This window comes from Oceanisphaera marina, from assembly GCF_014643915.1.
Lineage (GTDB): Bacteria > Pseudomonadota > Gammaproteobacteria > Enterobacterales > Aeromonadaceae > Oceanimonas > Oceanimonas marina.
On record NZ_BMKE01000024.1, the window covers coordinates 1 to 50,015 of the forward strand.

At 53.7% G+C, this 50,015-nt stretch carries 45 protein-coding genes and 1 pseudogene; 17 read left to right on the forward strand and 29 right to left on the reverse strand.

Annotated features, from left to right (window positions below; genetic code table 11):
• The first annotated feature begins 432 nt into the window (after nt 1-432).
• From IEW52_RS12980 to IEW52_RS13000, 5 genes and pseudogenes are all read left to right on the forward strand, one after another.
• Nucleotides 433-1,184: pseudogene (locus tag IEW52_RS12980) on the forward strand (IS5 family transposase).
• A gap of 914 nt (nt 1,185-2,098) precedes the next feature.
• Nucleotides 2,099-2,296, forward strand: coding sequence for a DUF4250 domain-containing protein (locus tag IEW52_RS12985; protein ID WP_188630506.1), 198 nt, complete (start codon nt 2,099-2,101; stop codon nt 2,294-2,296).
• Between the two features lie 53 nt (nt 2,297-2,349).
• Nucleotides 2,350-3,009: a thiopurine S-methyltransferase gene (locus tag IEW52_RS12990; protein WP_188630507.1), complete on the forward strand. Its 660-nt coding sequence runs from the start codon at nt 2,350-2,352 to the stop codon at nt 3,007-3,009.
• 406 nt (nt 3,010-3,415) lie between these two features.
• Complete coding sequence (locus IEW52_RS12995; protein WP_188630508.1) at nt 3,416-4,783, forward strand: YjiH family protein; 1,368 nt, start codon at nt 3,416-3,418, stop codon at nt 4,781-4,783.
• 123 nt (nt 4,784-4,906) lie between these two features.
• Nucleotides 4,907-5,479: a DUF924 family protein gene (locus IEW52_RS13000; RefSeq protein WP_188630509.1), complete on the forward strand. Its 573-nt coding sequence runs from the start codon at nt 4,907-4,909 to the stop codon at nt 5,477-5,479.
• 97 nt (nt 5,480-5,576) lie between these two features.
• Here the strand turns inward: IEW52_RS13000 and IEW52_RS13005 are convergent, their stop codons facing one another.
• Together IEW52_RS13005 and dinG are read right to left on the reverse strand one after the other, a co-directional pair.
• A complete protein-coding gene (locus tag IEW52_RS13005; protein ID WP_188630510.1) occupies nt 5,577-6,209 on the reverse strand; it encodes a YccT family protein in 633 nt (210 codons plus the stop codon).
• A gap of 181 nt (nt 6,210-6,390) precedes the next feature.
• Nucleotides 6,391-8,496 carry an ATP-dependent DNA helicase DinG gene (dinG, locus tag IEW52_RS13010; protein WP_188630511.1) on the reverse strand — a complete coding sequence of 702 codons (2,106 nt, stop codon included), beginning with the start codon at nt 8,494-8,496 and terminating at the stop codon, nt 6,391-6,393.
• A 301-nt stretch (nt 8,497-8,797) separates the two neighbouring features.
• Here dinG and IEW52_RS13015 point away from each other — a divergent pair, with 301 nt between their 5' ends.
• Nucleotides 8,798-9,877 (forward strand): porin, encoded by a 1,080-nt coding sequence (locus tag IEW52_RS13015; protein WP_188630512.1) that lies wholly within the window; start codon nt 8,798-8,800, stop codon nt 9,875-9,877.
• A 130-nt stretch (nt 9,878-10,007) separates the two neighbouring features.
• Here the strand turns inward: IEW52_RS13015 and IEW52_RS13020 are convergent, their stop codons facing one another.
• The 8 genes from IEW52_RS13020 to IEW52_RS13055 all read right to left on the reverse strand — a co-directional run bounded on the left by IEW52_RS13020 (nt 10,008) and on the right by IEW52_RS13055 (nt 15,679).
• Entirely contained in the window at nt 10,008-10,376 is a 369-nt protein-coding gene (locus tag IEW52_RS13020) for a transcriptional regulator, TraR/DksA family protein (protein WP_188630513.1), read from the reverse strand.
• A gap of 69 nt (nt 10,377-10,445) precedes the next feature.
• Nucleotides 10,446-11,375 carry a tRNA-dihydrouridine synthase gene (locus IEW52_RS13025; protein ID WP_188630514.1) on the reverse strand — a complete coding sequence of 310 codons (930 nt, stop codon included), beginning with the start codon at nt 11,373-11,375 and terminating at the stop codon, nt 10,446-10,448.
• Nucleotides 11,376-11,736: 361 nt separating this feature from the next.
• Nucleotides 11,737-12,528, reverse strand: coding sequence for a sterol desaturase family protein (locus IEW52_RS13030; protein WP_188630515.1), 792 nt, complete (start codon nt 12,526-12,528; stop codon nt 11,737-11,739).
• Nucleotides 12,521-13,174, reverse strand: a complete 654-nt coding sequence (locus IEW52_RS13035) for a TIGR04282 family arsenosugar biosynthesis glycosyltransferase (RefSeq protein WP_188630516.1) — start codon at nt 13,172-13,174, stop codon at nt 12,521-12,523. The genes IEW52_RS13030 and IEW52_RS13035 overlap by 8 nt, the downstream gene beginning before the upstream one ends.
• A complete protein-coding gene (locus IEW52_RS13040) occupies nt 13,171-13,836 on the reverse strand; it encodes a TIGR04283 family arsenosugar biosynthesis glycosyltransferase (protein ID WP_188630517.1) in 666 nt (221 codons plus the stop codon). The genes IEW52_RS13035 and IEW52_RS13040 overlap by 4 nt, the downstream gene beginning before the upstream one ends.
• A complete protein-coding gene (arsS, locus tag IEW52_RS13045) occupies nt 13,833-14,819 on the reverse strand; it encodes an arsenosugar biosynthesis radical SAM (seleno)protein ArsS (protein WP_188630518.1) in 987 nt (328 codons plus the stop codon). The genes IEW52_RS13040 and arsS overlap by 4 nt, the downstream gene beginning before the upstream one ends.
• A gap of 48 nt (nt 14,820-14,867) precedes the next feature.
• Nucleotides 14,868-15,092 carry an anti-sigma factor family protein gene (locus IEW52_RS13050; protein WP_188630519.1) on the reverse strand — a complete coding sequence of 75 codons (225 nt, stop codon included), beginning with the start codon at nt 15,090-15,092 and terminating at the stop codon, nt 14,868-14,870.
• Nucleotides 15,086-15,679, reverse strand: coding sequence for a sigma-70 family RNA polymerase sigma factor (locus IEW52_RS13055; RefSeq protein ID WP_188630520.1), 594 nt, complete (start codon nt 15,677-15,679; stop codon nt 15,086-15,088). Before IEW52_RS13055 ends, IEW52_RS13050 begins: the two co-directional genes overlap by 7 nt.
• Nucleotides 15,680-15,901: 222 nt before the next feature.
• Between IEW52_RS13055 and mtnK the strand changes: the two genes are divergently transcribed.
• The gene (gene mtnK / locus IEW52_RS13060; protein WP_188630521.1) at nt 15,902-17,092 is read left to right on the forward strand and encodes an S-methyl-5-thioribose kinase; all 1,191 of its coding nucleotides are present in this window, start codon (nt 15,902-15,904) and stop codon (nt 17,090-17,092) included.
• Nucleotides 17,093-17,377: 285 nt separating this feature from the next.
• Here the strand turns inward: mtnK and IEW52_RS13065 are convergent, their stop codons facing one another.
• From IEW52_RS13065 to IEW52_RS13085, 5 genes are all read right to left on the reverse strand, one after another.
• Nucleotides 17,378-17,863: a DUF3299 domain-containing protein gene (locus tag IEW52_RS13065; RefSeq protein ID WP_188630522.1), complete on the reverse strand. Its 486-nt coding sequence runs from the start codon at nt 17,861-17,863 to the stop codon at nt 17,378-17,380.
• Nucleotides 17,863-19,110 carry an ABC transporter permease gene (locus tag IEW52_RS13070; RefSeq protein ID WP_188630523.1) on the reverse strand — a complete coding sequence of 416 codons (1,248 nt, stop codon included), beginning with the start codon at nt 19,108-19,110 and terminating at the stop codon, nt 17,863-17,865. The genes IEW52_RS13065 and IEW52_RS13070 overlap by 1 nt, the downstream gene beginning before the upstream one ends.
• Complete coding sequence (locus IEW52_RS13075) at nt 19,104-19,790, reverse strand: ABC transporter ATP-binding protein (protein WP_188630524.1); 687 nt, start codon at nt 19,788-19,790, stop codon at nt 19,104-19,106. The genes IEW52_RS13070 and IEW52_RS13075 overlap by 7 nt, the downstream gene beginning before the upstream one ends.
• Nucleotides 19,791-19,797: 7 nt before the next feature.
• Nucleotides 19,798-20,421 (reverse strand): DUF2796 domain-containing protein, encoded by a 624-nt coding sequence (locus IEW52_RS13080; RefSeq protein ID WP_188630525.1) that lies wholly within the window; start codon nt 20,419-20,421, stop codon nt 19,798-19,800.
• A 222-nt stretch (nt 20,422-20,643) separates the two neighbouring features.
• Nucleotides 20,644-21,570, reverse strand: coding sequence for a LysR family transcriptional regulator (locus tag IEW52_RS13085; RefSeq protein ID WP_188630526.1), 927 nt, complete (start codon nt 21,568-21,570; stop codon nt 20,644-20,646).
• Nucleotides 21,571-21,658: 88 nt separating this feature from the next.
• Here IEW52_RS13085 and IEW52_RS13090 point away from each other — a divergent pair, with 88 nt between their 5' ends.
• A complete protein-coding gene (locus IEW52_RS13090; RefSeq protein ID WP_188630527.1) occupies nt 21,659-22,867 on the forward strand; it encodes an MFS transporter in 1,209 nt (402 codons plus the stop codon).
• 31 nt (nt 22,868-22,898) lie between these two features.
• Here IEW52_RS13090 and IEW52_RS13095 read toward each other — a convergent pair whose 3' ends face one another.
• Nucleotides 22,899-23,432, reverse strand: a complete 534-nt coding sequence (locus IEW52_RS13095) for a VOC family protein (protein WP_188630528.1) — start codon at nt 23,430-23,432, stop codon at nt 22,899-22,901.
• A gap of 5 nt (nt 23,433-23,437) precedes the next feature.
• Nucleotides 23,438-24,202 carry a DNA repair ATPase gene (locus tag IEW52_RS13100; RefSeq protein ID WP_188630529.1) on the reverse strand — a complete coding sequence of 255 codons (765 nt, stop codon included), beginning with the start codon at nt 24,200-24,202 and terminating at the stop codon, nt 23,438-23,440.
• 214 nt (nt 24,203-24,416) lie between these two features.
• Between IEW52_RS13100 and cysB the strand changes: the two genes are divergently transcribed.
• The gene (gene cysB, locus IEW52_RS13105) at nt 24,417-25,391 is read left to right on the forward strand and encodes an HTH-type transcriptional regulator CysB (RefSeq protein WP_188630530.1); all 975 of its coding nucleotides are present in this window, start codon (nt 24,417-24,419) and stop codon (nt 25,389-25,391) included.
• 35 nt (nt 25,392-25,426) lie between these two features.
• Here the strand turns inward: cysB and gloA are convergent, their stop codons facing one another.
• Nucleotides 25,427-25,834 (reverse strand): lactoylglutathione lyase, encoded by a 408-nt coding sequence (gloA, locus tag IEW52_RS13110; protein ID WP_188630531.1) that lies wholly within the window; start codon nt 25,832-25,834, stop codon nt 25,427-25,429.
• A 303-nt stretch (nt 25,835-26,137) separates the two neighbouring features.
• On the opposite strand from gloA, the gene IEW52_RS13115 reads away from it, so the two are divergent.
• Nucleotides 26,138-26,344, forward strand: a complete 207-nt coding sequence (locus tag IEW52_RS13115) for a CsbD family protein (protein ID WP_188630532.1) — start codon at nt 26,138-26,140, stop codon at nt 26,342-26,344.
• 180 nt (nt 26,345-26,524) lie between these two features.
• On the opposite strand, the gene nth is transcribed toward IEW52_RS13115, so the two are convergent.
• From nth to IEW52_RS13170, 11 genes are all read right to left on the reverse strand, one after another.
• On the reverse strand, nt 26,525-27,160 hold the full coding sequence (gene nth, locus IEW52_RS13120; protein ID WP_188630533.1) for an endonuclease III: 636 nt from the start codon (nt 27,158-27,160) through the stop codon (nt 26,525-26,527).
• A complete protein-coding gene (locus IEW52_RS13125) occupies nt 27,157-27,852 on the reverse strand; it encodes an electron transport complex subunit E (RefSeq protein ID WP_188630534.1) in 696 nt (231 codons plus the stop codon). Before IEW52_RS13125 ends, nth begins: the two co-directional genes overlap by 4 nt.
• Complete coding sequence (gene rsxG / locus IEW52_RS13130; RefSeq protein ID WP_188630535.1) at nt 27,849-28,481, reverse strand: electron transport complex subunit RsxG; 633 nt, start codon at nt 28,479-28,481, stop codon at nt 27,849-27,851. Before rsxG ends, IEW52_RS13125 begins: the two co-directional genes overlap by 4 nt.
• The gene (gene rsxD / locus IEW52_RS13135; protein ID WP_188630536.1) at nt 28,481-29,530 is read right to left on the reverse strand and encodes an electron transport complex subunit RsxD; all 1,050 of its coding nucleotides are present in this window, start codon (nt 29,528-29,530) and stop codon (nt 28,481-28,483) included. Before rsxD ends, rsxG begins: the two co-directional genes overlap by 1 nt.
• The gene (rsxC, locus tag IEW52_RS13140; RefSeq protein WP_188630537.1) at nt 29,530-31,734 is read right to left on the reverse strand and encodes an electron transport complex subunit RsxC; all 2,205 of its coding nucleotides are present in this window, start codon (nt 31,732-31,734) and stop codon (nt 29,530-29,532) included. The genes rsxD and rsxC overlap by 1 nt, the downstream gene beginning before the upstream one ends.
• Nucleotide 31,735: 1 nt before the next feature.
• Complete coding sequence (gene rsxB / locus IEW52_RS13145; RefSeq protein ID WP_188630538.1) at nt 31,736-32,290, reverse strand: electron transport complex subunit RsxB; 555 nt, start codon at nt 32,288-32,290, stop codon at nt 31,736-31,738.
• Complete coding sequence (gene rsxA, locus IEW52_RS13150) at nt 32,290-32,871, reverse strand: electron transport complex subunit RsxA (RefSeq protein WP_188630539.1); 582 nt, start codon at nt 32,869-32,871, stop codon at nt 32,290-32,292. Before rsxA ends, rsxB begins: the two co-directional genes overlap by 1 nt.
• Nucleotides 32,872-32,962: 91 nt before the next feature.
• Nucleotides 32,963-33,694 carry a sulfite exporter TauE/SafE family protein gene (locus IEW52_RS13155; RefSeq protein WP_188630540.1) on the reverse strand — a complete coding sequence of 244 codons (732 nt, stop codon included), beginning with the start codon at nt 33,692-33,694 and terminating at the stop codon, nt 32,963-32,965.
• Between the two features lie 224 nt (nt 33,695-33,918).
• Nucleotides 33,919-34,881 (reverse strand): 6-phosphofructokinase, encoded by a 963-nt coding sequence (gene pfkA, locus IEW52_RS13160; RefSeq protein WP_188630541.1) that lies wholly within the window; start codon nt 34,879-34,881, stop codon nt 33,919-33,921.
• Between the two features lie 180 nt (nt 34,882-35,061).
• Nucleotides 35,062-35,823 carry a triose-phosphate isomerase gene (gene tpiA / locus IEW52_RS13165; protein ID WP_229667950.1) on the reverse strand — a complete coding sequence of 254 codons (762 nt, stop codon included), beginning with the start codon at nt 35,821-35,823 and terminating at the stop codon, nt 35,062-35,064.
• Nucleotides 35,824-36,057: 234 nt separating this feature from the next.
• On the reverse strand, nt 36,058-36,825 hold the full coding sequence (locus IEW52_RS13170) for an ElyC/SanA/YdcF family protein (protein ID WP_229667951.1): 768 nt from the start codon (nt 36,823-36,825) through the stop codon (nt 36,058-36,060).
• A gap of 85 nt (nt 36,826-36,910) precedes the next feature.
• Here IEW52_RS13170 and IEW52_RS13175 point away from each other — a divergent pair, with 85 nt between their 5' ends.
• From IEW52_RS13175 to IEW52_RS13205, 7 genes are all read left to right on the forward strand, one after another.
• A complete protein-coding gene (locus IEW52_RS13175) occupies nt 36,911-37,705 on the forward strand; it encodes a methyltransferase domain-containing protein (protein ID WP_188630543.1) in 795 nt (264 codons plus the stop codon).
• A gap of 122 nt (nt 37,706-37,827) precedes the next feature.
• The gene (mukF, locus tag IEW52_RS13180) at nt 37,828-39,153 is read left to right on the forward strand and encodes a chromosome partition protein MukF (protein WP_188630544.1); all 1,326 of its coding nucleotides are present in this window, start codon (nt 37,828-37,830) and stop codon (nt 39,151-39,153) included.
• Entirely contained in the window at nt 39,134-39,841 is a 708-nt protein-coding gene (gene mukE / locus IEW52_RS13185; protein WP_188630545.1) for a chromosome partition protein MukE, read from the forward strand. Before mukF ends, mukE begins: the two co-directional genes overlap by 20 nt.
• Nucleotides 39,842-39,942: 101 nt before the next feature.
• Nucleotides 39,943-44,325 carry a chromosome partition protein MukB gene (gene mukB, locus IEW52_RS13190; protein WP_373286233.1) on the forward strand — a complete coding sequence of 1,461 codons (4,383 nt, stop codon included), beginning with the start codon at nt 39,943-39,945 and terminating at the stop codon, nt 44,323-44,325.
• Between the two features lie 439 nt (nt 44,326-44,764).
• Entirely contained in the window at nt 44,765-47,761 is a 2,997-nt protein-coding gene (tssI, locus tag IEW52_RS13195) for a type VI secretion system tip protein TssI/VgrG (RefSeq protein ID WP_188630546.1), read from the forward strand.
• Nucleotides 47,745-48,278 (forward strand): hypothetical protein, encoded by a 534-nt coding sequence (locus IEW52_RS13200; protein WP_188630547.1) that lies wholly within the window; start codon nt 47,745-47,747, stop codon nt 48,276-48,278. Before tssI ends, IEW52_RS13200 begins: the two co-directional genes overlap by 17 nt.
• Nucleotides 48,279-48,418: 140 nt before the next feature.
• Nucleotides 48,419-49,717 (forward strand): hypothetical protein, encoded by a 1,299-nt coding sequence (locus IEW52_RS13205; RefSeq protein ID WP_188630548.1) that lies wholly within the window; start codon nt 48,419-48,421, stop codon nt 49,715-49,717.
• Nucleotides 49,718-50,015: the final 298 nt, after the last annotated feature.

Genomic DNA, 50,015 nt, shown 5'->3' on the forward strand with positions numbered 1-50,015 from the left:
CACCTTTTGTGATGATATTTGAGTGGGTAACCCAAATATGGCGCGTAATGACGCCGGTTGCACAAGAGGTGTCCATCTCATCATCCATGTGGCGCTCAGCACATGACTTCCCTGTCATGTGATGGTCGGCTGAGGCTATTCCAGCAGCCTTTTCTTAGCCTCTGAGCTGTCGGCCGGTAATATTGAAAGACCACTGTGCTGCCAATGGGAAGGCAGAGAGTGTCTGCTCAGCCGACCATCCGCGCCAGGGATGGCGCGGCTGAGCCTACAGGGACCGTATTTACGGCGAGTCGGAGGAGGAGTGCCCTCTGCCTGACAAGCCACACTAACTTCAACAAATTTCAAAAAATAGTTGTGACTAGGGGGCGTTCTCAATCATTGTAAAATCCTGCCGATAGTAAGTGCATCATGGATCTGAAGAGAGTGAAACGTATGCCCCGGCCAGTGCTGAGCGATGATCAATGGGAACGAATCAAGAACCTACTTCCAGGGAAGGCCGGTGACTGTGGGGTCACAGCAAAGGATAACCGCCTTTTTGTTGAAGCCGTGTTGTGGATTGCTCGAACAGGAGCGCCCTGGCGGGATTTGCCAGAGTCCTTCGGCCACTGGCATCGAGTGTATGTTCGCTATAACCGCTGGTCACACAAGGGCGTATGGACGCAGATTTGGGCAGCTGTCTCGGATGATCCCGACTTGGAATATTTGATGGTGGATGGAAGTATCGTTCGAGTCCATCAGCATGGGGCCTCAAAAAAACAGAGCGCGATGAGCAAGCGCAAGGCAAGTCACGAGGCGGACTGAGTACCAAAATCCACCTAGCTGTCGATGCGTTGGGTAACCCGGTCCGCTTTCTATTAACGCCCGGACAAGCATCGGAATATGGTCAAGCCAACCACTTGATTGAAGGCATGAAAGCGGACTTCGTGATGGCAGACAAGGGTTATGATTCAGATCGCTTCGTCGATGCAATCCGTAACAGTGGAGCCAGCCCGGTGATCCCACCGAGAAAGAACCGGACCAGCCCACGGGACTACGATAAAGTGTTGTATAAAGAACGTAATTTGGTTGAACGCGCTTTCCAGAAGCTCAAGCATTACCGTCGTATCGCGACTCGATATGAGCGTGTCGAGAAACACTACACCGCCATGCTCAGCCTTGTATCAACGGTGATATGGCTGGCATGATTGAGAACGCCCCCTAAGAGACAGGCGGTCAGCTGTAAACTATCAGTTAACATCAAGATCCTGATGCTCATCAGGATGACGGCAAAAGCTCCATCTTATGCCGCCATGCCGGACTTGCTCCTGTATCTTTTTTTGAATGCACTAAAATCCCAAATCCCAAATCCCAAGTCCCAAATCCCAAATCCCAAATCCCAAATCCCAAATCCTGACTTTCGTCAGGATGACGACAAAACACCAACATACCTCTCTTTGCCGGACTTGCGTGTATCTAAACGCCGATCACCGAGTGGTGCTCTTGTGCTTACTCCACACCTTCTTGCGGCCACAATATGCCGCTGCCGATGGTTTATATCCAGTAAACCAGGCTTTAGGTCAGCGTATTTCCAGCACACGACAACGGCGATACTTGGGCAAGTGATGGCCTGTTGTACTAGCTGACGGCTTGCCTTTTTCGCGTCAATCACACGAGCCGGATTGATACCTGCATCTATCAGGACCTGGCGCGACAAGGGGGCCGGAGCATTCGCTATTAATATCCACCCTTTATTATCTCTGCTGATAGCGGCCAGGCTAGCCAGCAAACGCGGTTGTGGCACACCTCCCCAGTGACTGATGTGGCCTTTTATTGCCTCTGCCTCTGCCTCTGTGCTGTTTGGCGTATACATAAAGGGGGCATCCAGTAATAAAGGCTGCCAATGCATGGATGAACAAAGCGGCTGACGAGATAACAAGAGAGTGGCCATAAGCAATCCGAGTTCCCTGAGGTGTGGTTACTGTTTATATATACAGTAGTGATCCAGTGGCCAGAGATCAAGGAAATACTGGTTAAATTAACAGTGTTTTGTGCGGGCAGTATTTTTTACTCCGGCTATAGTAATCGGGTAACCACATCCTTGATGGAGCAGGAGTGCAATATGGATAGATTTTTACTGCAAAAACTGGATAGCCACATGGTGCTCAGTATTTTGAATGAAAAGCTGCGACTGGAATGTGACAGCCTGACCGCGCTGGTGTCTCGTTACGAGCTGGATAGCAGCTGGCTCATGGGGAGCATGGCACAAATCGGCTATCGTTATGATCCCGTCAGCAATCAGTTTAAACCCCGAGCCTGACCCACTCTTGCTTCGTCTATGCTAGTCTCGCTTTATTTAAGGTGAGCACGATTATGGACGCAGAATTTTGGCATCAGCGCTGGCAAGAAGCACGCATCGGCTTTCATCGCCAACAGATTAACCCTCAGCTCAGACAATATTGGCCACAGCTTGCAGTACCAGCACACACAGAGGTGCTGGTCCCTTTGTGTGGTAAAAGTAACGACATGCACTGGCTGGCCGAACAAGGACATACAGTGGCCGGTTTCGAGTTATCGGCACTGGCGGTGCATGACTTTTTTGCCGACACGCAGCTTGCGGCCAGGCAAGAGGCCATAGGCCCTTATCAATGCTGGCATACCGAACAGATCAGCTTGTACCAGGGTGACTTCTTTCAAGCCGAGCAACTTGGCCGCCGCTTTGATGCGGCATACGATCGGGCGGCACTCATCGCCTTACCGCATTCGATGCAAGCGCAATATGTGGCGTTGCTGGCAAACCTGCTTAATCCTGGTGCGGTATTGTTATTGATTACGGTCAATTATGCGCCGGAGCAGCAGCAAGCGCCTCCGTTTTCGGTATCCGTTCAGGCAGTTAGCAGCTTGTTTGAACCTTATTTCACGATTGAGCATTGCGGAAAAATAGCAGAAGGGCAAGAGAATCCCAGGGTAGCCAGCGGCGAGCTGACGTTTTTTGATGAACTGTGTTTTGTATTGAAACGTAAGCAATACTAACGCCAAAAGCCTGCTTCTCGGACGCCTTCTACATCTTCTATGAGGGTATATACCGCGCCACCTCTGACGCGGTATATACCTATTACTCTTCTCGTTCTCGCCGCTAGTCAGCTGCCCCATAAAGATGGACTTTGGGACTCGTTTATCTCTGATCGCTGCCGATCAGTGTCACGCAGGTGGCAGCAACTCCGGGTTAAGGTCCGATTGCGGGATTAAATTTCGATTTTTTCTTTTGCTTAAATATATTTCACTGTAAAATAACTATTCAATCAGCCTATTGTTTGCTGGGCTTATATTCAGTTTAAGAGTGGTTTTATGCAATGACTTCGGTGTGGGTTGCATAAAATGACGATTTTTATCTTATTTTAGCTAAGTGGTGTGTCGTGGTTCGGCACCAGGAGTAACCATGGAAAAGACATTGGCGGGGCAGGCTAAAGCCGGCAAACGTAATTTACTGATGTTTGTGCTGCCTTCATTGCTGGGCGTGCTGCTGTTTATGACACCAGTCAGTTATAACGGCGATTTGACCATCATGATAGCGGTGCTTGCCAAAAGCCTGCAGGCCGTATTATCGGGTATGCTGCCGACTATCGTCACTGTGCTGATTTGCGTTTCGGCGATACTCAGCGTGCTGGCCACCCTGTTCAAGCCGTCTCTGGTCACCAAAAGCTCGTTTTTAAACACGCTGTTCAATGTCAGCCCGGTCTGGCTGCTAAGCCGAGTGTTGGGTGCTGTTTTTGTGTTGCTGGTGTACAACCAGGCAGGGCCAGAACTTCTGTACAGCGGTGATACGGGGGGGCTGGTGCTGAACGACTTGCTACCGGTGTTGTTTGCGGTCTTTATTTTTGCCGGCTTGCTACTGCCCCTGTTGCTGGACTTTGGCTTGCTGGAGTTTGTGGGTACCCTGCTTACCGATATTATGCGCCCCATATTTCGCTTGCCGGGCCGCTCGGCAGTCGATTGCATGGCCTCTTGGTTGGGCGATGGTAGCGTGGGTATTCTACTGACCAGCAAACAGTACGAAGGCCGTCATTATACCCAGCGTGAAGCGGCGGTTATCGGCACCACCTTCTCGGCGGTATCCATTACCTTCAGCCTGGTGGTGTTGGCGCAGGTAAAGCTGGAGCATATGTTTTTGCCGTTTTATGGTGCCGTATGCCTGGCCGGTATAGTTGCGGCCATTGTGGTACCGCGCTTGCCGCCGTTGTGCTGGAAGAAAGATACCTTCATCAATGGCGAAGCTCGCCCAGCTGATGACGAAGTGACTCCAGCTGGATATTCACGCCTTGGGCATGGATATGCTCTGGCTCTGGCCCGTGCCGGCAAGGTACACAGCCTCGGGCAGGTTGTCCGCACCGGTATTCATAATGCGCTGGATATGCTGCTGGGGGTATTACCCGTAGTGATGGCCTTTGGTACGCTGGCGCTGGTAATTGCCGAAACCACGCCGCTGTTCAGCTGGTTGGGGATGCCTTTTGTCCCCTTGCTGGAGCTACTGCAGATCCCGGAAGCCGCCGCCGCCTCACAAACCATGGTGGTCGGTTTTGCCGATATGTTTATCCCAGCGATTCTGGCGACCTCTATCGAGAGCGACATGACGCGTTTTGTGATCGCGGCACTGTCGGTCACCCAGCTGATTTACATGTCGGAAGTTGGGGCCTTGTTATTGGGCAGCAAAATACCGGTGAATGTACTAGAGTTGTTCGTGATCTTCTTGCTGCGCACCCTGGTGACTTTGCCGGTCATTGCTCTGGTGGCACACTGGGTATTTTAAAATCCGCTGTACGCTTTAAGCCGTACGCCGTACGCCTTACGCTGTTAGTTAACCAAGACGGTGTTTGTCTTTAACTTATGGCGTACAGCGTAAGGCTTATTGCACCTCGCAGGGGGACAGTTTATGTATCAATCGGTACTTGCATTCTGGTTTGAAGAACTTAAACCTGCGCAGTGGTGGCAAAAAAACAAGCAACTGGACCAGGATATTGCCGAGCGCTTTGGTGACTTGCATCGCCAAGCCTGTCTGGGTGAGCTGTTTGACTGGCGAACCCGGGCTGAGGGCCGATTGGCCGAAATTATCGTGCTTGATCAATTCTCACGTAATATCTATCGAGACACCCCTCGGGCATTTGCCGCAGACGGCGTGGCGCTGGCACTGGCTCAAGAAGCCGTGAGTGCAGGGGCTGCACAATCATTACGCCCGCAACAGCGGGTGTTTTTGTATATGCCAATGATGCACAGCGAATCGCTCAAGGTGCATGAGGTGGCACTCGCTTTGTTTGAAAAAAATGCCGAGCTTGATCCCGACCATGAGCAGGAACAGAGTGGGGCAGTCAGCAGTTTGAAATTCGAACGCGCGCACAAAGACATTATCGCCCGTTTTGGCCGTTACCCTCACCGCAATCGTATTCTGGGCCGAAAATCGAGTGCAGCAGAAGAAGCCTTCCTGCAACAACCCGGTTCGTCATTTTAAATACAAACGCAGCGCTTGCTGTTATCTGCCATATGAACAAAAAACCGAGCTCGCAGGCTCGGTTTTTTCACATCATGCTGCTAGCTTGCAGTGGTTGTTACTGCTGCTGAATAGCCCAGATTTGAAAAGCGCGCTGGGTATCTTTATCGGCGCTATTCCACCAGTGCTTCAGCATATCGAGTGCATCGGCGTCTACGACGGCATCGCCAAACTTGGCCTGAGCGGCCGCTACGGCGGCATCGGTGCGGCCGTTAAATGCCATTCCTTTTTCTGCCAGTGATTCTTGAATACCACTCGCGACATTCAAACCTGCTGGCGCCGGGATGATTAACAGTTCGGCTGGAACCTGATCTCCGGTTTTTTTGTCGATGACCTTGAGCTGAGTGTCCTGTTCACGCAAAAACTGGCGAGCCAGTTGATAATTGATGGGCGATGTATAATCGAGCGCAAGCTCGGCGTCGGCGGGTACATCAATGGTGATGATAACCGGATCACCATTCAGTATGCGTAGCTCGGAGCGATTCGAATAATCCTTGGTATAGGACACAGCCAGCTGGTGCTTGCCTTCACCAAGATCCACTTTATGGATGTTTTTGGTAATACTGTTGGCCGTTTTTTCTCCGTTTACCAGATGAATTTGATAAGGCTGTTGGGCTTCAAAGGTAGCGGCGCTGGCGCCAAAAGACAGACCGGCAAGGGCGAGGGCGGCAAGGGTTAAACGTGTTTTCATTAAATTGGGCTCCTGGGCCATGAGTATATTCTTCTTGAGATGCACTGATTATGCACAAAAAAAGCGACTAAGTATTTGAAGTAACACCAAGTTAATCGCAAATTGTGACAATTTCCAGGTGCCAGTGCAATAAACGGCAATACAGTGGTTAGCTACAATAGCCTTGCAGGCGACCAGATCGTCAGCTTCCTGTTTGAGGTATGGCTTTTCCTAACTCCTGGGTGAAGGGCGGTAACGCCTGAAGCAGTGCCGGGCCATATCGGCGGCTGATCAGCCGTTTATCCAGCAATACAATACGACCACTGTCGGTTTCGGTCCGTAATAAGCGCCCACATGCCTGAATGAGCTTGCGTGACGCTTCGGGCAGGGCAAGCTGCATAAAAGGATTGCCGCCGCAAAGCGTAATCCACTCGGCCATGGCTTCTTCCACTGGCGAGGTAGGTACCGCAAACGGCAATTTGGTAATAATCAGGTTGGTTAAATAATGGCCGGGTAAATCCAGACCTTCGGCAAAACTGCCGGTACCAAACAGTACGCTGGGTTGCTTGCCATCACACTTCACTTTATGTAATTGCAACAAGGCCTGGCGGCTGGCTTCACCCTGCACCAGCAGCGAATGGCCCTGAGCTCTTAATGCAACGGCCGCTTGTTTCATTTGTCGATAAGAAGAAAACAGTACCAGGCTGGCGGCCTGATCTTGTAACCAGAAGGGAATTTGCGTGGCGAGCAACTCATCGAAGTCCTGGCTGGTCGGCTCGCAGGTCAACTCGGGGATAACCAGGCGGGCACTGGCGTAGTCAAACGGTGAATTGAGACGTAAATAGTGGCTGCCATCGTCTGCGCGCAAGCCCACGGCACGACGAAAATAGCCAAAATCATTCAGCGCCGTCAGGGTAGCAGATACCATGATGACGGCCGCCGCCCGAGACCAGCACCATTGCTCCAATAAGTGACCCACCGCCAAGGGCGTTACGCACAGCAAGATTTCCTGTTTATCTTTTGGGTCAAGCTCCAGCCAACGCGCCGGTGGTGTGTGTTTGGGGCCAGGGGCACGCAGTAATAATGCACAACCATCACGCAGTTGTTCGCCCTGAAGCTGCTGCTGGCTGATCATGGCCAATGCTGCTTCAATGGCAGCAGCCTGAGAGGGTTTCAGTTTAAGCTGTTCGGCAAGCTGGCTATTAACGGGCCCCAGCGCCCGACAAAAGGTCTGGCTGTCTTCTTTTAGCGTGCTTAAGGTCTCATCCAGGCCACAGGGTAAATCACCCGGGCTAAACCGCAGACAACCCTGGTCATCGGTACGCAAGTCCTGGCGCTGCAGGGCCGAGAACAGTTGGCGATATACCTGGTTGAGGGCGGGAATAAGCTGGCTTGAACTGTGCTGTAGTTTACCGATGGCGGCCTGGCCGTCGGCTCCCAGCAAATCATTCAACTTGCTTTGCCATTTGTTGAATTGTTCCAGCGACCGGCGAAGCTGGCGCAAAGGCAAGCGTGCCGAGCCCTGATCTCGGGCAACCGCTGCAATATGATGGGCTTCATCCAGTATATACAAGCACTGTTCTGGTTCGGGCAGCACTATGCCGCCGCCCATGCTTAAATCTGCCAGCAGCAGGGCGTGATTCACCACTATTACATCCGCCTGTTCCAGCTCGGCCCGCGCCAGATGAAAGGGACAGTGCTGATGGCCCAGCATGGGCTGACAGCTATGACGTTCAGCTTGCACTTGCTGCCACAGTATGGCGTCAATGGGGGTTGGCCAGCTGTCGCGATCGCCTTGCCAGCTTTTATCGCTGTACGATTGCCACATGTCTGCCAACTGAGTTTGCTGGTGCGTCGTTAAGGGGGCCGCAGTTGTAGCTCCAGGTCCAAATAACTCGGTTTGTGACACGCCACCGGCCAAGTCCGATAACCGCCGGGCACAGCAGTAACGTGCACGACCTTTAGCCAATGCAAAGCGAAAGCCGGGTTGGCAATGAGGTAAAAACAACGGCAGATCTTTATCCACCAACTGTTCTTGCAGCGCCAGGGTGGCGGTGGAAATCACCAACTTTTTTTGATTGATGCGTGCCCACGGGATGCCTGCCTGCAAATAGGCCAGTGACTTGCCAATGCCGGTGCCAGCTTCGGCGACCAAAATACGTCGGCTTGAGTCGTAACGGCCCAACAACACCTTGCCAATTTCTGCCACCAGATAATTCTGTTCTCGTCGCGGTGTAAAACCGGGCAACGCCTGGCTCAGGCGCCGGTAATTCTCGCGCACCAATGTTTGATAATTGCAGCTTGGCATATAGGGATATCTTGATTATGGCTGATACTGAGGCTCAGCATACGTTAATAAAAAGATGATAAACGAGAGGCTAAGTATAGTGACAATAGCGTTTTATACCAGATGCAAGCAGCAAGTGAGCAAAAGGTGCTTCTGTTCACGTTTAATAGCGGGGTGAGTCTAATTGTCATAAAAAGTTCCCGCGATTTTGTTGCAAGCTCAAAATGTCGATGATAGTCTGCCTGCCATAGTAACGCGATGCGTTGCTAACACAGGGAAAAACAAGGACTTAGTGTTCAATAACAGTAGGCATATAAAAATCATGAAAAAAACGATTCTTGCACTGACTATTCCTGCGCTGTTCGCAACTTCTGCTAGCGCCGTGACCGTATACTCCGACGAAGGCGCCCAGGTAGACATCTACGGCCGCGTTCAGTACGAAGCTGGTGAAATTGGCCATCAAGGCGACTTTGGCCAAGCCGGTGCTGGTGAAGCCGAAAACTTCGGTGGTGACGGCGAAGCGCGTCTGGGCGTCAACGTCAAGTACATGCTGAACCAGGATGTTGATCTGATTGGTAAGCTGGAATGGCAGGTTGCCGGTGAGTCCAGCGCTAACGGCCAGTTTGATTCTCGTTATGCTTGGGCTGGTTTCCGTTTTGTAGACACTACCGAGCTGACCTTTGGTCGCAGCATGGACCCCTATGCTCAAGCACTGTACTACACCGATATACTGAATATCTATGGCGGTACTGCTGCTTACGGTGGCGCTATTGGTGATGTAACTAAAGCTCTTGGCTATAAAGCAGCGATCAATGACAAGGTTGATGATCAAGTTCTGTTGACCTATGCAGCAAATGGCCTTGATCTTCGCGCAGGTTATGCATTTGCCGATGATCGAAAAAATGATTCTACCAAAGAGAATAAAGACAATCAGTGGTCTGTCTCTGCCGGCTACACTGCCCCATTTGGTTTGGGCGTGGTAGCTGCTTATGAAGAGCAGCAGTTTGGTAATTTTGGCTTTGCTGGGCAGGATGATTATCAGCTAGATGCTTGGATTGCTGGTCTGAATTATAGCATTGACGGTTTCTATTTCGCTGCTCTTTATACTGAGCAAGAAATGGATAATAATACTAACAATATAGAAACTGAAGGCTACGAACTGCACGCACAATACAGTGTTGACGCCTGGACTCTGTTGGCTCAGTACTCCAAAGAAGATGCAAATCTGAATGGTTTCGAGTGGGATAGCATTGACACTATTACTCTGGGTGGTCAGTACGCCCTGACTCCTAAGGCTAAGCTGTATGCCGAGTACGTTATCTCTGATTCCGAAACTCTGGATAACAACGGCCTTGTGACTAAAGACGACGTCTTTGGTATGGGCATTCAGTACAACTTCTAATGTAGCTTAAGCTAAATTAGAAGTATTAAAGCCGGCGCAAGCCGGCTTTTTAGTGTCTGATTTTTAGAGCGAGTGAAGCGTAAAGAGTGAAGGGAGCAAGCAATCCTAACGCTTGTGGAACCTTGTCAGCTTAAAGCTTCCAGCTTCCTTGCTGTGTTGCTAGATATTTTTGCTCGCAGGGCGTGCAGCGTTGACGGCAGGGATCTTGATATAGCTGCTCAAAGGTTAACTCGGCTTCACAATCGCTACACAGGCCATATAAACCGAGCTGTTGCTGGCATAGCGCCGCATCAAGTTGCTTTAGCTGTTTGATGTGCGGCTGCAGTTGTGGCCAGGCAGCTAATGTAGACAAATCGGCCCATTCATCAGGCGATAGCTGCTCGAGTTGCAGAGCCAGGTTGCCATCTAGCGCCTGCACTGCCTGCAAAAATGCCAGGCGTCGACGGCTCGCTTCGGCCAACAGGCGTTCTTGCAGTTGAGATTTCAATACGCTGCTCATGATGCATTCCCAAAAACTGAATATGATCAGCAGTATAAAGCGGGCTGTTGTAGTGCATTATGACGTAAATCAAACTGCGGCTAGAGTCTGGCGAATGTCATCGGTATGTTTCAGAGTACGCACCTGGCCAAATAAGCTTTGCGCTTGTGGGTACTGCAGCTTTAAAAAATTCAGCCATTGCTTGATGCGATTAGGGTAATAAATACTTTTATTGCCTTCTACTTCCAGCGCCGAATAATCCAGTAACAGCTCAATCACCTGCTCCCAGCTCATGGAGGCGGCACCGTGTTTAATGGTAGCTGCCAGGTTGGGCAGCGCCAGCGCACCTCGGCCCAGCATCACATCGCGACACCCGCTTTGTGTCTGGGCAAGCGTTGCTTGATCGGCGTTCCAGATTTCACCATTGATGATCACCGGAATAGCCAGCGCAGCGCGAATATCTGCCACCAAGGGCCAGTAAGCCGGTGGGCGATAGCCGTCGCGCTTGCTGCGCGCGTGTACGGCCAGCTCGCTCACGCCGCCCTCGGCCAGTGCCTGACTGTTTTCCAGATACGAGTCTCTGTCTTCCAGCCCCAGGCGGATTTTGGCGCTCACCGGCAAATGCGCGGGTACGGCGGCACGCACCGCTTTGGCAATGCGATAGAGCTGTTCGCTGTCTCCTAGCAAGGCGGCGCCGCCGCGATGCTTGTTCACGGTTTTGGCGGGGCAGCCAAAATTCAGATCTATGCCTTCGGCCCCCAACAGGCAGGCTTGTTCGGCATTTTCCGCCAGCCAGTCGGGCTCCTGGCCCAACAGCTGAATGCGCACTGGTGTACCGGATGGAGTACGACAACCCTGGTGTAGTTCGGGACACAGGCGATAAAACACTTTCGGCGGCAGGCGCATATCCACCACGCGAATAAACTCGGTCACGCACAGGTCGAAGGGGTTGATGCGGGTAAGCAAGTCCCGCATCAGGTGATCCAGTACCCCTTCCATCGGGGCCAATATCAAGCGCATAGCGTTGTAAACTACCTGAATAAACAAAGGCGCGATTGTAACAGATTTACCCTGCGGGGAGCGGTACACCAGAAATAAACCAAACGTCTTTTATAGCCAGCGTTTTAGCTGTTGCCCCTGCGGAGCAGGATGATTTTAAAGCCACCCTGCTAACGCAGGGCCAGCAGCTAAAGCGCTGGACTACAGGGGTGTGTGTTTTGTTTTTTGCCGTCATCCTGACGAACATTAAAATTTGGGGACTGGGGACTGGGGACTGGGGACTGGGGACTGGGGAATGGGGACTGGGGATTAGGGATTAGGGATTGGGGATTAGGGTATATTTTCCCCATTCCCCATTCCCCATTCACGATATTCCCCTGTTTTATTTGCGTCGAAATGGTTGTAGCAACAATCGGTGCAGGCGCAGCTCGCCGGGCTCGCGAAACTGCTTAAGGCCTATGGTCATGCCAAGCTGGCCGGCTTGAGGTTGGGCTTGATAAGTACCGAACAGGCGATCCCACCAGGGCAGATTAAAACCGAAGTTGCTGTCGGTCTCACGTGGGATCACCGAATGGTGCACGCGGTGCATATCCGGCGTAACTAGTAGCAATCTCAGCATAGTATCCAGCCGTTTTGGCAGCCGGATATTGCCGTGATTAAACATGGCGGTCGCGTTAAGCAAGACTTCGAACAAGAGCACGGCCAAGGCAGGCGCGCCGAGCAGGATAACGGCCGCCAATTTGAGCAGCATGGACAGCACAATCTCGAACGGGTGAAAACGCAGGCCGGTGGTCACGTCGAATTCCAGATCTGCATGATGTACGCGGTGCAAACGCCACAGCCAGGGCAGGGCGTGAAACAGACGATGTTGCCAATAGATAAGTAAATCGAGCGCCAACATCGATAACAGCAGACTAAACCAAAAAGGCACTGGCCACAGGTTCAAAAGCCCCCAGTCGTGCTCGCTGGCAAGCAAAGCGGCGCCTACCGCCGCCAGCGGAAAAAACAGCCGCAGCAACAGTGTATTAATGACCACCAATAACAAGTTATTGGGCCAACGCGTCAGGCGACCAATGTGCTGAGGCCGGCGCGGCGCCCAGCACTCCCACAGCATCATCACCATCAGCACACCGGCAAAGCAGCCCAGCCGGATCCAGGGCTCGTACTCAAACATGATGGCTGGCCTCCGTGATGGGGGTCTGCAGCGCCTTTACCCAGCTGGCCGTTAGCCACAGCAAATCTTGTGGTTCGTCAATGTCCTGCAATTGTTCAGCCCGTTGATAGCGCCAGCCTAATGCCGCCAATCGCGTTTGGGTAAGCGCTGCTACCTGAGGCGTACTCCAGGGCATGTCGGTAAATAAATGCGGGTTAAACTGGCGCAACCCCAGCAGGGCATAGCCGCCATCCCGGGTGGGATGCAGCACCGCATCCAGCGAGCTCAGGCACCGGGCTGAGTGGCGTAACAGCTCAGGTGACAGTTGCGGGCAGTCGGTGCCAACCAGCAAGACTTGCTGCGCGCCATGATCTACCAGGGCGCGATGTGCGGCTCGGGCCATGCGGCATCCTAAATCGCCCTCGCCCTGGTGACTGAGCTCAAGGGCCAGTGGCAGATTAATGTCTGCCCACTCCGGGTGGTTGAGTGATGGGCTCATGCACAGCTCTACCGGCCCGATTGCGGCGCCCAGGCAGGCATCTACCGTGCTGGTCAGCATGTGGCGTGCCAGTCTTGCGGCCCCCTCGGCGCCCAGCACCGACATCAGCCGGGTTTTGGCCCGGCCAGCCACCGGCGCCTTGGCAAAAATAATGATGCGAGTGCTCAATGATACCTCCTGGCCAGCTGGCTGGGGCAGGCGCCACGCCAGTAGGCAAAACGCAACCGCCACATCAGCCAAATAGTGCGCCACACGCCGTTTTGCTCCCAGCGTCGGCCCGAGGTGACTACTTTTTGCTTTAAACAGGCAGGAGACCCCAGGTGCTTCAACCGCTGACTGAGGGCGATATCTTCCATCAAATCCTGCTCGGGAAAGCCGCCCACAGCACTAAAGGTCTCGCGGCGTATAAACAACGCCTGATCGCCGGTGGCAATGCCCGATAGCCGTGAACGCCAGTTCATCATAAAGCCGATCACCTTCAGCATCGGATGTTGCCCGCTAATGATCACATCAAATCGCCCCCAGTCATGCCGTGCCAGTGCTGAGCGGATCACAGGCTCAACGTTGGCCGGTAGCCGAGTGTCGGCGTGCAGGAATAGCAGATAATCGCCGCTTGCCTGTTTGGCACCCAGATTCATCTGTCGAGCCCGGCCGGCAGCAGTATTAAGCACGGTAGCGCCGTACTGCCCGGCAATGGCCACAGAGTCATCAATACTGCCACCATCGACCACAATCAGCTCGGCATCGGAGGTACTGTGCTGAAGTGCCGACAAGGTGGCAGGCAAGGCCCGGGCCTCGTTCAGTATGGGTATGATAATCGACAGCGTCATGAGGCGCTTGATTCGTCGCGCAGGGCGCCGCCGCAGCTGCTGCCCTGGCCGGCGGTACAACCATAGCAGTGCTCGGCTACCCGTATCGGTTGCCCGGCGAGATCTCGATGCAGCAGATCTCGCAAATGGGGGCGAGCGTCTTCGTCTGTGGCACTGGGCAACCGCAGTGCCAGCTGTTGATTAAAATCGCAATCATACAAGTAGCCTTGCCAGTCCACACTGACCAGATTTCGGCACATCAGGTTTGCCAGATTATCGGCAGAAAAATTGTCTTTTAATAATCGCAGATAATCATGAAACTGCCGCTTGGTGATCAGGTAGTCACCAAAGCGCTTGATGGGCATATTGGCCAGCGCAAACAGGTGGTTAAAGCGAATATCGAAGTGTGCCAGCAGCTCTTGTCGATAAGCGGCCTCCAGCCCCTTCTGCTCGGGTGGTAGGGTGGGCCCCTGTGGGTTGTACACCAGATTCAAGACCAGGCCTGAGCCGGGCTGACCATAGCCCAGTTGATTCAGCCGTTGCAAGGCGGCAATGCTTTTATTGAAGGTGCCTTTGCCTCTTTGCCTATCGACATTTTCCAGCTCGTAGCAGGGCAGTGAAGCGACCACTTCCACCTGTTGCTCGGCTAAAAACTCGGCCAGGGTCTCGTGGCCGGGCTCATATAAAATGGTGAGGTTGCAGCGGTCTATGACATGTACACCCAGCTGGCGCGCGGCCATCACCACCTCGCGAAAACGCGGGTGCATTTCGGGGGCACCGCCGGTCAGGTCGAGGGTGCTCAGTGCGCGCGCCTGCAATACGGCGGGAATCAAGGCGAGATTGGCATCATCCATCATCTCGGTACGATGGGGGCCGGCGGCGACATGACAATGCACGCACTTCATGTTGCACATGTACCCCAGATTCACCTGCAGCGTGTCCAGGGTATGACGCTTGAGTGCCGGAAAACCGGTTAAGTCGAGTAGAGGTAGAGTATCTCGCATCATGCTTCCTTTATTCAGAGTGCTGCTGGTTGGCACGACTCATCAGTATCAACCGCTGTCTTTCGGCTCGGTATCCGGCTTGTTATTACCTGTATTATCGGGCTTATGGGCAAAGGTATTAGCTAAAGACCGAATGACAGGTAATTGTCGTTCAAACTGGCGGCAGCCGTTACACATTACTGTGTGCATCGCTAACGACATACGCTCGAATTTGCTCAAGGGGCGATCTTGTCCTTCGGACATCAGCCGAGTGGCCTTATGACAGCTCAACATGGACAGTCTCCTTGCTGTTGCCATTTGTTTTCCAAACATTCTCGCAAGCGTAATCGGGCTCGATAGAGCAGCACATTGAGATTGCTGACCGTTAAATCCAGCTCCAGGCAGATTTCGCGGCTTTCCAGCCCGATAAACTCGCGCATCATAAAAGTACGTCCCTGATTGGGGGGCAGTTTGTCCAGGCACAATTCAAACAACGCCCAGAATTCGTCGTCTTGCTTGCTGTGTTCCGGTGCGCTCCATTCCACGGGGCGTTCCACTTTGTGCCACATGCCAAACCGATTAAACAACTGCTCTTCCATATCGTTGCTGTCGTCGGCACCCAGGCTGGTGAGTGTCACCAGGCGCTGGTTTTTACGGATCACATCCACAATTTTGTGTTTGAGAATGGCAAACACCCAATTTTTGTAGGCAGCGCGCCCCGTAAAGCTGTCTGCATATTTAAAGGCACCCAATAATGCTTCCTGTACCGCATCTTCTGCCAATTGAGCATCCTTTAACTGCAGTGTGGCAAAGCGCAGCATTTGCCGACGTAGCTCCGTAGATAACAAGGGGTCTGCAATATTCTCATTAAGGTCCATCATGACTCTTGTTTGGTTGCTATTGATAATTAGAGTATATGTTGCCTGGCCTCTGCGCACCTATTCAGGACTCTAATGTTACCAATGTTGTGTTTTGTGCTGCGTTTGTGTTGTTATGGTTGGTCGTCATCAAGGCCGTTTTTATTACAAAGCGTATGGTTTTATTAATGTTGTCTGCCAGGCAGGGGCTTTGCTTGCCAGGGGAGCCAGAGTCAGGGAGTGGTTATGAGTCAATATCGAATATTCAATCATGATGACGCCATCGCTTACGTGCGCCAGGCAGCCCAGCTTGATTCGGCTGTGGTCCTGCAGGGTGAGGAAATAGGAGATGGCAATCTTAATCAGGTGTTCAAGGTGTGGCAGCCTGGTCAGGCAAAGGGATTTATTGTTAAACAGGCGCTGCCCTATATTCGCTGCATTGGCGAGTCTTGGCCCTTGACCCGCGACCGGGCGCGCATAGAAGCCGAAATACTGCTGTATCACGGCCAGCACTGCCCCGAGTATACGGTGGCGGTGCTGCATCATGATGCGGAGTTGTCGACGATACTGCTGGAAGATTTGTCGGATCTTCAAGTATGGCGCCAGGCGCTGCTTAACGGCCAGCACGTAGCCGGGGTTTCGGAAAAGCTCGGGGTATATCTGGCGCAGGTGCATGTGCACAGCAGTGATTTTCAGCTGGATTATCACGCGCAACGAACGGCGCAGCTGCGATTTGCCAACCCAGAGTTAATGGCGATCAGCGAAGCCGTATATTTTGTCGACCCCTTTTGTGATCACGAGCGTAACAATGTGGCTCCCGAAATTCGCCTCGAGGCCGAGCAGCTTTGGGCCGACCAGGCGTTGAAAACTCGCGTGGCCCGACTCAAGCACGACTTTCGTTGCAAGGGGCAGGCCTTGCTGCATGGCGACTTGCATACCGGATCCGTCATGGTGGGGGCGGGCAAGCTCAAGGTGATAGATGCCGAATTTGGCGGCTATGGTCCCATGGGCTTTGATCTGGGGGTCATTATTGCCCATTTATTGCTTAACTTTTGTGCTCAGCCGGCTTCGCGCCAACAGCCCCAGCGTATTAAGGACGTTCAGGCCCTGTGGCGCAGTTATAAAATACAGTTTTTTCAGCAGGCCAGTCAGGGAGCGGATTCCAGTCTGGCAGAGCCCGAGGTTATCGGCGCCTTCTTGCGTCAGGTATGGCAAGACGCCCTGGGGTATGCGGGCTGCGAAATGATACGCCGCACCATAGGTGTGGCCCATGTGGCGGATATCGATACTATTGCCGACCCCATTCAAAAAGCCGCCAGCCAACGCCAGGCGCTGGCATTGGGGCGTACGCTCATCATGAACGCCGACCAACTCAACGACGCCCAGCTGGAACATACAGCTTTAAACATAGCATTGAAAGAAAGCTTTAAGCCGTAAGCGGTCAGCCATCAGAAAAAGCCAAACACCCTCCTGCTAACGCAGGACCGGCAGCTAAAGCGCCGGATTACAGAAATGGGCTGACGCTGTACGCCGTAGGTTAAAGACAAACATCGTCAATTTTGACTTGCAACGTACGGCTTAAGGCTGCCGGAAGAGTTTATTATTACCTATAAAATGTATTTCAGATGTAATCTCTATTTTTCCGTGGGTTCTGTGGATTCCGTGGCGAAATGGTTTTGATCTGTACCTGACCGCTTCCAGCTTTCGGCTTATCGCTTTTTTTTACAGCTGGTAAGGCGAGACGCTGGTGCCTTGCAGTGAATAGGCGGCGTCGCCCATTTCGTGGCTGGCGCCTGAGGTGTGTAAAGTGCCGGTGACCCACACCGCATCCCATAAGTCGTCGACCTTGGCGCCGGCCGGGTATTCCACATACACAATCTGGTTGGTGGGTGGTGGCGGCACATGAATACAGGCGCCAAAGTAGGGCACCAGCAAAAAGGCGGTAATCTGCTGGCTGTCTCCTTCCAGCGGCACCACAAAGCCGGGCAAGCGCACCTTTTTTCCGTTCAGGCTGGGTACCACCTTGCCGATAGGTTGGGCAGGAATGGCAAACTCATCCTCATGATCCACCCCGGGAAAAGGCGGTGGATTCAGCTGTTCTGCCAGCGGGATCAAGTCGTCCCACTCCAACAGGGTGTATTCGTCGGCCCGGGCAGGGGACGCGACCAACATCAGCGCGGCCAGCGCCATGGCAATATAATGTAACATCAGTGGTTGATACTCATTCCATCGTGCAGTGAATAAAAATAGGCCCGGGCGGCAGGCAGCAAGCCGATCAGGGTGCCCGCCAGCAGGGTCAAGCCCATCAGCCGCCATTCACCTGACTGGGGCAGCGCAGGATACAACAACAAGCCATAGTGTGCCTGCAACCAGGGAGCCAGCAACTGCAAGGTACCATATAACAGAGCCAGCCCAAGCAGAATACCCAGCCCCGTCAGTAGCAGCGACTCCAGCGCCAACAAGCCAAACAAGTGCCGAGGTCCGGCGCCCAAAGAACGTAAAATAGCCAGTTCGCGTCGCCGTGCCGACAGGCCGGCCAGCAAGGTGGTCAGCATGCCTAACAGGCCCGCCACCACCACCAGCAGGGCGATAAAGGCAATGGCTTTTTCGGCGATACTCAGCAAACTCCACAGCTCGTGCAAGGCCGACCCCGGTAAAATGGCCGACAGCGGCTCGGTGCGATACCCATTGATGGCGCGCTGCAGGCCAAACACCTGCACCTTGTTGTGCATGCCCACCAAAAAAGCGGTAATCGACTGGGGCGTCAAGTCGTGATCGCGGACCTGTTCATGGGACAGTTGTTGGGTTTTACGCCCGCTTTGCCAGCCAAGGTGAATGGCCTCCAGACCATCGAGCCGCACATGCACGGTTTTATCTACCGGGGTGCCGGTGGGCGCTAAAATACCAACCAAGGTAAAGGGCAGGTCGTCGTGCAGGCTGAACGAGGTATTGCCCGCGCCGTGGGCAATAATCAGCGAGTCATTGAGTTGATAGCCCAATGCGCGCGCCACTTCGGCGCCTATCACGGCTTCAAAGGTGTCGTTAAAGGCCCGCCCATCGGCCAGCTGCAGCGGTTGCTGGTGGCCATAGGCGTAATGCCTGAAATAGTCCTGATTGGTGCCCAGCACCCGAAAGCCCTGATGAGAGTCGCCCAGGGCAATGGGAATGGTCCAGGCTATGCCCTGGTGCTGTTTAATGCGCTGATAGCTTTGCCAGCTGATGTTGTTGGTAGGATTGCCGAGGCGAAACACCGAATAGAGCAGCAGGTTGATCTGGCCGGTGCGTGCGCCCACAATCAAATCGGTTCCCGATAAGGTACGGGCAAAGCTGTCTTTCAGCTCCAGGCGTATTTTTTCAACGCCCAGCAGCAGCAGTACACTGATCGCAATGGCTGCCAGGGTCAAACCGGCGGTCAGGCGCCGCGCCCACAGGCTTTTTAACGCCAGTATCAACATAGTGAAGCCTCGTTAACATCAGACAAGGACACCACGCGGGTAAAGAGGGGCTCCAGGGTCGCGTCGTGGCTTACAAAGATCAGGCTGCTGTGCTGGCGTCGGCATTCATTAAACAACAAGGTCATAAAAGCCGCGCGGTTATCTGCATCCAGTGCCGAAGTGGGCTCGTCGGCAATCACCAGCTCCGGGCGTCCCATCAAGGCGCGTGCCGCCGCCACCCTTTGCTGTTGGCCAATACTCAGCCGGTGCACGGGTTGCAACCACAGTTCGGGCGCCAGTTGTAATTCACCGAGCAAACGCCTGGCTTCTTCCTCTGCGGGCAGGATGAGCCGCCGGCGCTTGTGGCGGGAAAAAATCAGCGCCGAGGTCACATTTTCCAGTACCGATAAAAAGGGCAATAAGTTGAATTGCTGAAAAATGTAGCCAATATGATCGGCTCTGAACTGGTCTCGCGCTCGGCCCGACATACGGGCCAAGTCATGGCCCAACAGGCACAGCTGACCCTGATTGGCACTCTGAATACCGGCCAGCAAGCCCAGCAGAGTACTTTTGCCGCTGCCACTGGGACCCTTGATAAACACCGACTCACCGGCGGCCAGTTCAAAGTGGGGGATCTGTAGCAAAGCAGCCTGGCCGGGCCAGGCAAACGCGAGATCGCGAATGGACACTAGGCGGGTCATGAGTAATTTACCAGCTCGCTGTTGGTTGTTCGGGGGTCAGGGTGGCGGCAATTTGTCCCGAATGCACTATGCCTTGCAGCTCTATGTTATTAAAACTGGTGAACTGCTCGAACAGTCGAGTGCTTAGCTGGGTGAGTGCCTGTGGCTGCTGACATTGGTAACGATATTGTACCAATATGTCGTTGTGGCCATGCTCTGTGTGTTGCTCTTCATCATGTTCATGTTCATGTTCATGTTCATGTTCATGTTCATGTTCATGTTTATGTTCATCGTCGTGATGATGCTCACCTTGGTGTTCATCTTCGGCCTCATGCAATGCGTCTTCATCCTGCTCGAGCAACTGGCTGGCTATCAACTGGCAGTCTGCTGCCCTGGGTAAGGTAAAGAGCAGCTCGGCATCTTTAATACGAGCCAGTGCTTCGTGGTATTGAGTACGCTGCTCGGCATTGTTGGGCTGGTGTTCGAAGCCAACAATATCTGCCGCCGGCGCAAATAATTCCAACATCAGCTGTTGCTGATCCTGAGCCAGACTCAAGCGACCAAAGCCATGTTGATGCACACCGGGCAGCGTTTGTGCCAATGCTCCAAGGGGCAGCAAGGGGAGGATGAACAGGAAGGGCTTAACAGACATAACAGACTCCATTTGAATTTGTTATGTTATAACGTCTTTTTTTGGGTCTGTAAAGAAGCAAACACAGCGATAAGCCATAAGCTGCCAGAGATTAGATAAAGACAAGCCTGCTCTGTGTCGCGTTACGCCTTACATCATACGCTGTACGAAATAATACGCCGCTTTTAGGTTTTATCTTATTGCTCCTTTTTGTGGATTCCGTGGCCGAAATAGCGCTTGGATTTATCTTTTCTCTTTAACTGACAGCTTGCGGCTTAAAGCGTACGGCTCCTCGAAGGGCGCTGCTGTCTTCATAAATTCGATAAAGGCTTGCTCGGCACGGGATAGCGGGCGGTTGTTGGGCCAGGCCAGACATAAATCCAGAAAATAGGGTTCGGCAAACGAGACGGCAAACAAATCGGGGTCGTCTTTGATCACCATGCGCAAAAAAGTGGTAATGGCAAACCCCTGACGTACCACTGCCTTTAACAACGGAATTAAATTACTCTCGAAACCTATGTGTGGCACCAGGCCACTTTCTTTGGCCATGGCATCTATATATTCACGATGAAAAAAACCGTGCCGAAATACCGCCAGCTCTTCGGTCAAAAAGGCGTCCATGGTGATAAAGGGCTGCCCGCGGACTGGGTGATCTTCATTAACCACCGCCACCATTTCTTCGCGCAATAATGGCAACCCGCTAAGCTCGGGAGGTAAAGAGGCGGTCAGTACAATCCCCAATCCCAGTTGCCCCTGACACAACTTGGCCAATACATCCTGTGTGCCGGCTTCTTCAACCCGAATCGACAGTCCCGGATATTGATGTTTAAAGGCCATGAGCAGAGGCGGAAAGTAAAATGAACCCAGCATACTGGGAATGCCGATACACACCTCACCATTACTGAGGTCTTGCAGGGCCGCCATGTCTTGCTCCGCCAGCGTCAGTGCATCAAGAATCCGCTCGGCATGTTGATACAGTCGCAGGCCTTCTGCCGTCAGGTGCAAGCGTCCCTGATGGCGATCAAACAAACTAATGCCCAACTGTTGCTCAAGCTTTTTAATGGTCATGGTGACGGCGGGCTGGGCCAGATGCAGCCGCTTGGCGGCGCGGGTGATGTTTCCCTCGCGCGCGACCGCGGCAAACTGGCGCAGCCATTTGGTTTCAAGCATAACGTCTTCTTATTGTTTTGATATTATTTATATATTTCATTTATACGCAGGCGCACGCTAAGGTCAAGGTCATTATCGAGGAGCCTTCATGATAGAGCTGAAAACCGCACTCTGGTGGCGTGCAACCCTGGCGTTGGGGTTGGGTTCCATGCTGGTGTTCATCAATTTGTATATTGCCCAGCCATTATTGCCGCTGCTGGCACAAGACTTTGAGGTGTCGGCGCTGTCGGCAAGCTGGGTGTTGTCTGTTTCTACTCTGGGGCTGGCCGTCGGCCTGCTGTTTTGGGCGAGAGTGGCGGATCAACTGGGGCGCAAGCCGGTGATGATGGGCTGCTTGCTGGCGGCCTTGTTATTGGGAATACTTATCTCCCAGCTGAGCAATTTTTATGGTGTCTTGCTGGCTCGTGGGCTGCAGGGCTTCTTTTTGGCGGGATTACCTGCCACGGCCGTCGCCTACATGGGAGAGGAGTTTACCCCCAAGGCGTTGGTGACCAGTATAGGCATTTACATTGCCGCCAATTCACTGGGCGGCATCGGGGGGCGAGTGCTCGGCGGCCTGTTGGCAGAGTGGGGAGGCGGTTGGCAAATCAGTTTTATGGTGTTGGCGGCGGTTAGCTTGTTGCTATGGTTGCCGTTATTGAAGTGGCTGCCGGCCTCGCGATATTTTGTGCCGACGAGCAAAGGCCAGGGGGGCGCTGCGTTATTAAGCCATATTAACAATCCGCTGCTCTGGCCTATTTATCTGGTGGGCGGGCTCAATTTCATGGTGTTTTTAAACCAGTACACCTATGTGGCGTTTTATTTATCGGCACCGCCCATTCATATGGCGCCCGCCGCTCTGGGCTTATTGTTCTTGACCTATTTGACCGGTACGGTTGCATCGGGTGCCAGCGGCTGGTTGATCAATCGTTTTGGTTTGTGCCAGACCCTGTTAGCGGCAATTGCCATTATGGCTATCGGCAATCTGGGGTTACTTAGCAGCCGGTTACCGGTTATTTTGCTTGCGCTATTCATCGACAGCTTTGCCTTCTTTTTGGCTCATGCCTGCGCCAGTAGCTGGGTAGGGCGTAGCGTACAGCAACATAGAGCCCTGGCGTCATCGCTTTACCTGGTGTTTTACTATCTGGGTGCCAGCCTGGGTGGCTTGTACCTGTATCCGTTTTGGGAGCGTGCCGGGCTGCCCGGTGTTGCCCTGGGCATGTGGCTGGTACTGCTGATGACCGCAGCGTTAAGCGTACGCCTACTGCGTAAGGAACGTGCGCGCGTCACCACAAAAAGCGAGCAGCTAAGCAGCTAAGCAGCTAACGGTTTACCCCGCACTCTGACTTTTATGAAAAGTAATCATCGGGCACGGCATTGACCTGATGACAGGCAATTTCGCGGGCTATGGTGTCGGCCAGGCTGTGGCAATGAAACTTAATTTGATACGGCGATAATGCCAGGGTAAGTTCCGGTGCCGGGCCATGTAACGCCGTGCGGTTAAAAGGCACCCGGGAATACTCGTTCAGTAGCTGTTGCAGGTTGGGTACCACTATTTCACCGTGTTCCAGACCATGGAAATGCTGTTTACCCGCTTTTGGGGCGGCCAGTTCGACGCAGGGAATGGGGCCAAAAGGGCTTGCCAGCGGCTGGAACAACTTGAAGGTAATAATGGGTCGGTTGCCGATCATGCCTTCCACCAGAACGTCGCCAAACTGAGTCAGTGCGGTGCGCAATGCCAGGTATTCAGCATTATCAAGGGCACGATAACAAAGGTGATCCATGGGGCCCAGAACCAGCGGCAGGCCATGATCCAGCATGCCTTGTTCCAGCTCTCGTAAAAAATGACCTGTGTTGCCAAGTACGTCTTCCAGTGTGGCCATGGTCGCTACCATTTCCGCTTTGGTTCAAACAGCAAATCGAGTTCAGACTTTTCTTTTTCCTTCTCGCGAACCTGTTGCTCTTGTTGTTCTTTTTTCTGGGTGGTGGTCAGTTCATTCAACCGTTGCTGCAAATTGCTTTCCATGCCCTTTAACTGCTCGTCTTTATCGGGGATTTTCTCCAGTACGGCCAGCCCTTTTGTCAGCATCTGTCGCGCCATATTAACGTCTTGATTGCTTAACGAGATGCGTGCGCGTTTGGCCAGATTAGCCAGGTTGACCTTTAACCGCATCAGCTCCAGACGACGGTCTTCAATCACAAACGTCTGATTTCCCACCTTGCCTTTATTATGCTCTATACGCAGCACGGAGCGCAGTCGCTTGATCACTTGCAGCATATGAATGGCTTGCTGATCCGAGTCGGGAGACTTGAGCGCGGTTTGCTCCAATTGATCGTTTTCTTTTATTTGCTGTATTTGCTGCTCGATATTGATGCGTCGGTTTTTTATCTGCGCATTGCCGGGATCTTGTTGCTGCATGGTTTGCAGGCTGTACAAAATGCGGTTGTACAGGGTTACCACCAATGCCTTGCTGAAAGGCAGCTGGCTGGCGTTGAGCAGGAGCTCGTCGGTCTCGTTAATGATATTTTTATGCTTGAGCAGTAAGGTGCGCTTTTCTGCTTCCTGCTTTTGCCAGTATTGTTGCAAGATATTGTAGATGATAACCAGAAAAAGCAGGGCGCCTATGGCTACGAGGATCAGGGTCAACGTCATATATCGGCGGCTCGGTTAGGGTGGAAAGTAAAAAGAAATGTTACCCCAGTCCTGGGGCTTTGGCTAACTTACATCTCTAAATGATAGTGTGCTGATTATTTTGTAATCAATCAACATATAACTTATAGTTATTAACGACTGAAAATGAGGATAAATTTATAAGGTCTGATAATATTTAGTTATAACGCCGCCACCAATCTAAATGTGAGATGTCATGAAACTGCAGCAGTTACGCTATATCGTTGAAGTTGCCAATCATAACCTGAATGTATCCGCCACCGCCGAGAGTCTGTACACCTCGCAACCGGGGATCAGCAAGCAAGTGCGGATGCTGGAAGATGAGCTGGGGATCCAGGTATTTGAGCGTAGTGGCAAGCATCTGACTCGGATAACGCCAGCGGGAAAAGACATTATTCGTATTTCCAGCGAGATCCTGGGCAAGGTGGAAAGCATTAAGGCGGTGGCGAGCCAGCATACACACCCGGATCAGGGCTCGTTGAATATTTCTACAACCCATACCCAGGCGCGTTACGCCTTGCCGGGCGTCATCAAAGGCTTTATAAACCGTTATCCCAAGGTGTCGCTGCACATGCATCAGGGCACACCGGTGCAAATCAGCGAGTCGGTCGCCAAGGGCACCTCGGATTTTGCCATTGCCACCGAAGCCATGCACTTGTATCAGGATTTGATCATGCTGCCCTGCTATCACTGGAACCGATGTATTCTGGTACCCAAAGGCCATCCTCTGGCCGACATAGAAAAACCGGACATAGCCGATATTGCGCACTATTCGCTGGTGACCTACGTGTTTGGTTTTACGGGGCGTTCCGAGCTGGACATTGCCTTCAACAAGGCCGGATTCGAGCCCAAGGTGGTGTTTACTGCCACCGATGCCGACGTGATTAAAACCTACGTGCGTTTGGGAATTGGCATTGGTGTGTTGGCCAGCATGGCTGTCGATCCCGAGCGAGACACCGATCTGGTCGCAATAGACGCCAGCCACCTGTTTGCGTCCAGCACCACTAAAATAGGCTTTCGCAAAGGCACCTTTTTACGCAGTTATATGTATGACTTTATGGAGCGTTTTGCCCCGCACCTGACGCGTGAACGAGTCGATAAAGCCATCGCCCTGAAAACCGCAGAAGAACGCGACCAGCTGTTTGAAGATGTGGAATTGCCATCGCGGTAAAACAAAGCTGATCGCTTACGGCTGGCAGCTGTGTGTTATTCCCCCAGTCCTTTACCGGCGTCGTCTTTGGCGATCAGCTCAATTTTGTAGCCGTCCGGATCTTCGACAAACGCAATGACAGTGCTGCCGCCTTTAACCGGGCCTGGCTCGCGAATCACCTTGCCGCCGGCGTCGCGAATCTGCTCGCACATGGCATAGATATCGTCGGCTTCAATGGCAATGTGACCATAGGCTGTGCCCTGATCGTATTGAGTGGTGTCCCAGTTGTAAGTGAGCTCCAGCACGGCTTCGTCTTCTTCTTTGCCGTAGCCGACAAAGGCCAGGGTGTATTCATACTCTTCATTTTCGCTGGTGCGCAGCAGTTTCATGCCCATTACATCGGTATAAAAGGCAACGGATTTCTTCAAATCGCCTACTCGTAACATGGTGTGCAGTATACGCATTCATTGATCTCCCAGAGTGAGGATAAGAGGCAGGCATGATTTGCCTGGGGGCTTTTTTACGTGTTTTGATTGTATCAGAAAGCTGGGCGGTTGGCCGATGGGGACTCCCTTGCAACTTATAATTTTCTTTCAGGTAGCGACAACTTTGGTCTGAATGATTTTTATTACTATGGTTATTTAATAAAAAGGCGGCTACGCTTTTTAAGCCATCAGAGCCAAGAGGGAATAACCCTTATAGGAATCAATCTGGTTCCTGGCTGGTATATTATCTGACTTTTTACTCAGTAGTCTGCGGAGGACAATATGAATTGGGACATCGTAGAAGGTAACTGGAAACAATTTAAAGGTAAGGTGCAGACCCAATGGGGCAAGTTGACCGATGATCAGCTTGATGAAGTGAACGGCAGACGACAAGAGCTTGCCGGTAAGATCCAAGAGGTTTATGGCGTTAACAAAGACGAAGCAGAAAAACAGATTAAAGAGTTCGAAGACCGAAACCGGGATTTATAATTCAATAGCCTCTTACTCAGAGTAGTCTGGGGAATGGGGCCGCAGTACGTTTCAAGCCGTACGCAATAAAAAACACCCCCTTCGCTGCAAGGCACGGGGGTGTTTTTGTTGGTGCGAACACCGCAGTACGCGTTACGTTACACGCCTTAAGTTAAGTCAGCTTACAGTATAAGGTTGCATCTATATTTCGGTTTTGTCTTTAAATTCACACAAATCTTCTATGATGCAGGAGCCACAGCGGGGCTTGCGGGCGATGCAGGTGTAGCGGCCGTGCAGAATAAACCAATGATGTACGTCCAGCTTGAATTCGGCCGGCACCCATTTTAACAGCCGTTGTTCTACTTCATCCACGGTTTTGCCCTTGGCAAATGCGGTGCGGTTGGCGACCCGGAAAATATGGGTATCCACGGCAATGGTCGGCCAGCCGAAGGCGGTATTGAGCACCACGTTGGCGGTTTTACGACCCACACCGGGCAAGGCTTCCAGCGCGGCGCGGTTTTCTGGCACTTCGCCACCGTGCAACTCCATCAGCATGGTACAGGTTTTAATGACATTGACCGCCTTGGTGTTAAACAGGCCGATGGTTTTTATGTGCTGTTTTACGCCCTCTACGCCCAGTGCCAGCATGGCCGCAGGGGTAGGGCCGTCGGTAAACAGGCCTATGGTGGCCTTGTTGACGCTTACATCGGTCGCCTGAGCCGATAGCAACACCGCAATCAGTAATTCAAACGGATTGCGAAAATTCAGCTCGGTGGTGGGCTGTGGGTTGTCGGCCCGCAAACGTTCCAGGATCTGTCGCCGTTTTTGCATATTCATAGTGACGTTACCCGTGCCCGGGTGACTTCGGCCTTTGGAGCCGGAGCCTGACGGGCAGCCAATCGACCGTCCAGCCAGTTTTTGGCCGCCACCATCAGGCCCAAACCGATAAAGGCACCCGGTGGCAGAATCGCCAGTAAAAAGCCGTTGTCCAGGTGCAGCACATCGATGCGCAGACTGCTGGCCCACTCGCCCAGCAACAACTCGGCGCCATCAAACAAGGTGCCCTGGCCCAACAATTCCCGCAGTCCGCCCAGCACCAGTAGTACGGCGGTAAAGCCCAGTCCCATCATCAAACCGTCCAGTGCGGCCAGGGGCGCACTGTTTTTAGAGGCAAAAGCTTCGGCACGGCCGATGATCACGCAGTTAGTCACAATCAATGGAATGAAAATGCCCAACGATTGATAAAGCCCATAGGTGTAGGCGTTCATCAGTAACTGCACGCAGGTCACCAGGCTGGCAATAATCATCACGTAAATGGGAATACGCACCTCGTTGGGTACCCATTGGCGCACCAGCGAGACACAGACGTTGGAGCCCACCAATACCAGCAGGGTGGCGATTCCCAACCCCATGGCATTGGTCACGGTACTGGTGACTGCCAGCACCGGGCACAAGCCCAATATTTGCACCAGGGCCGGGTTGTTGCGCCATAAGCCCTGGCGAATAATGTCTTTATATTGTTCATTCATAACGAGGCTCCACAGGCTGGGGCTTGGGTCAGTAACTGCGGTTGTTGGTTAACCAGCAGCAACACCTTGCGCACGGCTTTTACCACGGCTCTGGGGGTAATGGTGGCACCGGTAAAGGCATCAAACTGTCCGCCATCGCTGCGTACGGCCCAGCGCATATCGTTTTCTCCGGCCAACGATTTGCCGTTAAAGTTCAGCACCCAGGGCGATTTTTTAAGCTCTATTTTGTCGCCAAGCCCGGGAGTTTCGTTGTGATTCAATACCCGCACGCCGCTCAAGGTGCCGTCGGCATCTAGGCCCACCACCAGTTTTATTTCCCCACTGTAGCCATCGGGGGCAATGGTCTCTATGGCATAGCCTTGAATCTGACCATTTTTAACCGCAGTAAATACCGGCAGGGCGTCGCTGCTGCCCAAAAACTGCTTGTTGCCGAGCATAACGCAGTGATCGAACAAGGGCTCGTCGTGGCTGCTTTGCGGTAATAGTTCATCAAGTACCCGCAGCAACTGAGCTTGCTCTTGTTCAACAATGGTGTGGCGAGTCAGTTGATGAGTCAACGCCACCACAGCGGTACAGGCCAGGGCGAACAGTGCCAGGGTGAGGGCATTCTTGCGCATCATTTCCAGCATCAGCGGGCGGCTCCATAGGTAGAGGGTTTGGTCAGCGCATCTATCATGGGCACCGTCATGTTGGCCAGCAATACCGCAAAGGCGATGGCATCGGGATAGCCACCAAAGGTACGAATAAGATAAATCAGCAAGCCGATCAGCACACCGTAAATCAGCCTGCCCTTAAAGGTAGTGGCCGCCGACACGGGATCGGTGGCAATAAAGAAAGCCCCCAGCATGGTAGCGCCGGACAACAGGTGCAGGGTCGGCCCTATGGTACTGTCGGGTGCCATTAAAAAGCCGATCAGGCTAAACAGCAGCAAGCTGGCGAGAATGGCTACAGGAATGGGCCAGCTGATCAATTTGAGACGCAACATGATCAGGCCACCGGCCAAATAGGCCAGATTTACCCATTGCCAGCCAATGCCAGCCAGGCCCGCAAACACAGGGGTGGTGATAATTTCACTGTGGGTATGACCCTGGGTAAAGCCGGTTTTCAGGGTGTCGAGGGGGGTGGCCATGGTGGTGCCATCGGCCAGTTCACGCAGTTGATGAGGGCTGAAACCGTCCAGGGTAAAGCCGGTGAAAATGGCCGACACACTGTCGGCAAAGGTAACCGGATACAGCTGTAATTCAAGCGGAGGCAACCAGCTGGTCATATGTAGCGGAAACGACACCAGCAAGAGTACATAGGCCACCATGGCGGGATTAAACAGGTTTTGCCCTATGCCACCATAAAGATGTTTGGCGACAATAATGGCAAAGGCGGTGCCGATGACCACCAGCCACCAGGGAGCCAGAGCCGGCAAGGCAATACCAATGAGGAGGGCGGTAAGTAACGCCGAGTTGTCCTTCAGCTGGCTCAAGCGCCGGCCACGCAAGCGTAATACCAGGGCTTCTGCGCCATAGGCAGTGAGCACGGCAAGAGCAATCTGAATCAGGCTGCCGGCGCCAAAAAACCACCATTGGGCGGCAATGCCGGGGATCAGGCAATAGCAGACCCGCCGCATCAGCGTCGGGGTGTCCAGCGGAGTGCTGTCGTGGGGTGAACTGCTGATGGTTAACGCCATTATGACTCGTCTTCTCTGTCTGATGGTTTATCTTGGGCCGATTGTTGTGCCTTGCGCGCCTTGGCTTTGGCCACCGCCGCTTTAATGGCGGCCTTTTTTGCGGCAGCCGCATCCGCATCGGCCGTCTCTGCAGGCGTTGCGTCTGTCGTCGGAGTTTCGGTGGCAGGGGCGGATGGTGGTTCGTTCGCCTCGGCCTGTTGCGCCGCCTTGCGGGCTTTGGCTCGCGCGACGGCAGCCTTCACCGCGGCTTGTTTATCATCTGTTGCGGTGGTCGTTTCTGGCACAGACTCAGCATTTTCAGTAGCACCGGACGAAGCATTCGCGTCTGCCTGTTGCGCCGCCTTGCGGGCCTTGGCTCGCGCGACGGCGGCCTTCACCGCGGCTTGTTTATCATCTGCTGCTGCGGTGGTCGTTTCGGGCACAGACTCGGCATTTGCAGTGGCTTCAGTAGAGCCATTGGCTTCGGCCTGTTGCGCCGCTTTGCGGGCCTTGGCACGCGCGACGGCCGCGGCAACCGCCGATGATTTATCATTGCCGGGCGTGGCGTGTTGCTCGCTTGCGCTGTCGCTGGACGAGCTTCCCTGTTCCGCCTGTTTCAACTCGCGATTACGCCGTGCTTCTTCTTTGCGGGCGGCGCGGGCGGCAGCCATATCTTCGCCACTCGTCTCTTGCTGGCGAGCTTTAACCCGGGCAAGGGCGGCCGCCACCGGATCTTCACCGGTTTTGGCGGTTTGTTCGGCCATGCGCGCTTTACGCTCGGCGGCGGCTTTGGCCTGTCTGGCCTGGCGCTCTTCTTTCTCCCGGGCCAGCCGTTCCTGACGAGCTTCAAAGCGTTGTTTGGCGCGCTCTGCCAGCTCGGCTTCACGCTCGGCATGGCGAATATCAGCCTTGGCGACCCGGTAATATTGCACCAGGGGAATGTTGCTGGGGCACACATAGGCACAGGCACCGCATTCTATACAGTCGAACAGGTTGTGGCTCTGCAGCTTGTCGTGTTCGTCACTGCGGGCGTACCAGTATAACTGCTGGGGCAACAGGCTGGCGGGGCAGGCATCGGCACACTGACTACAGCGAATGCAGGCCATTTCTTCGGCCGGAGGCGACAATTCGGCGTATTTGGGCGCAAGAATACAGTTGCTGCCCTTGATGATGGGGGCAGAGGCGGAGTGCAGGGTAAAGCCCATCATGGGGCCGCCCATGATCACCCGTTGCTCCCGCTCAGCCTTAAGACCATAGCGTTGTAATAAATAGCGTACCGGTGTGCCAATGTGTACCCAGGCGTTACCGGGCTTGTCAAATGCCTCGCCCGCCAGGGTGACCACGCGGCGGATAAGCGGTTCGTCATCGATAATGGCGTTTTTAACGGCAAAGGCGGTGCCCACGTTTTGCACCACTATGCCCAGATTGGCCGGCAGCCCTTTGCTGGGCACCTGCAAGCCGGTCAGCACTTCAATTAGCTGCTTTTCACCGCCCGACGGGTACTTGGTGGGCACGGCAACAATCAGCACATTGTCGTCTTTGTTGGCGGCTCTGAGAGCCGCCAGCGCTTCGGGCTTGTTGTCTTCTACCGCTAAAATGGTGTGCTCGGGCTTCACAATGTGGCGCAGAATATCAATGCCCTGCAAGATGTCCTGCGGATGCTCGCGCATCAGCCGGTCGTCGGCACTGATATAGGGTTCGCATTCCACACCATTGATGATCAGTGTCTTGATGGCCGGCTTGCGGGGCGTCAACTTAACATGAGCCGGAAAACCCGCGCCGCCCAGGCCGGTAATACCTGCCTGATGAATGCGATTCAGCAAGACATCGGCGTCCAGTAAATGATAGTCGGCCACCGGAAACCGCTGCCGCCACTCTTGTTTACCGTCGGGTGTCAGCACAATGCACAGCCCTTCCAGCCCGGAAGGATGGCACAAGGGCCGATTTTCAATGGCGCTGATGATGCCCGAGGTAGGAGCATGCACCGGAATCATCATGGGATTCAGCGGCTCGGTCAGCAGCTGGCCCGTTAAAACCCGCTCGCCTACGGCCACTTTAAGTCGGGCCGGTTGGCCGATGTGCTGGCGCACCTGCAGAATCAGCTCATTGGGCAACCCGGCCTCACTGATCGGCGTGAGGTTCGCGGGGGCCTTGCGCTCGGGTGGATGAATGCCACCATGAAAATGGTGCAGTTTGCCTGCTTTAAGGCTCTCTAGCAGCGTCATTTTAATTTACCTGTTTAATGGCGATGGGCGTCAGTTGCCATTTCCAGTTATCGGGAGTGACCGACAGCGGGATCATTTCTATGCAGTCGGTGGGGCAAGGATCTACGCATAAATCACAGCCGGTGCATTCATCACTGATCACGGTGTGCATGGCCTTGGTGGCACCCACTATGGCGTCGACCGGGCAGGCCTGAATGCACTTGGTGCACCCTATACACATGTCTTCATGAATAAAGGCGACTTTTTTCTCGGGAGCGGCGGCGGCTTCTCCCATCGGCTGGGGCTCGACCCCCATCAGATCGGCAATCTTGCGCATGGTGGCATCACCACCGGGCACGCATTTGTTCACGTCGTCCCCGTTGGCCACGGCTTCTGCATAGGGCTTGCAGCCCGGATAACCACACTGGCCGCATTGGGTTTGCGGCAGCAGTTCATCCAGTTGTTCGACGATAGGATCGGACTCCACTCGAAACTTGACCGCAGCAAAGCCCAGAATCACACCAAAAACAAGCGCCAGCAGCGCCAACACGGCAATGGCGATTAACATATTACTCATTACAACTTCACCAATCCGGTAAAGCCCATAAAGGCCAGAGACATCAAGCCGGCCGTGATCATGGCCAGGGCGGCACCTTTAAAGGGAGCGGGCACATCGGCACCGGCCAGGCGTTCACGCATGGCGGCAAACAACACCAACACCAGTGAAAACCCGAGGGCGGCACCAAAGCCATACACCAGGCTTTGCATAAAGTTATGCTGTTCGTTGATGTTGAGCAGGGCCACACCCAGCACGGCGCAGTTGGTGGTGATCAGCGGCAGGAAAATGCCCAGCAAACGATACAGCGTGGGGCTGGTTTTATGTACCACCATTTCGGTGAACTGCACCACCACGGCGATCACCAGAATAAACGACAGGGTGCGCAGATAGGTCAACCCCAGTGGCAGCAGTATGTACTGGTTCACCAGATAAGAGCAGGCCGCCGCCAGGGTAAGAACGAAGGTGGTGGCCAGGCCCATGCCAATGGCGGTTTCAAGTTTGCCGGACACGCCCATAAAGGGGCAAAGTCCCAGAAACTTGACCAGCACGAAATTATTGACCAGCACGGTGCCGACAAACAGCAGCAGGTATTCAGACATGATCACTCGGCAATATAAAATGACAGCCGCTATTATCGGACTTTATGCCGCGTTTAACAATGCCACATATACTGTGGGTTTAGCGGATGCCTCAAGAAAAAGTGTTAATTAACATGCCAATAACGGCCACGGTACAAAGTAGCAAAGAGCCGTAGTGCATGATGGGCCTGGAGACCAGGTGCAGGGTATTAGCCGCCACCCAGTTGCCGAGTAGGGCGGCAGGCACCATAGGCAAGGCTTGTGTGAGGTGCTCCACCGACAGAAAGCCCCCCATGGCGAGCGCCACAACCGACATCATGGTGGACACCACGAAGAAACCGGCCAGGTTGGCGCGGATGCGATGTATGTCGGCGCCGTGCATCACCAGTACCATGGGCGGACCGCCTATGGTGGTGCTGGTACCCATGACGCCGGACAAAAAGCCGCCCAGTGCCATATTAGTGCGGGTCATTGGCAGGGCAATGTCTTTGAGTCGTACCAGCACGCCCAGCATGATGGTAATGGCGATAAGCAAGGCCAGCGACTGTTGAGAAACCAGCGCCAGCAACAGCACGCCCAGGGCACTGCCGGGAATACGGGCCAGCAATGCCGGTGCCAGCAGGTTCAGCTCCAGCCCCTTGCGAAAACGCCAGCCGTTCATCAGGCACATCACCAACAGCACTACCATCAGGGGCCCGGGCACCAATGCCGGATCCAGATAAAACAGGATAGGGGCGGCGATAATGGCCATGCCAAAACCGATGGCCGTTTGCACATAGGCGCCAACAAAGCAGGCCAGCGCAGCCAGCAGCAGTATCATGAAATTCAGATCGGGATTATCCATCAGGCTCTGTCTTTAAAGCGCAAAGTGACCGTCATTATGGACAATCCCCGAGAGTGGGGGAAGCCAGGCGAGGCCTGGCCTCAGTGATATTGCAAGCTGGCTCCATAAACTAAGCGCCCGCGACAGAAAAGATCAAAATCATTTTTGCCACGGAATACACGGAAGCACACGGGCCAAGGACAATAAGGGATAAGGAGCGTCAACCCGGTTTCCCTTCACCCTGATTAAAATAGTGTGTTTGACAGTTGGTACATTTCTTCGTTGAAGGGGCGCTTCAAGTGTTTGATGCAGTCGATAATGTCATGATGCACTATGTGGTTGCTTTGCAGACCCATGCAACGGCCGCCGTAGCCTTCCAGCAGTAACTCAACGGCGCGAGCGCCCATGCGGCTGGCCATGATGCGATCTTGTGCCGTGGGAGTACCACCGCGTTGAATGTGACCCAGAATAGTGGCGCGGGTATCGCGGCCGGTGGCGGCCTGAATGTCGTACGCCAAACGATTGACGTCGCACATGTTTTCACAAATGGCGACAATGGCGTGCTTCTTTCCCTTGGCGACCCCTTCGTGGATCTGCAGGATCAGTTCACTCTGGTCAAAGGCCACCTCCGGCACTATGACGTATTCGGCCCCGCCCGCCACGGCGGCAGAGGAGGTGAGATCGCCACAATGGCGGCCCATGATTTCGACCACCGAAATACGGTTGTGCGAGCTGCAGGTATCCCGCAGCCGATCAATGGCTTCTACGGCCACATTCAGCGCGGTGTCAAAACCGATGGTAAAATCGGTGCCGGCAATGTCGTTATCAATGGTGCCGGGGATGCCGATGCAGGGAAATCCCAGCTCGGTCAGGCACATGGCACCCATGTAAGAGCCATCTCCCCCAATTACCACCAGAGCGTCTATGCCATGCTGCTTCAGATTTTCGACCGCCTGCAGGCGCACGGCTTCGTCTTTAAATTCCGGAAAGCGTGCCGAGCCTAAAAAAGTGCCGCCCCGGGTAATGACATCGGATACCGAATGGCGATCCAGCTGCACTATGTCATTCTGGTGCAGGCCCTTGTAGCCGCTGTGAATACCAAATACTTCCAGGTCGTGGTGCAAGCCGGTTCTCACTACGGCACGAATGGCAGCATTCATGCCCGGCGCATCGCCACCACTGGTCAATACTCCAATGCGTTTAATCATTTATACGCTCTCTTCTGCTGTTAGATAGCTGGGCCACCATGTAGCCCAGGCTGAACATCTAAACTGAGTCTAGGGTCGGCTTATTTTAGGTAAAAATATTCGAGTGGTATTGTACCGTGTCACTATTTTGGTCGAATGAATTCGACCCTACGATTTTTTAGCCCGGCGTCTGGCGCTGGTTTACCCTGCGCTGATAATGGCGGCAAACTCTTCTGCCTGCAAGGCAGCGCCGCCTACCAGGGCGCCGTCTATGTCGGCCATGGCAAACAGGCCGGCGGCACTGGCGCCTTTGACCGAGCCGCCATACAAAATCTGGATTTTGGCGGCGACAGTAGTATCAAAGCCGGCAATAAAGGTACGAATGGCGGCGTGTACCTGCTGGGCTATTTCGGGAGTGGCCGTTTTGCCGGTGCCGATGGCCCACACGGGTTCGTAGGCAATCACTGCCTTTGAGAATGCTGCTATACCACAGTGGGCAATTACTTCCTGTAATTGACGTTCTACCACAGCCTGGGTCTCATTGGCTTCAAACTGCTCCAGAGTTTCCCCAATGCACAGCACGGGCGTCAGTCCTGCCTGTTGCACGGCAGCAAACTTGGCGGCCACCATGGCATCGCTTTCACCGTGCAGGGTGCGGCGTTCGCTGTGGCCTACCAGCACATAGTGCACGCCAAACTCCTGATACATAACGGCAGAATTTTCACCGGTAAAGGCGCCTTCGCTGTGTAAATCCGCATCTTGCGCACCCAGTGCGATAGGGCTATCAGTTAGCAGTGCCTGAGCCTGACCTAAAAACAACACAGGCGGGCACACGGCGACGGCCACGTTTGGGTGCTGTGCAGCAGGCGCCTGCAGGTCATTAATCAGCTTGGCGACCATGGCCTTGTTGCCGTTGAGCTTCCAGTTACCCATCACTAGCGTCTGTCGAGTTGTCTGCGTCATTTTGTCTTTCCTGTGCGATAAATGCAGCCATTATAGGGGCAGGGATCCGGCAAAACCAGAGCCCTTCGGGCATCGGTCAGTTTTAAGCCTTAAGCTGTCAGGCCAAGATAAACACCGAACTTTGTAGTCCGGCGCTTTAGCTGCCGGTTCTGCGTTAGCAGAATTGTTTGGCAGTTGTCTTTAACTTACAGCTGGCCGAAGGGTTGATTCTGCTTTTCATCTTTAACTGATCGCTTATAGCTGACCGCTTACAGCTTCTTTTAAAAGTCCCAAATATTCATGCCAGGCGATTTCGCTGCGCTCAAGATAACGCGCGCTGGGCAGGTAGGTGTAGAGCGGCAGCGAACCCTGGCTTTCTTTAACGTGATGACCCACGGGGGCGGCGGTGGGCTTGGCACCCTGGTGGTGAAACAAGGCCATGGCGCGGGGCATATGACTGGCGGAGGTGACCAGCAAGGCGTGGCGGCCGTGAATCAAGGGCGCTATTGCCATGGCTTCCTCGGCGGTGTCTTTGGGCAAGGGCAGGGCAATAATACGCGACTCGGCGATGCCCAGCGCCTGGGCCACGGCGGCATATAACTCGGCGCTGGAGCGACCCTCACCGCCGGCATATCCGCTGACAATCAACCGTGCCTCGGGATAGGCGTGGGCCAGACTGACGCCTTCGCTGATGCGCACCAAACCGGCGTGCCCAAGCTGGCTGAGTAACGGCAAGCTGGGGTCTGCAGCCTGAGCCGCCCCCAACACCACTATGTCTTGTATCGGGTCTTGCCCTTGAGTACGCAATGCAGGTAAGTGTGTGGGGTATTGTGTTTCAAGTGGGGCCATAAGTGCATTGGCCACCGGCCGCGTAGACAGCAAACACAGGCTCAGCAGCGACAACAGCACCAGGGTGCGGCCACTGCGTTTATGCTGTTTGTGCAGCAGCCATAAACCAAGAAAAGTCATGATCAGCAGCAAAGGTAGCGGTAATAACAGGCTACCCAGCCATTTTTTCGCCAAAAAAACTGCTCCCACGCACACACTCATTTGTTAACCCTACTGGTTGTGACAGAATAGCGGCCCCTGAGTCGTTAAGAAATACCAAGTGCAGTCTAATACTAACTTTGATAGCAAAGCGCAGGTGTTTGCCCGCAACATCTATGGCACCACCAAGGGCCGCATTCGGCTGGCCGTATTGCAACGGGATATTGACGAGCTGCTGGCCAGCCTGCCCGATGACAGGCCGTTGCGCATTCTGGATGCCGGTGGTGGCTTTGGCCCCCTGTCACAGCCCCTGGCCGCCCTAGGTCATCAGGTGGTGCTGTGCGACTTGTCAGGCGAAATGCTGGCCCTGGCCAGAGAACAGGTCGAGGAAAAGGGCATCTTGTCGCAGTTCGAGTTTATTCATGCGCCCATTCAGTCGTTAACAGTGGAAGATGTTGGGCAGTTTGACCTGGTGTTGTGCCATGCGGTATTGGAGTGGGTAGAAGACCAGGCCACCCTGTTGGGCTGTTTACAGGCGTTATTGCACGATGGCGGTCATTTGTCGTTGATGTTTTATAACCGCGACGGCCTCTTGTATCACAGTCTGGTGATGGGCCATTTTGATTATGTATACGCCGACCTGGTCAAAAAACGACGTCAGAAACTGACACCCGGCTGGCCTTGCCGACCGCCACAGGTTTATGACTGGCTGCAGGCGCTGGGCTTTGTTATAACCACTCGCAGTGGCGTGCGTGTGATCCATGACTATATGGTAGAAAAACGCATTAAGGTGGAGCAGGCCGACGAGGTGATCGCCATGGAGCTGGCCCATGCCAAACAAGAGCCCTTTATGCACCTGGGCCGGTATATTCATGTGCTGGCGAAAAAAATCGCCAAGCACCCGGCTAATGAATAGCGAGTAAAGCGTTAAGAGTGAAGGGGAAAGAGTAACACCTGGTTTGGGCACTTTCCCTTCACTCTGTGCGCTTCACCCTTTACAGCAAAAGCGTTCCCGCAGGGGATAAAGAGAGTACAAACATGACGGAAATGTCCCGCACCCTGCCGGACTGGATTGGCTGGGTGAAACAAGAACAATGTCAGCTGAATCTGCCGCCAGAGCGATTGGCATTTTTGCTGGCCATACAGGTCTTTAGCCGAGACGGCGAACAACCGCAGCTGACCGAGGCCGATTTGCAGCATGGCTTCAGCTTTGTGAGCAAGGGCTTTGAGCAGGCGCAAGACACGCAAGTGAGCCGTGCCAACAATGCCATCAATGATTTGGTGCGCCAGCGGCTGCTCAGTCGTTTTCAGGCCGAGGCGAGTGACGGAGACAGCCTGTATCGCCTGACGCGTTTGGGCGTGGCCATTGTCGAGTTTTTTGCCGCCCAGCGTGATGTCAGCCAAATCAAGCTGTCGTTGCAGCTCGAACACATCAGCCAGGATCTGGACAAGATCACCGCCACCATTGCCGATAACCCCGATGAGCAAGCATGGCAACAAGAGGTAGCAGGGCGGCTGACCTATTCGGTGGCCGAGCAGCTGGCGCGTATCGACGACACTCAAAGGGCCATGGACGAGCAGCAAAATGCGGTAAAAGCCAATATTGCCGCGCTGTTGAATAAAAACTGGCATGAAGCTATCGCGGCCTGTGAGCAATTATTGCGCGAAACCGGCCAGACCCTGCGCGAGCTGCAAGACACCCTGGACAAGGCCGGGCACGGACTGCAACTCAGCCTGCTCAATATAGAAGAGCAACTGCAACACCAGGCGCGGGGCTTGGTACTGGCTCCCTTGTGTCAGCAGCTGCAAGCCAAACTGGATGCCATTATTTTGTGGGGCAGCCAGTGTATCGAGCTGTGGGCCCGTTACGACTTGCACGTGCATCGCTTTATTCGTACCGCCATCGACATGGACAAAAACCGCGCCTTTAGCCAGCGGCTGCGTGAGTCGATTCGTCAATTTGAAGACCATAACTGGCAGTTGCGCATCGCCCAGGCAGAGCCCCTGCTGGAGCTGAGAGCCGAAACCATGGCCGCCTACGCCGACGAAGTGACCGGCGCACTGCCAGAAGCACTGGAATACCATGAGATGATCGATGTGGCCGCCGAGTTGTCGGGGCGCATTCGTCAACACCTGCAGGGGTTTGCCGAGACGGGCAAGCCGCTGAATCTGGCCTCTGTGCTCAGTGATTATTTACAGGATTTCCCTTATTACCAACATTTTGATATTGCCCGCCTGCTGATTGACGAAGCGGTGAAACTGGGACACGCCAACGCCGAATGTTCAGGCGCCGCCCAGCCAGAGTGGCAACGCATTAACGCCCACGGGGCCAAGGTACAAGCACATGTTATCGACCAATACTGAACTCGCGCTTCACCCGCGGTTGGCCCAGGCTATCGCCAATCCGTTATTTCCGGCACTGGATAATCAGTTGCGTACCGGTCGTCACATCAGTGCCGACGAGCTGGAAGCGCACTCTTTGCTGCAAGAATACTATCCCGAGCTGGAAGCCTTTTATCAGCGTTACCAGGTAGAGCTGGTACGAGCGCCAGAGGGCTTTTATTACCTGCGTCCGCGCTCGACCAGTGAAATCAACACCTCTATTTTATCCGAGCTGGAAATGCTGGTTGGCAAGGTGTTGTGCTATCTGTACCTGAGCCCGGACCGCTTGGTCAACGAAGGCGTGTTTTCCTTGCTCGACCTGCAGGAAGAAGTGTTGACGCTGGCCAATGAAAGCGCCCTGTTGCGCATGGTCAATCAAAGAGCCGGTGGCAGTGATTTGGACCGCCGCAAGCTGCAGGACAAACTGAAAAGTGCCATTCGACGCTTGAAGCGGCTGGGTATGGTGAGTGCCGTGGGCAGCCAGGACAAGTTTCGCATCAGTGAAGCCGTATTCCGCTTTGCCGCCGATGTGCGTACCGATGAAGATCCGCGCGAATTGCAGTTGCGCATGATCCGCGACGGGGAAGCCGTGGCCAGAGAGGAAGATTCAGCACTTGATGAACACGCCGTCAGCGAGTATGAGCAAGACCAGCAGGAGGATCCGCAGTGAACAGCATGACCGACACCACCCTGGATAACATCAGCGCAACCACGGCGGCTCCTCAGCCTGGTGAAGCGGCGTTCACGCGCGGTAAATTTCATTCTCTGACCATGGTCAACTGGAACGGCTTTTTTGCCCGCACCTTCGAGCTGGATACCCTGGTCACCACTTTGTCTGGCGGCAACGGCGCCGGTAAGTCGACCACCATGGCGGCCTTTATTGCCGCGCTGATCCCGGACTTGAGCCTGCTGCATTTTCGCAATACCACCGAAGCGGGCAGCCAGTCGGGCAGCCGCGACAAGGGGCTGTATGGCAAGCTGCAACGGGGGCACTGCTACTCGCTGATTGAAATCAATACCTCTCAAGGCGAGCGAGTCTGGTTTGGCGTACACCTGGAACAGGTAGCCAACCGCGACAACAAGGTCAACCTGACCGCCTTCAGCATGCGGGGCCTGAGTGCCGACACCCAGCCCACCGAGCTGCTACTGGCCGAGCTGGAGGATGGTCGTGGCCAGGTGCGCTCGCTTAACGAGCTTAAAGCCGCGGCGCTGGCCAAACAACTGCAGTTTACCCGCTTTAACACCATCTCCGAATATCATAACTTTTTATTCGATGTGGGCGTCACGCCACGCAAGCTCAAGGATCAGCGCGACCGCGTCAAGTTTTACCGGCTGATTGAAGCCTCTTTGTATGGCGGTATTTCCAGCACCATCAGCCGCAGCCTGAAAGACTATTTACTGCCAGAAAACGCCGGTATTCGTCAGGCCTTCAATGACATGGAAGCGGCGATTTTCGAGAACCGCCGCACCCTGGAAGCCATTCGCGAAACCCAGCGCCAACGGGACGTATTTCGCCAGCTGATCACCGAAACCACCCACTATGTGGCGGCGGATTATGTACGCAACAGCGCCGAAAAAAAGCGCCTGTCCGAACAGGCTCTGGCTGCACGCCAGGCCCTGACAAACGAACGCCGGATCCTGGCCGAAGAGCGCGCACGACTGATTTATCTGGCCGATGAGCTGGAACATCTGGCGGCGCGCGAGCGCATGATGACCGAAGAGCTGGATATGGCCTCCGAGCATTTGGCGCGGGTGCTGAACGGCGTCAAGCTCAACGAAAAAATTCAGGGTTATCAGCATGAATTGGATGAGCTGGCGGAAAAGCTCGCCATTCAGCAGGAAACCCTGGCCGAGCTGCAAGACGAGCATCAGCAAGCCAGCGCCGTCAAGCTGGCGGCCGAAGAAGAAGTCGACAGCCTGAAAACCCAGCTGGCAGACTATCAACAGGCGCTGGACACCCAGCAAACCCGTGCCATTCAGTATCGCCAGGCGCGTACCGCCTTGGGCGAGGCCAAGGTAAAATGCGCACTGCCGGAGCTGACCCCGGAGCAGGCCAAAGCCGAAGAACAGGCCCACCAGGCACGGGAGCAGCGTTTAACCGGCGTGGTGCTCGAGCATCGCCAGCAATTGTCGTTGGCCGAAGCAGCCCGGGCGCAATACGATCACGCACTCGGCTTGTTGCACAGCATAGACAGCCAGGCCGATCGGGCCCAGGCCTTTGCTCGCGCCAATCAACTGCTGGAGCAGGGGCGGGAGTACCAGGCCTTGCTGGCGCGCGAAGCCGGCATTCGTCAGCAATTTCAACAGGCCGAGCAAAGCGTACAAAAGCGCGATAAAGCGCTGGCACTGCAAGCCGAACTGGCACGGCTGGGGCGCACGGTACAAGACGAGGCCGAGCTGGAAATGCAGCTGGCCGAGCTGGATGAACAAAAGGCCGAGCTAGAAGCCCGACTGGCCGATTGTGCCGACAGCCAACGCCAGCAACAAACCCAGCAGACACAGATTGCGCCCAGGGTGGCGACTCTGCGCAGTCAGGCACCGGCCTGGCATAAAGCCCGGCAGCAGCTGGAACGGCTGCGCGAGTTATCGGATCTGCCGCTGCGTGACAGCAGCGAAGTCACCGCCGCCATGCAGCAGGCACTGCGTGGCGAGCACAGCGCCGAGCAACACAAACAACAGGCGCTGGCGACCAAGCAGCAACTGGAGCAGCAGGTGCGTAATCTGCACGGCGGCAGTGATGCCGATCCGCGGCTGGTTGCCTTGTGCGAGCAGCTGGGTGGCACCTTGCTGGCCGACGTCTACGACGACATCGCGGTAGAGGATGCTCCCTATTACGAGGCCTTGTATGGGCCTGCCCGTAACGGCATAGTGGTGGCCGATCCCCAGGCCGCGTTGCAACAACTGCAGGCACTGGAGTCGTGCCCGGCCGATGTGTATTTAATTCAGGGCAACCCCGATGCCTTCGATGAAGACATGTTGCACGCCACCGAGCTGGACAACGCCATCTGGGTGAAAAACGGCGAGCGGCAACTGCGTTATTCGCGCTTTTCCACCGAGCCCCTGTTTGGCCGTGCCGCCCGTGAAGCGAAAATAGCGCAGCTTAATCTTGAGCTGGAAACCGTTAATGATCAGTACGCCGAGTCGGCCTTTACCCAGCAAAAGCAAAGCCGTCTCTATCATCAGCTCAGCGAGTTTGTCAGCCAGGGCATGCAGCACGCCTTTGGCACAGACCCGGAAGCCGAACTCGAGCAGTTGGCGGCCGAGCAAGCCAGCATTGAAGCGGCGCTGGCCCGCACGGCGGGCGAACTGTCCCAGTGGCAGGCCAAGCGTGAGCAGCTGCGTGAGCAGCAAACGGTGCTGCATCGATTGCTGCCGCTGGCGGATCACCTGAGCGAGCAGGGGGCCGACGCACAATTGGCGGCCGCCACGGTGGAGCAGAATGCGCTGGCCGAGGCGCGTGACTTCATGGCGGTTCATGGCCAGAAGCTGGGTCGCCTGGCCGAGCAGGTACAGGTGTTACGCCAGGATCCGGCCCAGTTTGAGCACTTGCAGCAGCAGGTGTTGGCGGCAGAAGCCGAACTGACCGAGGCGCGGGCGCGCACCTATGCCCTGACCCAGCTGGTGGCCCGTTTGCCGCACCTGGCCTATGCCGATGCGGAGCAATTGCTGGATCAAAGTTCGGCCATGAACGACAGCCTGAAAGCCAAGCTGGTGCAGGCCGAAGAAGCGCGGCGCAAGGCCGTTCTCAAGCTCGAACAGCTGAGTGGCCGCCTGACCGATGCCCTGCAGGCGCGTACCGCGCTGGTCACCGGGCACGAGGCGCGCAACCAGACCCTGAACGAGTTTCAACAGGAGTTTGCGGCGCTGGGCATAGAATTGTCGGAGGACATGGAAGAAAAAGCGCTGGCCGCCAAGCGTGAACGGGAAAGCGAGCTGGTACATACCCGCAGCAAGCGCAGCCAGACCGAAGCACAACGCCAGGTTACCCACCGCGAAATTGAATCCTTGAGTCAACGGCTGAGCAAAGACGGCCAAGGCTACTTTGCGGCACGCAAGGCGCTGGTTAGCCACAAAGCCAACTGGGCCAAGGTGGTGCGACTGGCAAGGGATCATGATGTAGAGCGTCGCCTTGCCAAGCCCGAGCTGGCTTATCTGGATGCAGACGAATTGCGCTCCATTTCCGATAAGGCCTTGGGTGCCTTGCGCATGGCGGTGGCCCAGGATGAAGAGCTGCGCGATGCGCTGCGCATCAGTGAAGGTCAGCGTAATACCCTGCAAAAGGTGCAGTTTTATATTCTGGTGTTCAGCCACCTGAAGGCGCGCATTCGTCACGACATTATTCGTGCCGACGATCCGGTGGAAGCATTGGAAGAAATGGAAGTGGAGCTGGGTCGTCTGGCCGATGAGCTGCAACAGCGTGAAGGGCAGCTGTCGTTGTCGTCTCACGAGGTTGCCGCCAAGATCAACACCATTATTCGCCGTGAGCAAAACCGGATTCGCCAGCTTAACCAGGGGCTGCAGAACATCAGCTTTGGTTTGGTTGGCGGCGTGCGCCTGAACGTGAATATGCGCGATACCTATGCCCGTTTACTGGAGGCATTGAGTGACAAGGATGGTCGCCATCAGGACTTGTTCAGCAGCAAGGACATGAGCTTCTCCGAGGCGATGGGCAAGTTGTTTCAGCGGCTGAATCCGCAGTTGGAGCAAGGTGATCGCAGCCCGCAGGTGCTGGGGCAGGCGTTACTGGATTACCGTAACTATCTGGATCTGGACATAGAAGTGCAGCGTGGGGCCGACGGCTGGCTGCGCGCCGAAAGTGGCGCGCTATCCACCGGTGAGGCCATTGGTACCGGGCAGGCGATTTTGCTGATGGTGCTGCAAAGCTGGGAAGAAGAATCCCGCCACTTGCGTAGCCGTGAGGTGTTGCCGTGCCGCTTGTTATTCCTGGATGAAGCGGCGCGACTCGATACCCGCTCCATCGCCACCTTGTTTGAGTTGTGCGAGCGTCAGGACATGCAGTTACTGATTGCGGCACCAGAAAACATCAGCCCGGAAAAAGGCACCACCTACAAGCTGATCCGCAAAGTGCACGGCAAGCAGGAGCAGGTGCATGTAGTGGGGTTAAGAGGCTTTGCCGGTGAACCCGCCGCCTGACAGATAATTGCAAGCCGGAACAAAAACACCGAATCAATCGATTCGGTGTTTTTTTATATCAGCCATGCAACTGCCGAACAGTCTGACGGTGAACTAGCAAGGTAAACTAGCGTATCTCGCCAGGTTAAAAATGAACAGCGTACAACTTGGTAAACACTGAAAAACCTGCATATGTGCAGGTTTTTCAGTGTTTACAGTCACTTTTTTATCCAGCTCATTCAACCAAAGCCACTGGCAGCCATGGGGGCAGGGTTGGCATGGTACTTGTATGTCATTTATTTGGAAACCAGGGCCAAGCGCTGCATTAGCGTTAAAACAGCACCCGCGAATCCCTTCTCTGGTGCTCCATTATAGAGCCAGAATACAGAGCCAGAGTGATCCTGATTTTATAACAACAAAACAACGAGCACGGAGCCGGCCACATCGCCGGGCATATTCTATGGACACAGCATTGCAAGGCGTTGCCGAACTTGCCCTCGGTCAGGCAAAACCCGGTGCCAACCAACATCAGGCCTGGTTGCATTTGGGCGAACTTGGCGAGCAGTCGGTGTATGACTATCAGGGTGAAGAGCGCATCAGTGGCTGCTATCAGGTACAGGTCACCCTGGTGTGCAGCACGCCGCTGCCGGCGCTCAGCTCGTTATTGCAACAGCCCGCTACCTTGGTGTTACAGAGCCCCCACGGCACCCAGCGCTACGTGCACGGCCTGGTGTTTGCCATGGCCGAGCTGGACCGCAGTGACCGCCATCTTCGTTATCAGCTGACCCTGGTGCCGCCCCTGGCCCTGTTGGCGTTGCGCCGCGGGGTGCGCATCTTTCAAAACGTCAGCGTGCCCGACATCGTCGAGCAACTGCTGACCGAGGCCGGACTGAGCGCCGACACCCGCAGCTGGCGATTAAGTGGTAACTACCCGCTACGCGACTATTGTGTGCAATACAATGAAACCGAACTGGCGTTTATTGAGCGCATTCTGGCCGAAGAAGGCATTCATTATCACTTTGCCCATGGGCCCGACGGCACGCTGCTGATATTGGCCGATGGTCCGGAAGGGTTAGATACCCTGGCCGAGTTACCCTTTAAAGCCGAAGCGGGCCTGGCCACCGAGCAGCACGCCATTCATCGCTTTCGTGTCGGGCCGGAGGTACGCTCGGGAAGCGTCAGCCTGCGCGACACCGACTTTACTCGCCCCAGTTTGCAGTTGCACCCCAACAGCCTGGTGCAACAAGCCCAAGACGATGCCCAAGACAGCCCCGATGAGCACGGGCTGGAGGATTACAGCTGGCCCGGCCCCTTTACCAGCCAGGCCCGCGGCAGCCAGCTGACCGACTTGAGTCTGGCTCGCCATCGCCACGACCGCGAACAGGTAGACGGCGCCAGTGACAGCCCGCAGCTGATGGCCGGCCATTATCAACCGCTCGGCGAGCATCCCGAATCGCAGTTCAATCAGGCCTGGTTGATTACCCAGCTCAGCTACCAGGGCAAACAGCCGCAAGTATTGGGTGAATTGGCGGACGGCCAGAGCACCTATAGCAACACCTTTACTGCCCAGCCCTGGACCAGCCCCTATAAGCCACCTTGCCCCGCCAAACCCCAGGTTCCCGGCCAGCAAAGTGCCATCGTGACTGGCCCTGCGGGCGAAGAGATTTACTGTGACGAATACGGCCGGGTAAAGGTGCAGTTTTACTGGGACCGTGAAGGACAGGGCGATGAAAAAACCAGTACCTGGCTGCGGGTCAGTCAGGGCTGGGCCGGTAACGGCTATGGCCAGTTAATCTTGCCCAGAGTGGGCATGGAAGTATTAGTCAGCTTTATTAACGGCGACCCCGATAGGCCCATCATCACCGGCTGTTTGTTTAACGGCAATAACCAACTGCCCTATGCACTGCCCGAGCACAAAACCCGCTCCACCTTTAAAACCGCCAGCAGCCCCGGCGGTGAGGGCAGCAACGAACTGCGCTTTGAAGACAAAGCTGGCAGCGAAGAAATCTACCTGCATGCCGCTAGGGACTATCAAGAGCGCATTGAAAATAACAGCCACAGCCATATTGTGAACGACCGCCAGCAGCTGATTGAAGGCCAGCACATTTTTGAAGTACGCGGCGAACACCACCATACGGTGCACGGCACCCATCATTATCAGAGCCAGGCGGATGAGCATCATGTGGTAGACGGCAGTCGTCACACCTTAATTGCAAACAAAGAACTGGTATCAGCAGGGCAGGAAATTCACCTGTCGACCGGGCAAAAAGTGGTGTTGGAAGCGGGCGCCGAGCTTACCTTTAAAGCTGGCGGCAGCTTTTTGAAGCTGGATCCCAGTGGTGTGACCTTAGTTGGTCCGACGATTGATTTAAATAATGGGGGCCAACCTAGCGCTGGCAGCAGATCTAAAATACTTTTGCCGCTGCTTGGCAGTTTGGGTAGTATTGGCAATGTTTTTGGCAATAAAGTGACTTTTTCAAAGGCTTCTTCATCGCTACTAACCACTCACTTTGCTAGTAATGCTTCTACTCATAATGAAATGGTTAAGCTAAATGAGGTCGACTATTCCGATGTGTTTAATCCTCCAGAAGTAAGTAAGACGTCAAAAACAAGTAAAACGTCAAACAAAAATAAGGAATACCGAGTAACGGATATTCCTTCTACAATGAGAAAAAAATTAAATTGGGAAAAATCGGCAGATGTTATGGATTTGTGGTTCAGCCTACCCGCAAGAGAAATGACACGCGAAGAAAAGTTAGGAAAGACATTAAAATTCCCGAAAGAATATATTAATACAACACTTTTTCCGTGGTCATGGCTATCAGGGTTTTCTCAAGTGCAAGAAGGACTTGCTCAATTAAATAACAACATATTTAGCCCAGACGCTCAGAAAACACTGAAAAGAAAATGTCAAGAGATGTTTGCAAGTCGTAGGGTGGGTGATAACTACTTATGGGATGGTGATATTTGGTCACTGCATAACAACTGGCAATTTCAATTACAAGTAATAAGTTATCAATTATTTAACGTTGATGATTTATATGGTTCATTAGGGAATTTTGCAATTTATGCAGCCATCACTTCCGCTCGGATAAAACGAAAAGCAGGGACTAACATTGCTTCTGTACATATTTCTGAAATTGGTGTTTATATGCGAGATACATTCGAGTTTATAGGTGATCAATATTTGGGTCATTGGGATTTTGATGGTGCGGGAATAAACATTCTCGCCGGAGTCGCGAATTCATCACCTGAACGCATTAGCTTTGAATGGCAACTTAAATCTTGGACTCCTTTTGTAGGCGTTACACAACCTTTTGGAAATAAAGATTTTCGTAAATATAGAGAGCAGAACAACAAGGGAGGAGACTTGCTTTTGTTTTCTGATGTTAAAAAGCTGCCGTTTGATTTTAGCGTAAACATTGTTTTAGAGGACCGTGATGTACCTTCTAATTAAGAAAAAATTAACTATTTTCGTTCTATTGATCAGTGTTTTTTTTACATTAAAGATGGTCTACTTGGTGTGTTTAATACCCGACTTTGGAGATGGTGCCGGATACTCATATTACTCTCCTCAAGAGGGGCGGTATGAAGTGCTAGAAGTTTTTCCAGGAAAAGATGAACATAACAACTCCACAGATTGGGGGGGTATAGATCCTGTTTATGTTCTAATAGATAGAGAAACACAAAATGTATTGTCGATTTATCGCCGGCCAATATGGGAAAGTGCGGATGTACTTTATGTACAAAGTGCAATTACTTGGGCACTATCAGGCACAAAGGAATATGATAAACCATTTTATACACCTTATGGGTATTTGGTTGATCTCCACATTCCACTTTCGCCCACTTTATGGCAAAAGGCTCACGCCTGGATAGTGATAAATAGATATCATATAGATATAAATAAAATTAGAAAAACGTTTGTAGGTCATGGGTATTCTCATGTAGATAGCCTTCCGAACAAGACCTAATGGCTAATTTTTTGCTATGCGATAATATATTATAAAATCCAATAAACGAACTGGTGGTTTTTTAAGCTAAACTTTACACTCAAAAAATTGCAGTTTGGACTATATATAAAAGACCCTAATAGGCCCCCCATGATTAGTTGATGCTCACCCACCATTGGCACGCCAAGGCCGATGAGCATCACATCATAGATGGCAACAGCCATACCTTAGTCGCAAGCAAAAAACTGGTGTCTGCGGGCCAAGAAATACACTTGTTTACGGGAAGAGAGTCGACTGGGCAAAAAATAGTATTAGAGGCAGGGGCCGAGCTTACTTTTAAGGCCGGTGGCAGCCCAGGGAGAGGGACGCCGGTTATGCCTAGGTTAGTGAAAAAACTCCTAGTATCTAGCGCTAACTTCAACGCCGAAGGTCGCTTCGGTAACAGGGCTGGAGCAACCCCTTATTTATTGGCCACACTGTTGCCAAGCAGTTTTGAGGGTGACCAGACTGTCTTGGAGGAATCCAGCTTAGCACTCGCACGCTCCGCCACGGCCACTGAAGAAAGTCCGCCTGTTACGGAGGCATTGAGCGTATGCGACAAGCAAGTACCACAAGCAGCATTGAGTGAATTAGGCAATTGTGCGTTTTACTATCAGCCTTTACATGATGAATATGTTAACAAGACGGGAGTGTCAACCTGGGAAGCGATCAAGGCATGGGCGACGTTTTGGAACCCCTGGGATGATCAGGCCGTCGCAAAGCGCCTGATGCAAAAACGCGACGCACTGATTACTTTGGATAGCCAAGATAGTGACTGGTCACGCCATGCCAATTTCATGATGCGTCATGTTAACTGTGGACACCTTCCGCCGAATTATTACCTTAGTTACGGATATTATTACTGCTCAATCTACGGCGCTAAGTTGTACCCAAGACTTAGCGAGCAAGGTAAAAAATGGCTGAAAAGCGCCCGCTATTTGCTACAAGAGAATATCGAAATTGGTCTAAAACAAAATATGAAAGGAAACGCTATTGCTATCGAGTGCAAGCGCTATCCCAATCGTACGGCACAGATGCAGGTTCAAAGACAAGAGCTTGAAATCGACCCAGATATGTTCAAGAGCTTCGCCTTCAAAACCCACGTGCCGGCCTATCTGGACGCGGGCTTGGCGGATTTGCCTTTCTCCGATCTTGCTAAAATCGGGGGCCAACCCAACCTGGAAGAATGGTTGGATGAACAAACCTGGGAACAAGCCATCGACAGTGGTATTGAGGTGGGTAAAGACAAGCTTCGTCAGGCAGGCTCTGCGGTTGTTGATAGTCTGCAAGACGTTAAGGCTGCCGCCTTAGAAGTAAGACGAGCTGGAAAAGCCGCCATAAGAACTGCTCGAGAAGTGCGAGATGCTGCCCAGGCCGTGCAGTCTGCTCTGGACGCACTAACCCGCAAGTTTAGGTTTTAGATAACAGGAACAGAGTTCGTATGAGATTCATTAAATGGTTTTTTCTGCTCGCCGTGTTGGCGGTGACGTGGAATGTGATTGGAGGTTGGGTAATGTGGACATCGGTCAGCAATGAATTTATGAAAGAGATCAAACCCTACGGGCCGGGTGATATCAGAGTGCGTGATGATCAGTTTATTTCCATGAGGATGAGTGGTAACAGTTCACCCAGAGTGGCTTGACGCACACAATTCTTCAGGAATGGGGTAATTCGTTTTTTCGATGCAGGCGCGGACTACGGCTCGTAACCACTCCTGAG

What these genes read in the sequence shown, in the direction of transcription:
- IEW52_RS13040 (WP_188630517.1), bottom strand. Translation starts at nt 13,836, where the DNA reads ATGACGCTGTCGATTATCATACCCATACTGAACGAGGCCCGGGCCTTG.
- IEW52_RS13025 (WP_188630514.1), bottom strand. Translation starts at nt 11,375, where the DNA reads ATGCGCTTGATATTGGCCCCGATGGAAGGGGTACTGGATCACCTGATG.
- IEW52_RS13030 (WP_188630515.1), bottom strand. Translation starts at nt 12,528, where the DNA reads ATGTTTGAGTACGAGCCCTGGATCCGGCTGGGCTGCTTTGCCGGTGTG.
- rsxG (WP_188630535.1), bottom strand. Translation starts at nt 28,481, where the DNA reads ATGCTGGAAATGATGCGCAAGAATGCCCTCACCCTGGCACTGTTCGCC.
- IEW52_RS12995 (WP_188630508.1), top strand. Translation starts at nt 3,416, where the DNA reads ATGGAAAAGACATTGGCGGGGCAGGCTAAAGCCGGCAAACGTAATTTA.
- IEW52_RS13090 (WP_188630527.1), top strand. Translation starts at nt 21,659, where the DNA reads ATGATAGAGCTGAAAACCGCACTCTGGTGGCGTGCAACCCTGGCGTTG.
- gloA (WP_188630531.1), bottom strand. Translation starts at nt 25,834, where the DNA reads ATGCGTATACTGCACACCATGTTACGAGTAGGCGATTTGAAGAAATCC.
- IEW52_RS13100 (WP_188630529.1), bottom strand. Translation starts at nt 24,202, where the DNA reads ATGACGTTGACCCTGATCCTCGTAGCCATAGGCGCCCTGCTTTTTCTG.
- arsS (WP_188630518.1), bottom strand. Translation starts at nt 14,819, where the DNA reads ATGCGAGATACTCTACCTCTACTCGACTTAACCGGTTTTCCGGCACTC.
- mukF (WP_188630544.1), top strand. Translation starts at nt 37,828, where the DNA reads ATGACGGAAATGTCCCGCACCCTGCCGGACTGGATTGGCTGGGTGAAA.
- IEW52_RS13020 (WP_188630513.1), bottom strand. Translation starts at nt 10,376, where the DNA reads ATGAGCAGCGTATTGAAATCTCAACTGCAAGAACGCCTGTTGGCCGAA.
- IEW52_RS13015 (WP_188630512.1), top strand. Translation starts at nt 8,798, where the DNA reads ATGAAAAAAACGATTCTTGCACTGACTATTCCTGCGCTGTTCGCAACT.
- nth (WP_188630533.1), bottom strand. Translation starts at nt 27,160, where the DNA reads ATGAATATGCAAAAACGGCGACAGATCCTGGAACGTTTGCGGGCCGAC.
- IEW52_RS13075 (WP_188630524.1), bottom strand. Translation starts at nt 19,790, where the DNA reads ATGACCCGCCTAGTGTCCATTCGCGATCTCGCGTTTGCCTGGCCCGGC.
- IEW52_RS13125 (WP_188630534.1), bottom strand. Translation starts at nt 27,852, where the DNA reads ATGAATGAACAATATAAAGACATTATTCGCCAGGGCTTATGGCGCAAC.
- rsxC (WP_188630537.1), bottom strand. Translation starts at nt 31,734, where the DNA reads ATGACGCTGCTAGAGAGCCTTAAAGCAGGCAAACTGCACCATTTTCAT.
- IEW52_RS13085 (WP_188630526.1), bottom strand. Translation starts at nt 21,570, where the DNA reads ATGCTTGAAACCAAATGGCTGCGCCAGTTTGCCGCGGTCGCGCGCGAG.
- mukB (WP_373286233.1), top strand. Translation starts at nt 39,943, where the DNA reads ATGGTCAACTGGAACGGCTTTTTTGCCCGCACCTTCGAGCTGGATACC.
- rsxB (WP_188630538.1), bottom strand. Translation starts at nt 32,290, where the DNA reads ATGAGTAATATGTTAATCGCCATTGCCGTGTTGGCGCTGCTGGCGCTT.
- IEW52_RS12990 (WP_188630507.1), top strand. Translation starts at nt 2,350, where the DNA reads ATGGACGCAGAATTTTGGCATCAGCGCTGGCAAGAAGCACGCATCGGC.
- rsxD (WP_188630536.1), bottom strand. Translation starts at nt 29,530, where the DNA reads ATGGCGTTAACCATCAGCAGTTCACCCCACGACAGCACTCCGCTGGAC.
- tpiA (WP_229667950.1), bottom strand. Translation starts at nt 35,823, where the DNA reads ATGACGCAGACAACTCGACAGACGCTAGTGATGGGTAACTGGAAGCTC.
- IEW52_RS13070 (WP_188630523.1), bottom strand. Translation starts at nt 19,110, where the DNA reads ATGTTGATACTGGCGTTAAAAAGCCTGTGGGCGCGGCGCCTGACCGCC.
- pfkA (WP_188630541.1), bottom strand. Translation starts at nt 34,881, where the DNA reads ATGATTAAACGCATTGGAGTATTGACCAGTGGTGGCGATGCGCCGGGC.
- tssI (WP_188630546.1), top strand. Translation starts at nt 44,765, where the DNA reads ATGGACACAGCATTGCAAGGCGTTGCCGAACTTGCCCTCGGTCAGGCA.
- IEW52_RS13115 (WP_188630532.1), top strand. Translation starts at nt 26,138, where the DNA reads ATGAATTGGGACATCGTAGAAGGTAACTGGAAACAATTTAAAGGTAAG.
- cysB (WP_188630530.1), top strand. Translation starts at nt 24,417, where the DNA reads ATGAAACTGCAGCAGTTACGCTATATCGTTGAAGTTGCCAATCATAAC.
- IEW52_RS12985 (WP_188630506.1), top strand. Translation starts at nt 2,099, where the DNA reads ATGGATAGATTTTTACTGCAAAAACTGGATAGCCACATGGTGCTCAGT.
- IEW52_RS13000 (WP_188630509.1), top strand. Translation starts at nt 4,907, where the DNA reads ATGTATCAATCGGTACTTGCATTCTGGTTTGAAGAACTTAAACCTGCG.
- IEW52_RS13065 (WP_188630522.1), bottom strand. Translation starts at nt 17,863, where the DNA reads ATGTTACATTATATTGCCATGGCGCTGGCCGCGCTGATGTTGGTCGCG.
- IEW52_RS13205 (WP_188630548.1), top strand. Translation starts at nt 48,419, where the DNA reads ATGCTCACCCACCATTGGCACGCCAAGGCCGATGAGCATCACATCATA.
- rsxA (WP_188630539.1), bottom strand. Translation starts at nt 32,871, where the DNA reads ATGTCTGAATACCTGCTGCTGTTTGTCGGCACCGTGCTGGTCAATAAT.
- mukE (WP_188630545.1), top strand. Translation starts at nt 39,134, where the DNA reads ATGTTATCGACCAATACTGAACTCGCGCTTCACCCGCGGTTGGCCCAG.
- IEW52_RS13055 (WP_188630520.1), bottom strand. Translation starts at nt 15,679, where the DNA reads ATGATGGACCTTAATGAGAATATTGCAGACCCCTTGTTATCTACGGAG.
- IEW52_RS13155 (WP_188630540.1), bottom strand. Translation starts at nt 33,694, where the DNA reads ATGGATAATCCCGATCTGAATTTCATGATACTGCTGCTGGCTGCGCTG.
- mtnK (WP_188630521.1), top strand. Translation starts at nt 15,902, where the DNA reads ATGAGTCAATATCGAATATTCAATCATGATGACGCCATCGCTTACGTG.
- dinG (WP_188630511.1), bottom strand. Translation starts at nt 8,496, where the DNA reads ATGCCAAGCTGCAATTATCAAACATTGGTGCGCGAGAATTACCGGCGC.
- IEW52_RS13080 (WP_188630525.1), bottom strand. Translation starts at nt 20,421, where the DNA reads ATGTCTGTTAAGCCCTTCCTGTTCATCCTCCCCTTGCTGCCCCTTGGA.
- IEW52_RS13005 (WP_188630510.1), bottom strand. Translation starts at nt 6,209, where the DNA reads ATGAAAACACGTTTAACCCTTGCCGCCCTCGCCCTTGCCGGTCTGTCT.
- IEW52_RS13050 (WP_188630519.1), bottom strand. Translation starts at nt 15,092, where the DNA reads ATGTTGAGCTGTCATAAGGCCACTCGGCTGATGTCCGAAGGACAAGAT.
- IEW52_RS13095 (WP_188630528.1), bottom strand. Translation starts at nt 23,432, where the DNA reads ATGGCCACACTGGAAGACGTACTTGGCAACACAGGTCATTTTTTACGA.
- IEW52_RS13200 (WP_188630547.1), top strand. Translation starts at nt 47,745, where the DNA reads ATGTACCTTCTAATTAAGAAAAAATTAACTATTTTCGTTCTATTGATC.